The sequence below is a fragment of the Caballeronia temeraria genome, from assembly GCF_001544795.2.
In the GTDB taxonomy this organism is placed as follows: domain Bacteria; phylum Pseudomonadota; class Gammaproteobacteria; order Burkholderiales; family Burkholderiaceae; genus Caballeronia; species Caballeronia temeraria.
Window position 1 is genome coordinate 1 of record NZ_FCOI02000002.1, and the last position, 57,671, is coordinate 57,671.

47 protein-coding genes, 1 tRNA gene and 2 riboswitches are annotated in these 57,671 nt (G+C 63.7%); of the genes, 12 read left to right on the forward strand and 36 right to left on the reverse strand.

Annotation, left to right across the window (positions count from 1 at the left end):
* Positions 1–137: 137 nt before the first annotated feature.
* The 10 genes from AWB76_RS02480 to flgB form a co-directional block, all read right to left on the reverse strand.
* Positions 138–890, reverse strand: coding sequence for a flagellar brake protein (locus AWB76_RS02480; RefSeq protein ID WP_061158979.1), 753 nt, complete (start codon positions 888–890; stop codon positions 138–140).
* 315 nt (positions 891–1,205) lie between these two features.
* Positions 1,206–2,264, reverse strand: a complete 1,059-nt coding sequence (flgJ, locus tag AWB76_RS02485) for a flagellar assembly peptidoglycan hydrolase FlgJ (RefSeq protein WP_061158561.1) — start codon at positions 2,262–2,264, stop codon at positions 1,206–1,208.
* A gap of 16 nt (positions 2,265–2,280) precedes the next feature.
* The gene (locus tag AWB76_RS02490) at positions 2,281–3,408 is read right to left on the reverse strand and encodes a flagellar basal body P-ring protein FlgI (protein ID WP_061158562.1); all 1,128 of its coding nucleotides are present in this window, start codon (positions 3,406–3,408) and stop codon (positions 2,281–2,283) included.
* A 2-nt stretch (positions 3,409–3,410) separates the two neighbouring features.
* On the reverse strand, positions 3,411–4,118 hold the full coding sequence (locus AWB76_RS02495; protein WP_061158563.1) for a flagellar basal body L-ring protein FlgH: 708 nt from the start codon (positions 4,116–4,118) through the stop codon (positions 3,411–3,413).
* Positions 4,119–4,194: 76 nt separating this feature from the next.
* The gene (flgG, locus tag AWB76_RS02500; RefSeq protein ID WP_061158564.1) at positions 4,195–4,983 is read right to left on the reverse strand and encodes a flagellar basal-body rod protein FlgG; all 789 of its coding nucleotides are present in this window, start codon (positions 4,981–4,983) and stop codon (positions 4,195–4,197) included.
* Positions 4,984–5,029: 46 nt separating this feature from the next.
* Positions 5,030–5,782 carry a flagellar basal-body rod protein FlgF gene (gene flgF / locus AWB76_RS02505; RefSeq protein WP_061158565.1) on the reverse strand — a complete coding sequence of 251 codons (753 nt, stop codon included), beginning with the start codon at positions 5,780–5,782 and terminating at the stop codon, positions 5,030–5,032.
* A gap of 49 nt (positions 5,783–5,831) precedes the next feature.
* On the reverse strand, positions 5,832–7,079 hold the full coding sequence (gene flgE, locus AWB76_RS02510) for a flagellar hook protein FlgE (protein ID WP_061158566.1): 1,248 nt from the start codon (positions 7,077–7,079) through the stop codon (positions 5,832–5,834).
* 43 nt (positions 7,080–7,122) lie between these two features.
* Positions 7,123–7,833 (reverse strand): flagellar hook assembly protein FlgD, encoded by a 711-nt coding sequence (locus AWB76_RS02515; RefSeq protein WP_061158567.1) that lies wholly within the window; start codon positions 7,831–7,833, stop codon positions 7,123–7,125.
* Between the two features lie 24 nt (positions 7,834–7,857).
* Positions 7,858–8,283, reverse strand: coding sequence for a flagellar basal body rod protein FlgC (gene flgC, locus AWB76_RS02520; protein WP_061158568.1), 426 nt, complete (start codon positions 8,281–8,283; stop codon positions 7,858–7,860).
* Positions 8,284–8,300: 17 nt separating this feature from the next.
* Positions 8,301–8,780 (reverse strand): flagellar basal body rod protein FlgB, encoded by a 480-nt coding sequence (flgB, locus tag AWB76_RS02525; RefSeq protein WP_061158569.1) that lies wholly within the window; start codon positions 8,778–8,780, stop codon positions 8,301–8,303.
* A 235-nt stretch (positions 8,781–9,015) separates the two neighbouring features.
* Here flgB and flgA point away from each other — a divergent pair, with 235 nt between their 5' ends.
* The 5 genes from flgA (at position 9,016) to flhA (ending at position 14,834) form a co-directional block, all read left to right on the forward strand.
* Positions 9,016–10,284, forward strand: a complete 1,269-nt coding sequence (gene flgA / locus AWB76_RS02530; RefSeq protein WP_061158570.1) for a flagellar basal body P-ring formation chaperone FlgA — start codon at positions 9,016–9,018, stop codon at positions 10,282–10,284.
* Between the two features lie 180 nt (positions 10,285–10,464).
* Positions 10,465–10,797: a flagellar biosynthesis anti-sigma factor FlgM gene (gene flgM / locus AWB76_RS02535; protein WP_061158980.1), complete on the forward strand. Its 333-nt coding sequence runs from the start codon at positions 10,465–10,467 to the stop codon at positions 10,795–10,797.
* Positions 10,798–10,879: 82 nt separating this feature from the next.
* Complete coding sequence (locus tag AWB76_RS02540) at positions 10,880–11,314, forward strand: flagellar protein FlgN (RefSeq protein ID WP_061158571.1); 435 nt, start codon at positions 10,880–10,882, stop codon at positions 11,312–11,314.
* 209 nt (positions 11,315–11,523) lie between these two features.
* A complete protein-coding gene (flhB, locus tag AWB76_RS02545) occupies positions 11,524–12,732 on the forward strand; it encodes a flagellar biosynthesis protein FlhB (protein ID WP_061158572.1) in 1,209 nt (402 codons plus the stop codon).
* The gene (flhA, locus tag AWB76_RS02550; protein ID WP_061158573.1) at positions 12,729–14,834 is read left to right on the forward strand and encodes a flagellar biosynthesis protein FlhA; all 2,106 of its coding nucleotides are present in this window, start codon (positions 12,729–12,731) and stop codon (positions 14,832–14,834) included. Before flhB ends, flhA begins: the two co-directional genes overlap by 4 nt.
* On the opposite strand, the gene AWB76_RS02555 is transcribed toward flhA, so the two are convergent.
* The 7 genes from AWB76_RS02555 to AWB76_RS02585 form a co-directional block, all read right to left on the reverse strand.
* Positions 14,835–15,740: a DUF7946 domain-containing protein gene (locus AWB76_RS02555; protein WP_061158574.1), complete on the reverse strand. Its 906-nt coding sequence runs from the start codon at positions 15,738–15,740 to the stop codon at positions 14,835–14,837.
* A gap of 111 nt (positions 15,741–15,851) precedes the next feature.
* Positions 15,852–17,240, reverse strand: a complete 1,389-nt coding sequence (locus AWB76_RS02560; protein ID WP_061158575.1) for an L-serine ammonia-lyase — start codon at positions 17,238–17,240, stop codon at positions 15,852–15,854.
* A gap of 20 nt (positions 17,241–17,260) precedes the next feature.
* On the reverse strand, positions 17,261–18,361 hold the full coding sequence (locus AWB76_RS02565; RefSeq protein ID WP_061158576.1) for an alginate lyase family protein: 1,101 nt from the start codon (positions 18,359–18,361) through the stop codon (positions 17,261–17,263).
* A gap of 124 nt (positions 18,362–18,485) precedes the next feature.
* Positions 18,486–21,416 (reverse strand): aminomethyl-transferring glycine dehydrogenase, encoded by a 2,931-nt coding sequence (gcvP, locus tag AWB76_RS02570; RefSeq protein ID WP_061158577.1) that lies wholly within the window; start codon positions 21,414–21,416, stop codon positions 18,486–18,488.
* A 60-nt stretch (positions 21,417–21,476) separates the two neighbouring features.
* Positions 21,477–21,857 carry a glycine cleavage system protein GcvH gene (gene gcvH, locus AWB76_RS02575; RefSeq protein ID WP_061158578.1) on the reverse strand — a complete coding sequence of 127 codons (381 nt, stop codon included), beginning with the start codon at positions 21,855–21,857 and terminating at the stop codon, positions 21,477–21,479.
* A gap of 70 nt (positions 21,858–21,927) precedes the next feature.
* Positions 21,928–23,052, reverse strand: a complete 1,125-nt coding sequence (gene gcvT, locus AWB76_RS02580) for a glycine cleavage system aminomethyltransferase GcvT (RefSeq protein WP_061158579.1) — start codon at positions 23,050–23,052, stop codon at positions 21,928–21,930.
* A 116-nt stretch (positions 23,053–23,168) separates the two neighbouring features.
* A riboswitch (glycine riboswitch) is annotated at positions 23,169–23,301 on the reverse strand.
* Positions 23,302–23,310: 9 nt separating this feature from the next.
* A riboswitch (glycine riboswitch) is annotated at positions 23,311–23,416 on the reverse strand.
* Positions 23,417–23,498: 82 nt separating this feature from the next.
* Entirely contained in the window at positions 23,499–24,545 is a 1,047-nt protein-coding gene (locus AWB76_RS02585) for an oxidoreductase (protein ID WP_061158580.1), read from the reverse strand.
* A gap of 143 nt (positions 24,546–24,688) precedes the next feature.
* On the opposite strand from AWB76_RS02585, the gene AWB76_RS02590 reads away from it, so the two are divergent.
* A complete protein-coding gene (locus AWB76_RS02590) occupies positions 24,689–26,776 on the forward strand; it encodes a UvrD-helicase domain-containing protein (RefSeq protein ID WP_061158581.1) in 2,088 nt (695 codons plus the stop codon).
* A gap of 71 nt (positions 26,777–26,847) precedes the next feature.
* On the opposite strand, the gene AWB76_RS02595 is transcribed toward AWB76_RS02590, so the two are convergent.
* Positions 26,848–27,744, reverse strand: a complete 897-nt coding sequence (locus AWB76_RS02595; RefSeq protein WP_061158582.1) for a c-type cytochrome — start codon at positions 27,742–27,744, stop codon at positions 26,848–26,850.
* A gap of 319 nt (positions 27,745–28,063) precedes the next feature.
* Between AWB76_RS02595 and AWB76_RS02600 the strand changes: the two genes are divergently transcribed.
* A tRNA-Arg gene (locus AWB76_RS02600) sits at positions 28,064–28,139 on the forward strand.
* A 37-nt stretch (positions 28,140–28,176) separates the two neighbouring features.
* Here the strand turns inward: AWB76_RS02600 and AWB76_RS02605 are convergent.
* Positions 28,177–29,187: a Rieske 2Fe-2S domain-containing protein gene (locus AWB76_RS02605; RefSeq protein WP_061158981.1), complete on the reverse strand. Its 1,011-nt coding sequence runs from the start codon at positions 29,185–29,187 to the stop codon at positions 28,177–28,179.
* A 191-nt stretch (positions 29,188–29,378) separates the two neighbouring features.
* Here AWB76_RS02605 and AWB76_RS02610 point away from each other — a divergent pair, with 191 nt between their 5' ends.
* Positions 29,379–30,473 (forward strand): GGDEF domain-containing protein, encoded by a 1,095-nt coding sequence (locus AWB76_RS02610; protein ID WP_061158583.1) that lies wholly within the window; start codon positions 29,379–29,381, stop codon positions 30,471–30,473.
* 7 nt (positions 30,474–30,480) lie between these two features.
* On the opposite strand, the gene AWB76_RS02615 is transcribed toward AWB76_RS02610, so the two are convergent.
* From AWB76_RS02615 to flhF, 3 genes are read right to left on the reverse strand one after another with little or no spacing between them, the layout of a single operon-like run.
* Complete coding sequence (locus AWB76_RS02615; RefSeq protein WP_061158584.1) at positions 30,481–31,212, reverse strand: RNA polymerase sigma factor FliA; 732 nt, start codon at positions 31,210–31,212, stop codon at positions 30,481–30,483.
* Between the two features lie 18 nt (positions 31,213–31,230).
* Positions 31,231–32,148 (reverse strand): MinD/ParA family ATP-binding protein, encoded by a 918-nt coding sequence (locus AWB76_RS02620; protein WP_061158585.1) that lies wholly within the window; start codon positions 32,146–32,148, stop codon positions 31,231–31,233.
* Complete coding sequence (gene flhF / locus AWB76_RS02625; protein WP_061158586.1) at positions 32,141–33,913, reverse strand: flagellar biosynthesis GTPase FlhF; 1,773 nt, start codon at positions 33,911–33,913, stop codon at positions 32,141–32,143. The genes AWB76_RS02620 and flhF overlap by 8 nt, the downstream gene beginning before the upstream one ends.
* Before the next feature lie 296 nt (positions 33,914–34,209).
* On the opposite strand from flhF, the gene AWB76_RS02630 reads away from it, so the two are divergent.
* The 3 genes from AWB76_RS02630 to AWB76_RS02640 all read left to right on the forward strand — a co-directional run bounded on the left by AWB76_RS02630 (position 34,210) and on the right by AWB76_RS02640 (position 36,757).
* On the forward strand, positions 34,210–35,901 hold the full coding sequence (locus AWB76_RS02630) for a thiamine pyrophosphate-binding protein (RefSeq protein WP_061158587.1): 1,692 nt from the start codon (positions 34,210–34,212) through the stop codon (positions 35,899–35,901).
* A 78-nt stretch (positions 35,902–35,979) separates the two neighbouring features.
* A complete protein-coding gene (locus tag AWB76_RS02635; protein WP_061158588.1) occupies positions 35,980–36,243 on the forward strand; it encodes a PepSY domain-containing protein in 264 nt (87 codons plus the stop codon).
* A gap of 10 nt (positions 36,244–36,253) precedes the next feature.
* Positions 36,254–36,757 (forward strand): cytochrome b/b6 domain-containing protein, encoded by a 504-nt coding sequence (locus tag AWB76_RS02640; protein ID WP_061158589.1) that lies wholly within the window; start codon positions 36,254–36,256, stop codon positions 36,755–36,757.
* A 42-nt stretch (positions 36,758–36,799) separates the two neighbouring features.
* Here AWB76_RS02640 and AWB76_RS02645 read toward each other — a convergent pair whose 3' ends face one another.
* The 4 genes from AWB76_RS02645 to hemE all read right to left on the reverse strand — a co-directional run bounded on the left by AWB76_RS02645 (position 36,800) and on the right by hemE (position 46,217).
* Complete coding sequence (locus tag AWB76_RS02645) at positions 36,800–37,945, reverse strand: branched-chain amino acid ABC transporter substrate-binding protein (RefSeq protein ID WP_061158590.1); 1,146 nt, start codon at positions 37,943–37,945, stop codon at positions 36,800–36,802.
* A 110-nt stretch (positions 37,946–38,055) separates the two neighbouring features.
* Positions 38,056–41,982 (reverse strand): trifunctional transcriptional regulator/proline dehydrogenase/L-glutamate gamma-semialdehyde dehydrogenase, encoded by a 3,927-nt coding sequence (gene putA, locus AWB76_RS02650; RefSeq protein WP_061158591.1) that lies wholly within the window; start codon positions 41,980–41,982, stop codon positions 38,056–38,058.
* 430 nt (positions 41,983–42,412) lie between these two features.
* The gene (locus tag AWB76_RS02655) at positions 42,413–44,659 is read right to left on the reverse strand and encodes a primosomal protein N' (protein WP_061158592.1); all 2,247 of its coding nucleotides are present in this window, start codon (positions 44,657–44,659) and stop codon (positions 42,413–42,415) included.
* Between the two features lie 460 nt (positions 44,660–45,119).
* On the reverse strand, positions 45,120–46,217 hold the full coding sequence (hemE, locus tag AWB76_RS02660) for a uroporphyrinogen decarboxylase (protein ID WP_061158593.1): 1,098 nt from the start codon (positions 46,215–46,217) through the stop codon (positions 45,120–45,122).
* A gap of 182 nt (positions 46,218–46,399) precedes the next feature.
* Here hemE and AWB76_RS02665 point away from each other — a divergent pair, with 182 nt between their 5' ends.
* Positions 46,400–47,239: a transporter substrate-binding domain-containing protein gene (locus AWB76_RS02665; RefSeq protein WP_061158594.1), complete on the forward strand. Its 840-nt coding sequence runs from the start codon at positions 46,400–46,402 to the stop codon at positions 47,237–47,239.
* Positions 47,240–47,246: 7 nt separating this feature from the next.
* Here AWB76_RS02665 and AWB76_RS02670 read toward each other — a convergent pair whose 3' ends face one another.
* The 10 genes from AWB76_RS02670 to atpB form a co-directional block, all read right to left on the reverse strand.
* On the reverse strand, positions 47,247–48,194 hold the full coding sequence (locus AWB76_RS02670) for an alpha/beta hydrolase (RefSeq protein ID WP_061158595.1): 948 nt from the start codon (positions 48,192–48,194) through the stop codon (positions 47,247–47,249).
* A gap of 619 nt (positions 48,195–48,813) precedes the next feature.
* Positions 48,814–50,544: an AMP-binding protein gene (locus AWB76_RS02675; RefSeq protein ID WP_061158596.1), complete on the reverse strand. Its 1,731-nt coding sequence runs from the start codon at positions 50,542–50,544 to the stop codon at positions 48,814–48,816.
* 274 nt (positions 50,545–50,818) lie between these two features.
* Positions 50,819–51,244, reverse strand: coding sequence for a F0F1 ATP synthase subunit epsilon (locus AWB76_RS02680; protein WP_061158597.1), 426 nt, complete (start codon positions 51,242–51,244; stop codon positions 50,819–50,821).
* A 78-nt stretch (positions 51,245–51,322) separates the two neighbouring features.
* Positions 51,323–52,717, reverse strand: coding sequence for a F0F1 ATP synthase subunit beta (gene atpD / locus AWB76_RS02685; RefSeq protein ID WP_061158598.1), 1,395 nt, complete (start codon positions 52,715–52,717; stop codon positions 51,323–51,325).
* A 38-nt stretch (positions 52,718–52,755) separates the two neighbouring features.
* Entirely contained in the window at positions 52,756–53,640 is an 885-nt protein-coding gene (atpG, locus tag AWB76_RS02690) for a F0F1 ATP synthase subunit gamma (RefSeq protein WP_061158599.1), read from the reverse strand.
* 62 nt (positions 53,641–53,702) lie between these two features.
* The gene (atpA, locus tag AWB76_RS02695) at positions 53,703–55,244 is read right to left on the reverse strand and encodes a F0F1 ATP synthase subunit alpha (RefSeq protein WP_061158600.1); all 1,542 of its coding nucleotides are present in this window, start codon (positions 55,242–55,244) and stop codon (positions 53,703–53,705) included.
* Positions 55,245–55,300: 56 nt separating this feature from the next.
* The gene (locus AWB76_RS02700) at positions 55,301–55,843 is read right to left on the reverse strand and encodes a F0F1 ATP synthase subunit delta (RefSeq protein WP_061158601.1); all 543 of its coding nucleotides are present in this window, start codon (positions 55,841–55,843) and stop codon (positions 55,301–55,303) included.
* A gap of 2 nt (positions 55,844–55,845) precedes the next feature.
* Complete coding sequence (locus AWB76_RS02705) at positions 55,846–56,316, reverse strand: F0F1 ATP synthase subunit B (protein ID WP_061158602.1); 471 nt, start codon at positions 56,314–56,316, stop codon at positions 55,846–55,848.
* A 132-nt stretch (positions 56,317–56,448) separates the two neighbouring features.
* Entirely contained in the window at positions 56,449–56,718 is a 270-nt protein-coding gene (gene atpE / locus AWB76_RS02710) for a F0F1 ATP synthase subunit C (protein WP_007180033.1), read from the reverse strand.
* 89 nt (positions 56,719–56,807) lie between these two features.
* Positions 56,808–57,659, reverse strand: coding sequence for a F0F1 ATP synthase subunit A (atpB, locus tag AWB76_RS02715; protein WP_061158603.1), 852 nt, complete (start codon positions 57,657–57,659; stop codon positions 56,808–56,810).
* Between the last annotated feature and the right edge of the window lie 12 nt (positions 57,660–57,671).

Consider the following 57,671-nt stretch of genomic DNA (forward strand, 5'->3'; position numbering starts at 1 on the left):
CGCCTCAAGGGTTCGCTGCGCCGGGCTTACGCCCGCCCTCGACCCGCCAAACCACCCACTGAGAATTCAAAAGAGGCCCAAAAGCAAAACGGGATCCAACAACAAAAACAACAACAAAAAGCAAAAACAAAAAAACCCTACTTAACCAAAGACCGCCTCTTCATCTCAAGCTGAGTAATCAACCGCTGAAGGGTATTCTCAGCCGACCCCGGCATGGAAACAAACTTGAACCCGATGGTATATCGCCGATCCCCTTTCGCCGTCGTCGACTCGCGATGCGAAACCAGCTTCATATCCAGCGTAACCCGTCCATTCGCGCTGAAATGCAGCTCGGCATCTTCCAGCACGATGCCCATCTCCAGATCCGCCACGCGCTCATCCGTCGTGCGCAACGCCACGCCGCCCAGCGACAGGTCGTGCACCTCGAAGCGGAATCGCTCCCCATCCGGAAGCGTGCCCGTGCAAATGTAAGGATCGAGCACCGGCGCCTCGACGCGGAAATACTCGCGCCGCTGCATGTAATACAGCACCGGCGGAAAATCGACTTCGAACGCCGGGCGTCCGTCGAACATCGTCTCGCGCGGGCCCGGCGTCGTGAACTCGACGCGCACGCCATCCGGCGCCGCATTGAAAATCAGCTTCTGCGACGCAAGCACGCCACGGTTCTGCGTCTCGAGGCCGCCCCAGTCGAACGTGAAGCGATGCGACGTCACATCGACGTCGAGCAATCGCGTCACGATCTGCCCGTCGCCGTATTGCGCCGTCAGAAAGTCGCCGCGATTGGCGAGATTGCGCAGCGCCACGCCGATTTCCAACGGATTCCGCCGGCCGAAATCCACGATCGGCGCGATGTCCTCGTCGGCAAAGTCATGTTTTTGATTGGTGTTCATGGTGCTAGCCGTGTTCATTGTGCTCGCGCGCTGCCCTGATTCCCCCGAACATCGCGCGAAGATCCGAACCGAATCGGTCCGGCCTCTCGAATATTCAGGTTAGCGGCATACCACTTTAAAAGTTTAGGGTCGCACGGCGAAAAATGTATGTGGTGCGCCGTCCCAACGAACGTAAAACGTTTGCCTCAGAGAGAAGTCCGGGCCAGCGCGCATTCGGCGCCCGAAATGCGCGCACGAGGCCCTTCACAGCAAGAAGGCGGCCGCAAACATCGGGGGAATGCGCGGCGTGGCCCGCGCGCCGGCGCCAGACGAGCGTCAGACGATCTGACGCATGATCGAGATGAGCTTCTTCGCGTACTGCGGATCGGTCGCGTAACCCGCTTTCTGCATGCCGTGCGCGAAGCCCGCGACGTCGCGCGAAGCCTGAATCACCGGCGCGTATCGCGGATTGTTCTTGATGACGCTCGCGTAATCCGTGAGCGCGTCTTCGTACGAATCGTACGCGCGGAATTTCTCGACGACTTTCTGCGGCCGCCCGTTGATGTATTCCGTCGTGACCGAATTCACCGTCTTGCCGGCCCAGTCCTTCGTCGCCTTCACGCCGAAGATGTTGTGGCTCGTCGTGCCGTCGGCTTGCTTGATCTCGCGCTTGCCCCAGCCCGATTCGAGCGCCGCCTGTCCGATGATGAAGCGCGCCGGAATGCCCGTCGCCGCGCTCGCGGCCTGCGCCGGCACGGCGAGTCTGTCGACGAACGCGTTGACCTTGTCCGAGCCGTTGCCGCGTGCCGGCGGCTCCAGCGAATCCGCCGCCGTGTAGCCCTTGCCCGCGAGCGCCGCGCTGCTCTTGTTGCCCTGCGCCGCCGCGTAAGCCTTGGCCATTGCGTTCATCGCGGCGAGATTGCCCGCGTTCGCGTCGAGATCGCCGCCGCCCGCGCCGCCCGACATGCCGCCGAGCGCCTGCATCGCGTTCATCGTGCCCGTGACGCCGCCCTTTCCGTCGGCGCCCGTCTGCGCGCCCGAATTGCGCATGAGCTGCTTCAGCATCATGTCCGCCACGCCGATGCCCTTCGACGACATCTGCTGCGACAACTGCTGATCGAGCATCGACGTGAAGGTTTTCGAGTCGTTCGAATCGAACGGGCTGTCCGAAGGCGTCGCGTCGCGCATGCTCTTCAGCATCATTTGCGTGAAGACGGCGTCGAACTGTTTGGCCGCTTCCTTGAGGCCTTGCTGCGGGTTCGCGCCGGCCTGCGCGCGCAAGGCGTCGAAGCCCTGCGTGTCGAGCGCGAAACGGTTCGAGAGATTCGAGAATCCGCCGCTCGTATCGGTCGATGCCAGCGCGGCGCTGGCGATGCCGTTCGTGTTCGAGTTCATAGGTTCTTATTCGTTTTTAGATGATTTCGAGGTCTGCGCGCAGCGCGCCCGCGGCCTTCATCGACTGAAGGATCGAGATGAGATCCGCCGGCGTCGCGCCGAGCGCGTTGAGCGCCTTCACGACATCCGCGAGATTCGCGCCCGCCGAGAGCATCTTGAGCGCGCCGCTGTCCTGCTTCAGCTGAATCGACGATTCCTTCGCCGCGACCGTCTGGCCGTTCGAGAACGCGCCCGGCTGGCTCACCGCCGTCTTCGTGTTGATGACGACCGACAGATTGCCGTGAGCCACAGCGCAGTTCTGCAGCGTCACCATCTGATTCATGACGATGGAACCCGTGCGCGCGTTCAGAATCACCTTCGCGGCGGCCTGCGCCGGACGCACGTCGATGTTCTGCAACTGCGCCATGAACGAAACCTGCTCGCCCGGGTCCTGCGGCGCGCGCAGTTGAATGGTGCGGCCATCGAGCGCGAGCGCCGTGCCCATGCCGAACTGGTTGTTCACCGCCGCGACGATGCGCTGCGTCGTGTCGAAATCCATGTCGCGCAGTTCCATCTGCATGACGCCGCCCTGCTGCTGCAACGCCGAAGGCACCGCGCGCTCGACGATCGCGCCCGCCGTGATGCGCCCGACCGCGAGCTGGTTCACCTGCACCTTGCTGCCGTTCGCGCTCGCGCCCGCGCCGCCGACGACGAGATTGCCCTGCGCCATCGCGTACACCTGACCGTCGGCGCCCTTCAGCGGCGACATCAGCAGCGTGCCGCCGCGCAAACTCTTTGCGTTGCCGAGCGACGAAACCGTCACGTCGATCGCTTCGCCGGGACGCGAAAACGGCGGCAGCGTGGCCGTCACCATCACGGCGGCCACGTTCTTCAACTGCATGTTCGACGACGTCGCCGAATTCACCGTGATGCCGAGATTGCCGAGCATGTTGGTGAGCGATTGCGTCGTGAACGGCGTCTGCATCGTCTGGTCGCCGGTGCCGTCGAGACCGACCACGAGACCGTAGCCGATCAGCGGATTGTCACGCACGCCCTGAAACGAAACGAGGTCTTTCAGGCGTTCGGCGTGCGCCTGATGCACCGAACCGATGGCGACGAGCGCCGCTGCGAGCGAGAACGAAACGAAACGGAGAAACGGATTCATGATCAGAACGGCGCGACGTTGAGGAAGAAGCGTTGGAGCCAGCCCATGTTTTCAGCTTCGTCGATATAACCCTTCGCCGAGTATTCGATCTTCGCGTCGGCGACTTGCGTGGAAAAGACGGTGTTGCTGCCCGAGATGGTCGTCGGGTTGACGACGCCCGAGAAGCGCACGAATTCGTTGCCCTGGTTGATGAGCATCTGCTTCTCGCCGCTCACCTGCAGGTTGCCGTTGGGCAGGACGTCCGTGACGGTCACGGTCAGCGTGCCGCTGAACGTGTTCGCCGCGCTCGCGCCGCCCGCGGCGGTGAACTTGTTCGCGCCGGTCGCCGAGAGATTCGTGTTGTTGAAGAGACCGCCGAAGATGCCGGGCGTCGTCGGGACCGCGAACGACGCATTGCCGCCGCGATTGGTGTTCGCCGCCGACGACTTCGTCGCGTTGACGTTTTCCGAGATCACGATGGTCAGGATGTCGCCCACGTTGCGCGGACGCTGGTCTTCGAACAGCGGCCTGCCCGCGTAGCCCGCGTTGTAGATCGCGCCGGGCGAGCGCGTGCCGACGGGCGGCTGCGGCGGACGCGCGGTCATCGGCTGCTGGATGATCGGCTCTTTCGGCACGAGGCCGCATGCGGCGACCGTTGCGCCGAGCGCGGCAACCGAAGCGAAGCGCAGAGCACGGATCGAAGCCCGCGCGATGATGTGAAGTGACGACATCGTGATAACTCTTTTGAAGCGAAATTAGCGTTAGTGTGACGCCGTCATCGCGAATCCCATCCGTCGAATAGAGGGGTTAAACCTGCATCTGCGACAGCGTTTGCAACATCTGGTCGGACGTGGTCACGGCCTTGCTGTTGATTTCGTACGCGCGCTGGGTCTGGATCATGTTGACCAGTTCCTGCACCACGTTCACGTTCGACGCTTCCACGTAGCCCTGCTGCAACGAGCCCGCGCCGTTCAATCCCGGCTGCGACACGTTCGGCGCGCCCGAGCTGCTCGTTTCGGAGAACAGGTTTTCGCCGCGCGCATCGAGACCGGCCGGGTTGATGAAGGTCGCGAGCGTGACCTGGCCGACGGTGGTGCTCGTCGTGCTGTTCGCGGTCGTCACCGACACCGTGCCGTCCGAGCCGATGGTGATCCCGGTCGCGTTCTGCGGAATCGTGATCGCCGGATTCAGCTGATAGCCGCTCGACGTGACGAGCTGGCCCTGCGAGTTGGTCTGGAACGAGCCGTCGCGCGTGTAGGCGGTCGAGCCGTCGGGCATCGTCACCTGGAAGAAGCCCTGGCCGTTGATCGCGACATCCTTCGAGTTGCCGGTCTGTTGCAGGTTGCCCTGCGTGTAGAGGCGCTCCGTTGCGACCTGCTGCACGCCGGTGCCGAGCTGCACGCCCGACGCGAGCTCGGTTTGCTGCGTCGAATTCGCGCCCGGCTGGCGCGTCGTCTGATACAGCAGATCCTCGAACACCGCGCGCGAACCCTTGAAGCCGTTCGTGCTCACGTTGGCGAGGTTGTTCGAGATGGTGTCCATCTGCGCCTGCTGCGCGTTCATGCCGGTCGCGGCGATGTAGAGAGAGCGATTCATCTTGTTTCGTATCCTGTCTAGCTGGCGTGTGCAGCTTGTTTGCCGCTTAAGAGAAGTTGAGCAGCTTGTTGGCCGACTGTTCGTTCTGGTCGGCCGATTCCATCAGCTTCGTCTGCATCTGGAATTGCCGGGCGTTGGTGATCATCGAGACCATCGCGGAGACCGGGTTCACGTTGCTGCCTTCGAGCGCGCCGCCGGTCACGACCACGTTCGGGTCCGCATCGGCGGGATCGCCCGTCGCGGTTCGAAAGAGCCCGTCGTCGCCGCGCGTGAGCGACGCCGGATCGGGATTCACGAGCTTCAGCTGATCCACGACCGCGATCGCCGTCGGCGGGTCGCCCGGAATCAGCGCGGAGATCGTGCCGTCCTTGCCGACCGTGACTTCCGCGCCCGGCGGAATCGACAGCGGGCCGCTGTTGCCGAGCACCGGCAGATTGTTCGCCGTGACGAGCTGACCGTTCTGATCCACGTGCAGATTGCCGGCGCGCGTGTACGCCTCGCTGCCGTCCGCCGCCTGCACGGACAACCAGCCCTGGCCCTGCACGGCGACGTCGAGCGGATTGCCGGTCTGCTGGATCGGCCCCGCCGAGTAGTCCGCATTCGGCGTCGACGAGAGCACGAAAGTGCGCGTCGTGCCATCGGCGGACTGGTCCTCGAACGACATCGGCACCTGGCGGAACGCCGCGAGCTGCGCCTTGAAACCCGTGGTCGACGTGTTCGCGAGGTTGTTCGCCACGACGGCCTGCTGCTCGAGCGCCTGGCTTGCGCCGGTCATCGCGGTGTAGATCAGACGGTCCATGAATCGCTTCCTTCTTCCCTAATGCGTCAAGTTCGCGTGCAAACGACGCTTACAGATTGATCAGCGTCTGATCGACGGTCTGCTGCGTCTTGATCGTCTGCGCGTTCGCCTGATAGTTGCGCTGCGCGGTGATCAGATTCACGAGCTCGCTCGTCAGGTCGACGTTGGAGTTTTCCACCGCGCCGCCCTGCAGCGTGCCGTGGTTGGTCGAGCCCGGCACGCCGACCTGCGGTGCGCCCGACGCGGCGGTCTGCGCGTACACGTTGCCGCCGAGATTCTGCAAACCGTTCTGGTTGTTGAAGTTGGCGATGGCAATTTGCCCGAGCGCTTTCGTTGCGCCGTTCGAGTAGTTGCCCGTCAGCGTGCCGTCGGTGCCGACCGTGAAGCCCGTCAGTTCGCCCGTGCTGTTGCCGTCCTGCACGATGTTCGTCACGCCGTCTTTCGCGCCGTACTGCGTGGTGCCGTTGAGGTTGATCGTGAGCGACTGCTGCGTCGCGCCGCCGTCCGCGCCGTTCGGAATCGAGAACGTGAACTTGCCCACGTCGGCCGTCGCCGCGCCGCTCGTGTCGGTGGTGCCGCTCAACGTGCCGGACGAATTGAACTGCATGTTGCCGAGCGAAATCGGCGAGCTGGCCGGGTCGCCGTAGGTCGCGTACGCCTTCCACGAGTTCGAGGTCGTGTCCTTCGCGAAGTACACGGACACCTTCTGCGTGCCGCCGAGCGAGTCGTACACGTCGACGGAAGTCGAGTGATTGAAGGTGGTCGAGTCGGTCGGATCGAAGTTGCCGGTCGGCGCGGTGTCCTGCGAGTTCAGGTTGAACGCGGCCGTGATGTTCTTGGTCGCGATCGGCGCGACGTTCGACGTCGGCACGGTCAACGGCACGGTGCTCGCGCTGTTGATCACGCCGTTCGAGTTCGCGGCGTAGCCCATCAGTTGCAGACCGGCCGCGTTGACGATGCGCCCCTGGTTGTCGAGATGGAACACGCCGTTGCGCGAGTACACGCTCGAGCCGTTGTTCGACAACTGATAGAAACCGTTGCCGTTGATCGCGACGTCGAGCGCCTGATTGGTCGACGTGATCGTGCCTTGCGAGAACTGCTGCTGCACTTCCGCGAGCTGCGTGCCGATGCCGATCTGATTGCTGACGGCCGTGGCCATCGAGCTCGCGTACATGTCGGCGAACTGCGCGGAGCCCTGCTTGAAGCCGACGGTGTTCGCGTTCGCGATGTTGTTGCCGATGACGTCGAGGTCGCTCGATGCGGCGCCCAGACCGCTCAGTGCTTGTTGATAACTCATGTGTTTCTCCGCGACGAGCCCGCGCCCGTCCTGATGGATCGAATTAAAGAATCGACGCGACGCCCGACAGCGCAACCGTGGAGCCGTTCGAGAGCTTGAGGCCCGGCGCGCCGCCGGACATCTGCACGACGCTCTGCACTTGCGAAGCCGCGAGCGTCGTCGCGGTGGCCTGCTGGCCGTTGATCGTGCCTTGCGCGGTGATCGTGTAGGAGCCGTCGGCGAGCGTGGCGCCCTTCGAATCGACCGGCGTCCAGCCCGTCACCGGCACGACGCCCGCGCCTTGCGCGCCGAGGTCGAGCGTGTTGACGATCTGGCCCGACGAATTCTTCACGACGATCTGCAGATCGCTCACATCGTTGGCGAGCTGCACGCCGAAGCCCGACGACGCGCCCTTCGACACCGTCACGTTGTTGCCCGCCGCGAGCACGTTCGAGCCGATGAGCAGCGCGGCCTGCGTCTGCTGGCCGGCGGAAAGCTGCGTTGCGAGTGACGACAGCGACGTGTTCAACTGGCCGATGCCCGTCACCGTGTTGATCTGCGCGAGCTGCGAGGTCATCTGCGAGCTGTCGGCGGGATTGGTCGGATCCTGATTCTTCAGCTGCGTCACGAGCAGCGTGAGGAAGGTGTTCTGCAGATCGGAGCCCGAGGTCGAGCTCGTCGAGCTGGACGACGCCGACGAAGCGCCGTTCATGGTGTCGAGCAGCGTCTGCGACACCGTGGTGCCGTTGCTGCCGATGGTTGTGCTGGTCGTCACGTTGTGTTCCTTGAGGTGTCTCTATCAGGTTCCGATGGTCAGGGTCTTGAGCATCAATTGCTTGGCGGTGTTGAGCGTTTCGACGTTCGCCTGATAGGAACGCGACGCGGAAATCATGTTGACCATTTCCTGCACCGGATCGACGTTGGGCAGCGTCACATAGCCGTCCGCGTTCGCCGCCGGGTTGCTCGGGTCGTAGCTGGTTTTCATCGGGGTCGGGTCGTCGACCACGCCGGTCACCTGCACGCCGCCGACCTGCTGGCCCGACGCGGTCCGCGCGCCGCCGAGCGGATCGACCGCGAACACGACCTGCTTGGCCTTGTACGGCTGGCCGTCCGGGCCGGTCGTGCTGTCCGCGTTCGCGAGATTCGACGCGGTGACGTTCAGGCGCTGCGCCTGGGCGGACATCGCCGAGCCGGCGACGTTGAAGATGTTCATCAAAGAGGGCATGTGTTCTCCTGCTGCGCTCAACTATTCGACGTAATCGCCGACAACATCGATTTGATCTGCGACGACAGCACCGTCATGCCGGCCTCGAAATGCAGCGCGTTGTCCGCGAACTGCACGCGTTCCGCGTCGAGGTCGACCGTGTTGCCGTCGAGCGAAGGCTGGCTCGGCACGCGATAGGCGAGCTTGCCGTAGTCGTCGCTCGAACCGCCCGACGCGGACAGCGTCGACGTGCCGCTCATGTGGCCCTTGGCCGTCGTCGCCAGGCCGCCGCTCGAACTCACGCTGACGGGTTGCGCCATCTTCAGCGTCGAGCCGTTCGAAGCGCCGCCGCCGTGCTTGAGCGCGCCCGCGAGCGCGCTCGAGAAATCGACGTCGCGCGCCTTGTAGCCGGGCGTGTCGGCGTTGGCGATATTCGACGACAGCAATTCCTGCCGGTAAGCGCGCACGTCGAGCGCCTCACGGCCAAATGCGAATTCCTTGTCGAGTTTGTCCAGCATGGCGGTTTCTCCTGTCGGCGGTGCCGAGGCCTTTTTGCATGACACGCATCTTAGGAGCGGCGCGCAATAACTAATCCGACGAATAACCGGGAAACGGGGCCTCTATTCGACGCTTGCGTTATCCCGCCGATATCTAGAATTCGTTTCGTAGCCGATTGCGGGTCTCATTCCCGCCGCAATCGAAGGCAGTCGCCGCCTCGTGTGCGGCCCGATCGAATCAGGCAGGAGAAAGTTGATGAGCAGGTCCGCGAAACGTGCATCGAACCCTACGGCTCGCGCCGCAGCGACGTTCGCGCGCCGCACGCTGCGCGGTTTCGCCGGCGTGTCTCTCTTGATGAGCGTCGCGGCGGGCGCGCAGGCGCAGCAGAGCGACGGTCCGATCGTCATTCCGGGCAACGCCGAAACCAATCCGGCCGCCGCTGCCGACATGGCGCAAAAGCTGACCGCGCGCGCCACGACGCCCGTTGCGGCGGCGCCCGCGCCTGAAACGTCGCGGCCCGGCCCGAGCGGTTATCGCGCCGCGACGCGAGCCGCCGATGCCGCGATGCGCAACGCCGCGCTCGAACTCGACGCCCGCGCCGACGCCGCCGACGACTCCATGAACGACGCGAGCGGCATGATCGTCATTCCCGGACCGGGCGAGGCGAAACCTGCGCGTGCGGTTGCAGCGCCTGCGCCTGCGCTTCAGAAAGCGCCGGTCGCGTCCGCTTCGCGCGATGTGATGCCCGTCGTCGTGACACACGACGATGCCGTCGCCCGCAACACGAATGCAAAGCCCGTCGCGGCGAGTCCCGCGACGCCCGTCGCCGCCGCATCGCCGATGCGCCGCGTGAGCTTCAATCCATCGGCCGCTATTGCAGCCGCGCCGGCCGCGCCCGCGACGATGCAGGACGGCGAATCGATCCGGGCCGTCACGCTCGCCTTTCTCCAGCAGCAGGCCGCCGGTTTGCCGGGCAAGGTCGAGATCACCGTGACGCCGGTTTTTCCGCGCGGCCTCGCCGCCTGCTCCGCGCTCGACCCGTTCATGCCGACCGGCGCGCGTCTCTGGGGCCGTCTGACCGTGGGCGTGCGCTGTGTCGGCGAGCGTCCGTGGACGCTTTACGTGCAGGCGCGCGTGTCGATCAACGCGACGTACTACACCGCCGCGCGCGCGATCGCGCCGGGCGAAGTGCTGAGCAACGCCGATCTCGTCGCCCGCGACGGCGATCTCACCGCGATGCCGCAGGCCATCGTCACCGATCCGGCTCAGGCCGTGGGCGCGGTCGCGCTCTCGCGTGTGCCCGCAGGCCTGCCGCTGCGCACCGACATGCTGCGCGCGGCGAGCTCGGTGTCGATCGGCCAGAACGTGCATGTGGTCGCGGGCGGCTCCGGCTTTTCGATTTCCGCCGACGGCACCGCGATGAGCAACGCGTCGCCCGGCCAGCAAGTACGCGTCAAAACTGCCGGCGGTCAGATCATCACCGGCATCGTGAAGGACAGTCAGACGGTGGAAGTGGCCCTGTAAAAACAGGTTTTGTTCGGTCCCCCACACTTGTTTCATTTTGTTGCAAATGCGCCGGATGCCCGTCAGATAAGGCTCTGAGCGATATATGCACGACGAACGGCAGTTTGCGGTCTGCAGCGAGGGTAAAGTTTTCAACACCCGTCGCCGTTAAAGGACTCAACACGTTCGGGAATGGACATCGTGAAGATCGAATCGAATAGCAACACCACTCTGGCAAGCCTTCAGGACAACCTGCAACGCGCGTCGCAAAACGACGCAAAAGGTGCCGCGGGCGCCGTGCAACAACCGCAGACGGGCGCGAGCGCGTCGCAGAACTCGACGGTGAGCCTGTCGTCGCTGTCGAGCGACCTGCGCGCATCGAACGGCTCGGACATCGATACGGCGAAAGTCGAATCGATCAAGGCCGCGATCCGCGACGGCAGCCTGAAGATGGACACGAGCAAGATCGCCGACGGCATGCTGAGCACCGCCCGCGATCTGCTGCAAACGAGAACCCCGCCGACCGGCGGCTGACGCTGACGAGGCGCGCGACGAGCGCGTGACGGCGAGCGTTCGCGAAACCGGCGGCTTTTCAAACCGCTATCCGAGCGAAGCAATGAGAGACGCCCTGCTTGCCACCGTCACCGAAGAAGTCGCCGCTGTTCAGGCCTTCGAATCCCTCCTCGTCGATGAGGAAAAAGCGCTGATCGCCGCGCAGCCGCTGCCGGCGCTGCCCACGATCATCGAACACAAGACGGCGCTCACCGAGCGCATCGCCGAACTCGAAAAAGCGCGCGACGAACAGTTGAACGCGCTCGGTTTTCCGGGCGGCTTCGTCGGCATGGAGGCCGCCGCCGTGGGTGACGCGGCCATCGCCGAACAATGGGCGCTGCTCACTGCCGCCGCCCGTCGCGCGAAGCAGGGCAACAACAACAACGGCGTGCTGATCCGCACCCGCATGGACTACAACCGCAAAACGCTCGCCGCGTTGCAGGTCGCTCCGTCGAAGAGCGGCTTTTACGGTCCGGACGGCCGCCTGCCGGGCGCCTGACCGCCAGTTTTCGCCTCTCGAACGGCGCGCGCTTCCTGCGAGGCGCGCGCCGCTTTTGTTTCCCGCGCTTTCATCGACCGAATAACCCCCTTTTCCCCGGCTTTATCCGCCGATGGCCGCTCGACGCCATCCGCAATAATCGCTTTCATCAAAAAGCGGCCTCGTGCCGCTCGTATCCGGAAACGATGGAAGCAACGGAGTAAGGCCCGGTGGCAGAAGAAAGCGATCTCGAAAAAACCGAATCAGCCACTCCCAAGCGCCTGGAAAAGGCGCGGGAGGAAGGCCAGGTTGCGCGTTCGCGGGAGCTCGCGTCTTTCGCGCTGCTCGCGGCGGGATTTTTCGGCGTGTGGGGTTTATCCGGTTCGATCAGCCAGCATTTGCAGTCGATTCTGCGCGGCGCGTTCACCTTCGATCACGCGGCCGTGCTCGACACGCGCCAGATGATGATCGGCGCGGCGAACGCGAGCAAGGAAGGGCTGTTCGCGGTGCTGCCCGTGCTGCTGATGACGGCGTTCGCCGCGCTGGCCGCGCCGATGGCGCTCGGCGGCTGGCTCATCACGACCAAGCCGCTTGCGCCGAACTTCGGCCGTCTGAATCCGATCAGCGGCCTCGGCAAGATTTTCTCGATGCAAGGGCCGGTGCAGCTCGGCATGTCGGTGCTGAAGACGATCGTCGTCGGCGGCATGGCGGGCTCGGCGATCTGGAGCCGCAAAGCCGAAGTGCTCGGCCTGCTGACGAAGCCGGTCAATCTGGCGCTCGCCGATGCGATGCACCTGATTTTCGTGTGCTGCGGCATGGCGATCGGCGGACTGTTTCTCGTCGCGGCCGTCGACGTGCCGTACCAGCTTTTCTCGCACGCGAAGAAGCTGCGCATGAGCAAGGAAGAAGTGAAGCGCGAGCACAAGGAAAGCGAAGGCGATCCGCACATCAAGGGCAAGATCCGCCAGCAGCAGCGCGCGGCGGCCCGTCGCCGGATGATGCAGGCGATTCCGACCGCCGATGTGATCGTCACGAACCCGACGCACTTCGCCGTCGCGCTGAAATACACCGACGGCGAGATGCGCGCGCCGAAGGTCGTCGCGAAGGGCGTGAATCTGGTCGCGGCGCGCATCCGCGAAATGGGCCGCGAGCACAACGTGCCGCTGCTCGAAGCGCCGCCGCTCGCGCGTGCGCTGTATCACAACGTCGAGATCAACCGCGAGATTCCGGGCGCGCTCTACGGCGCGGTCGCGCAGGTGCTGGCGTGGGTCTACCAGCTCAAGCGCTACAAGGAAGATGGCGGCGAGAAGCCGGACGAGCCGTCCGATCTCGACGTGCCGAAGGAACTGGACAAAGGCGGCGTTTCCGACGCCGACGCCGACGAGGAAGCCGCAGAGGCGCTCGCTGGCGACAACACTGACAAGGGAGCCGCAGCATGAACGCGCGCGCTGGATTTTTCGCCAAACGACCCGACGCGCTCGGCACGCAGAACCTTCGAGCCCTCGCCGGCCCGATCCTGATCTGCATGATCCTGGGCATGATGATTCTGCCCTTGCCGTCGTTTCTGCTGGACTTGCTGTTCACCTTCAACATCGCGCTGTCGGTGATGGTGCTGCTCGTCAGCATGTACACGCAAAAGCCGCTCGATTTCGCGGCCTTCCCGAGCGTGCTGCTGTTCTCGACGCTGCTGCGCCTTTCGCTGAACGTCGCGTCGACGCGTATCGTGCTGCTCGAAGGCCATACCGGTCCGGATGCGGCGGGTCAGGTGATCGAATCGTTCGGGCACTTTCTCGTCGGCGGGAACTTCGCGGTCGGTATCGTCGTGTTCGTGATCCTGATGATCATCAACTTCATGGTGATCACGAAGGGCGCGGGCCGTATCGCGGAAGTCGGCGCGCGCTTCACGCTCGACGCGATGCCCGGCAAGCAGATGGCCATCGACGCCGATCTGAACGCCGGCCTCATCAACGAAGAAACCGCGAAGAAGCGCCGCCAGAGCGTGGCGCAGGAAGCCGAGTTCTACGGTTCGATGGACGGTGCGTCGAAGTTCGTGCGCGGCGACGCGATCGCCGGCTTGCTGATCATGGTGATCAACGTGGTGGGCGGGCTGATCGTCGGCATGCTTCAGCACGACATGGACTTCGGGCACGCGGCGACCAACTACACGCTGCTGACGATCGGCGATGGCCTCGTCGCGCAGATTCCGTCGCTCATCATCTCGACGGCGGCCGGTGTGATCGTGTCGCGCGTCGCGACCGAGGAGGACATCGGCACGCAGCTGACCGGCCAGTTGTTCCAGAACCCGCGCGTGCTGATGATCACGGGCGTGATCATCGGCGTGATGGGTCTGATTCCGGGCATGCCGCACTTCGCGTTCATTCTGCTCGGCGGCGGCCTGATCTACGCCGCACGTTCGATGAACAAGCGCGCCGAAGCGAAGAAGAAGAGCGCCGTCACCGATGTCACGCCGCTCCAGGCGAGCGCCGCGGCCGCTTCCGCGGAGAATGCGGAGGCGAGCTGGGAGGATGTGTCGCTGATCGATCCGCTCGGGCTGGAAGTGGGTTATCGGCTGATTCCGCTCGTCGATCGCAACAGCGATGGTGAGTTGCTCAAGCGCATCAAGGGCATTCGCAAGAAGTTCGCACAGGAAATCGGCTTTTTGCCGCCGGTCATCCATATTCGCGACAATCTCGAGCTGCGGCCGAATGGGTACCGGATTGCGTTGAAGGGCGTGGAAGTGGGCGTCGGCGAAGCGTTCCCCGGCCAGTGGCTCGCGATCAATCCGGGACAGGTGTCGGCGGCGCTGCCCGGCACGCAGACGCAGGACCCGGCGTTCGGTCTTCCGGCGGTGTGGATCGACACGAACCTGCGCGAGCAGGCTCAGGTGTACGGCTACACAGTCGTCGATGCCAGCACGGTTGTCGCGACGCATCTGAATCATCTCGTCGTCACGCACGCGGCCGAGTTGCTCGGCCGTCAGGAAGTGCAGGCGCTGCTGGAGCGCATTGGCAAGGACACGCCGTCGCTCACGGACGATCTCGTGCCGAAGGTGCTGTCGCTCACGACGCTGCAGAAGGTGCTGCAGAATCTGCTCGACGAAAGTGTGCCGATCCGCGATATGCGCACGATTCTCGACGCGTTGCAGGAACACGCGCCGCGCGTCTCCGATGCGCACGATCTCACGGCGGCGGTGCGCCTCGCGCTGGGTCGCGCGATCACGCAGCAGTGGTATCCGGGTAACGACGATCTACAGGTGATGGGCCTCGATCCGAAGCTGGAGCGCGTGTTGTCGCAGGCTTTGTCGACGGGGCCGAATCCGGGGTTGGAGCCGGGGCTCGCGCAGACGCTGATGAACTCGACGCAAAACGCGATCATGCGCCAGCAGAATCTCGGCTTGCCGCCGGTGTTGCTGGTTCAGCATTCGCTGCGTGCGATGCTGGCCAGGTTTCTGCGGAGGAGCTTGCCGCAGTTGAAGGTGATCTCGTATGCGGAAGTGCCGGATACGCGGAATGTGAAGGTGGTGAATTTGATTGGGGCTTGATTACTGCGCGGCACGCTCCGAATCATGCTCCGATGAAGACGAAATATAGAGCCTGACGGGGTTGCCGCCGGAGTCGAGGTCAGCTTCAGCCAGAAAGCGGATCGAGTCGGCCGATGCCATCGCTCGCACGTACCGGTTATTCGGTCGATTGAAAGCCGAATCGATCACGATTGCCGGGATGCGCGAGACCTCTCCGTCCAGCGTAATCTTGCACGCGCCAGTTGCCATGTCGAACTCCGAAATGACGCCGACATACGGCACGGGCGTCTCGGATTTGATGGCGTCTGGCCCTGCGAACGCATGCTTGTGATCGGCGCTTAAGGTCATGAGCCGGTGCCCTTCGGTGTAGAGATCGATGCGACTGCACGAGCGGTCGATTGGGCTAAGCGCGTGGCGTACGTCGGGACGAAGGACGTCGGTTAGCTTCTCGATAAGAGACACGAGCTTCCCGGTCACGTTCATGACACTTTCAGTACTCGCCTGATTGTTGCGCAGCGCCAATTGGAGCGCGTCGTGAAAATGCTTCAATCCCTCGTTGACGTATTTCATTTGATCCTGCTCGCGCCGAGACAATACATATTGAACAACGACAGCAAGCGCAGCCCCAAACGCACCGGACCACAGTTCCTTGCTAGTCGCCACGCTTTTCACCATTGCCAGGACTTCGAAGCAACGATGTTCCACGACGGGAGCGCACACCACGCGGACATCGAGCGTCTCGAGACGTGTGTTGAGTTCACCCGTGAGCAAGACATTGGAGCACAACGCGAAGATGCGTGCTAAGCCCTGAATGGACTGTCCTAGCTGATTCAGATCAATCTCATGCGATGCGGCTTCCTTGCCTTCGTATCGCACGCTGATGGTGGAGAGGCAGTGCCACGCCGTGACTTCGATGACTTCAGACATTGTTTGTGATCTTCGACGAATAATCTCGTCATCCTAAGCAATGCATCTGACGCCGCACATCTCCCGAACGGACGACTTGCGCCGGACATCGATCCGACGCAAGCCGCGGCCTCAACACTCCACAATATTCACCGCCAACCCGCCGCGCGACGTTTCCTTGTACTTGGTCTTCATATCCGCGCCGGTTTCTCGCATGGTCTTGATGACCGAATCGAGCGAAACATAATGTGATCCATCCCCGCGCATCGCCATGCGCGCCGCGTTGACGGCTTTCACCGAACCCATCGCGTTGCGCTCGATGCACGGAATCTGCACCATCCCGCCGACCGGATCGCACGTCAGCCCGAGGTTGTGCTCCATGCCGATTTCCGCAGCGTTCTCGACCTGCGCCGGCGTGCCGCCGAGCACCGCGGCCAACGCGCCCGCCGCCATCGAACAGGCAACGCCGACTTCGCCCTGACATCCGACTTCCGCACCGGAAATCGACGCGTTCATCTTGTACAGAATGCCGATCGCCGCCGCCGTCAGCAGAAAATCGATCACGCCCTGCGTGTTCGAGCCCGGCACGAAGCGGTCGTAGTAATGCAGCACCGCCGGAATGATGCCCGCCGCGCCGTTCGTCGGCGCCGTGACCACGCGTCCGCCGATCGCGTTCTCCTCGTTCACGGCGATCGCGTAGAGATTGATCCAGTCGATCATCGACAAAGGATCGCGCAGCGCCTGCTCCGGCTTGCCCGCCAGCGCCTTGTACAACTGCGGCGCGCGACGTTTCACCTGAAACGGCCCGGGCAAATGCCCTTCCGCGTCCGGATTGCCGATGCCGCAGCCACGCGCGACGCAATCCTGCATCACGTCCCAGATGCGCAGCAGGCCGGTGCGAATGTCCTCCTCGCTGTGCCAGACGCGCTCGTTGTCCCACATCAGCTGCGCGATCGACTTGCCCGATTCCGCGCACATCTTCATCAGCTCGTCGCCGGTCTGGAACGGATACGGCAACTGCTCGTGCGCGGTCAGCACCGCCGTGTTCGCCGCGCCCGCCGTCACCACGAAGCCGCCACCGACCGACAGATACGTCGACTCGCGCAGCAACGTGCCGTTCGCATCGAAAGCATGGAGCTTCATGCCGTTCGGATGCTCGGGCAGCGCCTGCCGGTAGAACGCGATGTTCTCCTTGATCGTGAACGGAATCTTGTGCACGCCGAGCAACGCGAGCGTTTTCGACGTCCGCACCTGTTCCAGCCGAGGCACGATGCTCGATGCATCGACGGTATCGGGTGCGTCGCCCATCAGGCCGAGCATCACGCCGCGATCCGTGCCGTGGCCTTTGCCCGTCGCGCCGAGCGATCCGTACAGCTCGCATTTCACCGATGCCGTGGATTCCAGCAGTCCGTCGCGCTCGAGCCCTTGCGCGAACATCAACGCCGCGCGCATCGGTCCGACGGTGTGCGAGCTCGAAGGGCCGATGCCGATCTTGAAGAGGTCGAATACGCTGACTGCCATGATGTCCCTGCCTTTTGAGATTAGCGCGCCGGCAGCGGCAGACACACCGCGAGCCACGCGGGCGGCGTCGGTGCGAGCCGCAGCGCGACCGGCGCGTAGCGGCCGTCCAGCCGAGCCGCCAGATGAAAGAGTTCCGCCGCGTTTTTCGGGTCCCACTGACCCGAAAAGCCCGGCAATCCGGCTTCGCGCCGCTTGGCGTCGAAAGGCACGGACGACTTCACGAATTCATCGTGCGTCTTCGTGCCGAGCGCGTACGGCGTGAGCCAGTTGAGCGCCTCGGCGAGCGTCGCGCCCGACTGCGCGCGTTCCGGCAGCCAGTTGCGGTTATGCCGCCGCGCGGCGAGCGCCGCCGTCACGAGCGGTTGCAGATCGTAGGTGACGTAGTGCAGCGCATCGCGTTCGGCGAAATCGACCGTCGATCCATCCGGCGCGATGTTATCGCCAATATGCTCCACGAACAGCCGCTGCGCCGCGTTGATGAGCTTGCGGTCGTCGATGGTGAACGCGCCCATCGCCACCAGCTTCACGCGATGGCTCTGCCAGTTGTTCCGATAATTGCCCGTGAGCGGCCGCGGCTGCTTGTCCATATCCGCGACGTAACCGGTCACCATCTTCGTGATGAACGCATTCGCCGCGTTGCGCGTCTTGACCGGCAAGGCGCTCGCCGTGAGGTCGTACGCGAGAATCAGTGATTCGAAGTTCGTTTCGTCGATCGGATTGAAGCTCGGCTGATACGTGGTCGTCCACGCGAGCAGGAAGCGGTCGACGAGCCGCAGATAACGCTCGTCGCCGGTCGCGCGCCAGGCCAGCGCGGCATCGCGCATCAGGCCGAGGTCTTTCTCCGCTTCGACGCTCTCGTCATAAATGCCCTCGTGCGGCAGCGTGCCTTCGGTGTGCAGCTTCGCGCGCGGCTTCGGCTGATCGTTCACGTGCGATTGCACCATCTTCACGAGCGCCTTCACGCCGGGATCGGCATTGGTGCGCTCGCTCGTCTGCATCGCGGGCGCGGCGCAGAAATTCATCGCGGCATGCGCGGACGATGCGATCGACATGACGCCGAGCATCGCCAGTGCCGCGCACGCGCGTCTCGTCCCTTTCACCTCTCGCACCTTGAGCGCCATGTGAACTCCCTGTTTTGGCTTTTGGTCCGGGGTGAGATGTTAGCTGTTCTGGAACGCGCCGCAAAACCGCCCGACGAAGCTTTACGCTTTCGGGCGGCGCTCTCTCAGGTTCCTGCTCGACGCCTTACTCGTCCGCGTATTCCGATACCGGCACGCACGAGCACATCAGATTGCGGTCGCCATACGCGTTGTCCGCGCGTCCGACCGGCGACCAGTACTTGCGCGCGACGAGCGACTTCAGCGGATACGCCGCCGCCTCGCGCGTGTACGCGTGCGCCCAGTCATCCGATGTCACGACCGCCGCCGTATGCGGCGCGTGCTTGAGCACGTTGTCCTCGCGATCGGCGCGGCCTTCTTCCACCGCGCGGATTTCCTCGCGGATCGCGATCATCGCGTCGATGAAGCGGTCGAGTTCTTCCTTCGATTCCGATTCCGTCGGCTCGACCATCAGCGTGCCGGGAACCGGGAAGCTCATCGTCGGTGCGTGAAAGCCGTAGTCGATCAGGCGCTTCGCGACGTCTTCCACCGAAATGCCGCTCGATTCCTTGATCGGACGCACATCGAGAATGCACTCGTGCGCGACGAGTCCGCCCGGGCCGCTGTACAGCACCGGATAGTGCGGCGCGAGACGCTTCGCGACATAGTTCGCCGCGAGAATCGCGCTTTCCGTGGCGGCGGTGAGGCCTTGCGCGCCCATCATCGCGATATACATCCACGAGATCGGCAGGATCGCGGCCGAGCCGTACGGCGCCGACGACACCGCGCCGATGCCCGCGTCATCGCGCTTGTAACCGGTCGACGCCTGATTCGGCAGGAACTTCGCCAGATGCGCGCCGACCGCGACCGGACCGACGCCCGGTCCGCCGCCGCCGTGCGGAATGCAGAACGTCTTGTGCAGATTCAGGTGCGACACGTCGCCGCCGAACTGGCCGGGGGCGCAGAGACCGACCATCGCGTTCATGTTCGCGCCGTCGACATACACCTGACCGCCGTGCGCGTGCACGATCTCGCAGATTTCGCGGACGTTGCGCTCGAACACGCCGTGCGTCGACGGATACGTGATCATGATCGCCGCGAGATTCGCCGAATGCTTCTCGGCCTTCGCCTTCAGATCGTCGATATCGACGTTGCCGTTCTGATCGCACGCGACGACGACGACCTGCATGCCCGCCATCTGCGCCGACGCCGGATTCGTGCCGTGCGCGGACGCCGGAATCAGACACACGTTGCGATGCCCTTCGCCGCGCGATTCGTGATACGCGTGAATGATCAGCAAGCCCGCGTATTCGCCTTGCGAGCCGGCATTCGGCTGCAGCGACACGGCCGCGTAACCCGTGCACGCGACGAGCATCTGTTCGAGCTGATCGATCATCGTGCGATAGCCGACCGTCTGCTCGTTGGGCGCGAACGGATGAATCTGCGCGAATTCGGGCCACGTGACCGGCAGCATTTCGGAGGTCGCGTTGAGCTTCATCGTGCAGGAGCCGAGCGGGATCATCGTGCGATCGAGCGCGAGGTCTTTATCCGCGAGACTGCGCAGATAGCGCAGCATTTCGTGCTCGGAATGATGGCGATTGAAAACCGGATGCGTCAGATACTCGCTCGTGCGATGCAGCGCCTGCGGCAGCGAATCCGTTGCGGCCTGATCGAGCGCGTCGATATCGAACGTTTCGGTCTTGCCCGCGACTTCCGCGAACAGCGCGAAGAGCTTGAGGAGATCGTCGCGCGTGGTGGTTTCATCGAGCGAAACGCCCACTTGGCTTGCGCTCACGCGGCGCAGATTGATGCGCGCGGCGTAAGCGGCCTGATGCAGCGCGGTCGTGTTCGCGCCGCTGTCGACCGTCACCGTATCGAAGAACGTGTCATTGGCGACGGCATATCCGAGCTGCTTCACGCCCGCCGCGAAGATCGATGCCACGCGATTCACGCGCAGCGCGATGGTCTTGAGACCGCGCGGGCCATGATAGACGGCGTACATGCTCGCCATGATCGCGAGCAGCGCCTGCGCCGTGCAGACATTCGACGTCGCCTTCTCCCGACGGATATGTTGCTCGCGCGTTTGCAGCGCGAGACGCAGCGCGTGATTGCCTTGGGCATCGACGGTCACGCCGACGAGACGCCCCGGCATCTGGCGCTTGAATTCGTCGCGCACGGCCATGTACGCCGCGTGCGGGCCGCCGAAACCGACCGGCACGCCGAAACGCTGCGTATTGCCGATCGCGACATCCGCGCCCCATTCGCCCGGCGGCGTGATGAGCGTGAGCGCGAGCAGATCCGCCGCCGCGACGACATGGCCGCCCGCCGCGTGGATCGCTTCGGCGAGCGCGCGGTAGTCGCGCACATCGCCGTTCGCGCCCGGATATTGCAGCAGCACGCCGAACGCGTTCGCGCTCGCGGCGTCGGCTGCGGGTCCGACCTTCACGTCGATGCCCGCCGGCTTCGCGCGCGTCTTCACGACTTCGATGGTCTGCGGCAGCGCGTCGTCCGCCACGTAGAAGACGTTCGATTTCGGCTTGCCGACGCGTTGCAACAGCGTCATCGCTTCGGCGGCGGCGGTGGCTTCGTCGAGCAGCGAGGCGTTGGCCATCGCGAGGCCCGTCAGGTCCATGACCATCTGCTGGAAATTGAGCAGCGCTTCGAGGCGCCCTTGCGAAATTTCGGGCTGATACGGCGTGTACGCCGTGTACCACGCCGGATTTTCCAGCACGTTGCGCAGGATCACGGCCGGCGTGTGCGTGCCGTAGTAACCCTGGCCGATGTAAGTCCGGAACACCAGATTCTCGTCCGCCAGCTTGCGCAGCGACGCGAGCGCTTCCGCCTCGCTCTTCGGCTGCGTGAACGCGCCGAGCGGCAGCGTTTCCTTGCGGCGGATCGATTCAGGAATCACCGCGTCGATGAAGGCCGCGCGCGACGCGAAACCGAGCGCGTCGAGCATGGCGCGCTGATCTGCTTCATCGGGGCCGATGTGCCGCTCGGCGAATGCGTCGTGGCATTCGAGCGCGGCGAGTGACAGGGAGGTGCGGCTCATCAGGCGATCCGGGTGTTCGAGCTTCATGTGAATTCCATCTGACGGCGAAAGCGGCTCGTCCACGAACCGCTTTGCCGGTGAGAAAAGTTATTCGCCGATCGACTTGCCGTAGCCTTCGGCGTCGAGCAGCTTGTCCAGACTGGCGTCGCCGGCCGGCTTGATCTTGAAGAGCCAGCTTTCGTACGGCGCGCCGTTGACCTGATCGGGCGACGACGTCAGCGCGTCGTTCGACGCGACGATTTCGCCCGAGACCGGTGCGTAGATATCGGATGCGGCCTTCACCGATTCAATGACGGCGATCGCATCGCCCGCCGCGACGGTCTTGCCCGCGTCGGGCAGCTCGACGAAGACGATGTCGCCGAGCGCTTCCTGCGCGTGATCCGTGATGCCCACGGTCAGGGTGCCATCGGATTCGGTGCGGACCCATTCGTGCGATTCGGTGTATTTCAGATCGGCCGGGATGCTCATTGGATGCTCCTTGCGTGGTTCTTTCTAGAGATTCTTGATCAGAGGAAACGGGCGCGACGGCTTGACGGCCTTAGGAAAGTTCGACCAAAACCTTGCCGTTGCGCACGAACGGAAGTTTTACCACGCGCGCCGGAAGTTGCTTGTCGCGGATGACGACCTGCACCGTGTCCCCGACGGCAACGCCCGTGGGCACGCGCGCGAACGCGATCGACTCCTGCATCGACGGCGAAAACGTGCCGCTCGTGATCTCGCCTTCACCGTGCTCCGTCACGACTTTCTGATGCGCGCGCAGCACGCCGCCCGCCTTGCCGTTTTCCTTGATGAGCACGAGTCCGGCGAAGTTCGCCTTCGAGCCGTGCGCTTCGAGCGCGCTGCGGCCGACGAAATCGCGCTCCGTTTTGAGATCGACCGTCCACGCGAGGCCGGCGTCGAGCGGCGAGACGTTCTCGCCCATGTCCTGGCCGTAGAGATTCATGCCGGCTTCGAGACGCAGCGTGTCGCGCGCGCCGAGGCCGGCGGGCTTCACGCCCGCGTCGCGCAAGGCGTTCCACAGCGCTTCGACGTGCGTCGCCGGAACGACGATCTCGAAACCGTCCTCGCCGGTGTAGCCGGTGCGCGCGAGCATCAGCTCGCCGAATTTCGTGTTCGGGAAAACGACTGCGTTGAACGGCTTGATGTCCTGGGTCTGCGCGCGCGTATCGGGCAGCACTTGCCAGGTTTTTTCGCGTGCGTTCGGACCTTGCACGGCGACGATCGCGAGATCGCGGCGCGGCGTGATGGAAAGGTTGAATTCGCCTTCGGCATTCAATTGCCCGAACCAGGCGATGTCCTTCTCCGCCGTTCCCGCATTCACGACGACGCGAAAGTTCGTTTCGGAGAAGTAGTAGACGATCAGGTCGTCGATGACGCCGCCGTTGCCGTTGAGCAGGCACGAGTAGAGCGCCTTCCCGGGCGTCGTCAGCTTGTCGACGTTATTGGCGATCGCGTATTTGAAGAAATCGCGGACGGCGTCGCCCTCGAAATCGACGACGCGCATGTGGGAGACGTCGAACATGCCGGCGTCGGTGCGCACCGCGCGATGCTCGTCGATCTGCGAACCGTAGTTGACGGGCATGTCCCAGCCGCCGAAATCGACCATGCGCGCGTTGAGCGCGAGGTGAGCGGCATGCAAGGGCGTTTGTTGAAGAGAAGTCATCGGGGCCTCGGTTCGCGAAACAAAAAAGGCCACGCAGCGCACTATTCGCTTGCAGGATGCGCCTTTCGTGCTGCCGAAGCAGCGCGCAAGGCGCATGCCGCCGAGCGGTTGCGATGCGTGACCCCTCTGTCCTCGGTACCTGAGAGATTGCGCGAACCGTGCACGGTCGTGCCGCGGTTCATCGCGCGCCCCTTCGGTGGGCAACTGGCTTCATAAATGAAGCCGCTGCCGCTCTCCAGAGTGCGAGGAAATTCGTTCCTCGACGCGGCCGGTCCTTTTGCCTGAGAGTTTGCGGGTGTGCCCCTTCGGCGGCGCGGCCTTTTTCGTTGCGACGAACGGCCACGCGCTCTCCCGACGCGTGCGGCAGAATTTACGCGACCGGATTGGGGTTGTCAAACTGATTCGGGCGCGTCCGATGGACACCGCGCGCGAACGCTGAACCGTGTTCAGCCGATCCGCGCAAACGCCACCCGCCGCCCTTCCTTCTCGCTCTGCATCGCCAGTTCGATGATCGTCATCGTATCGACCGCATCTTGCGGCGAAACCGGAAACGGCTTGCCATCCAGAATCGATGCCGCCAGCGCACGATAAAACTCGACATACGCGCCGTCCTTCGTGGCGAATTCGTGACGCAGATCGTGATCGCCGTCGACTTCGCGCAGCACGCCCGGCGGATTCTTCGCGAACTCCGGATTGCCCGGCCGCATGCCCGAACGCAATTGATCTTCCTGCGTATCCAGCCCGTTCTTCACATAACTGCCGCGCGTGCCGTGGATCGCGAAACGCGGCGGCTCCAGCGCCGCGAGCGCGCTCGCGTGCAGGATCACTTCCTTGTCGTCGTAACCGAGCACGAGATGCACGTAATCGGGCGCGTGCGCGTGATCCCGATGCGCCTTCACGAACGCCGTCACCGTCTGCGGCGCGCCGAAAAGCGTCAGCGCCTGATCGATCAGATGCGGCCCCAGATCGAACAGCAAGCCGCCGCCGCGCTCCGCTTCCTCGCGCCAGCGCTGCGGCACTTTCGGGCGGAAACGGTCGAAATGCGATTCGTAATGCGTGATGCGCCCGAGCCGCCCGCTTTCGATGAGCGCGCGCACCGTCATGAAGTCGCCGTCCCAGCGGCGATTGTGGAACGGCGCGAACACGAGCCCTTTCTGCTGCGCGAGATCGGCGAGCGTGCGGGCGTCGCGCGCGGAAAGCGTCACCGGTTTGTCGACGACCACGTGCTTGCCCGCCGACAGCGCGCGCTGCGCGAGATCGAAGTGCGTGTCGTTCGGTGTCGCGACGACGACGCATTGCAGCCCGTCGACGGCGAGCAGCGCGTCGAAATCCGCGACGATCTGCGCGTGCGGATAATCGGCCAGCGCGCGCTCGGCCTGCGACGTGGCGATGGCCGTCACTTCGGCGCGTCCGCAGTGCTCGATGACGGGCGCGTGAAAAGTTGCGCCGGCGAGGCCATAGCCCATTACGCCGACTTTCAGTGCTGTGTCCATGCGGGCATCGTCCTGTCGTGGAGTTGACCGGATATTTTGGCACGAACCAGGGCCGGAACCGCAGCGCCGCTATCGTGTTAACATCGCGCTCTCCTCTGCGCACAGGCAACAGCTAGGCGCACCAATCTCCAGAATCCAGAACGATGTCCGCAGGTCTGAACGCCGCGCAAAGCGAAGCCGTGCGCTATCTCGATGGTCCCTGTCTCGTGCTCGCCGGCGCGGGCAGCGGCAAGACACGCGTGATCACGCAGAAGATCGCGCATCTGATCGAAGGGCGCGGCTTCGAGCCGAAGCACATCGCCGCGCTCACCTTCACGAACAAGGCCGCGCTCGAAATGCGCGAGCGCACCGGCAAGCTCCTCGAAGGCAAGACGCTCACGACGCCCGGCAAGGAAGGCCGCAAGATTCCCGTCAATCAGTTGACGATCTGCACGTTCCACTCGCTCGGCGTGCAGATCATGCGGCAGGAAGCGGAGCACGTCGGGTTGAAGCCGCAGTTCTCGATCATGGATTCCGACGATTGCTTCGGCATGGTCCAGGAACAGCTCGGCACGACCGACAAGGGGCTGATCCGCAAGATCCAGTCGATCATCTCGCTGTGGAAAAACGCGATGGTGTCGCCCGGTCAGGCGTCTGTGCTCGCGAACAACGAGGACGAGCATCAGGCGGCGATCGTCTATCGGAGTTACGCGGCGACGCTGCACGCATATCAGGCGCTCGATTTCGACGATCTGATCCTGCGTCCCGCGCAGCTTTTCGCGGAGAACGAGCAGGTGCGCGACAAATGGCAGAACCGCCTGCGTTATCTGCTGATCGACGAATATCAGGACACGAACGCCTGCCAGTACGAACTGGTGAAGCTGCTGGCCGGCCCGCGCGCGGCGTTCACCGCCGTCGGCGACGACGATCAGGCGATCTACGGCTGGCGCGGCGCGACCATCGAAAATCTCGCGCAGCTGGGCAAGGATTTCCCGAAGCTGCACGTGATCAAGCTGGAGCAGAACTATCGCTCGACGGTGCGGATTCTGACGGCGGCGAACAACGTCATCGCGAATAATCCGAAGCTGTTCGAAAAGAAGCTCTGGTCCGAGCACGGCATGGGCGACACGATCACCGTCACCGGCTGCAACGACGAGGAGCACGAGGCGGAATCCGTCGTGTTCCGCTTGTCGGCGCACAAGTTCGAGCGCCGCACGCAGTTTCGCGATTACGCCATCCTGTATCGCGGCAACTTTCAGGCGCGCATCTTCGAGCAGGTGTTGAGGCGCGAGCGCATTCCGTATGTGTTGTCGGGTGGGCAATCCTTCTTCGATAAGGCCGAGATCAAGGATCTCATCGCGTATCTGCGTCTGATCGCCAATCCCGACGACGATCCTGCGTTCATCCGCGCGATCACGACGCCGCGGCGCGGTGTCGGCAATACGACGCTCGAAGCGCTCGGCGCGTTCGCGGGCGCGGCGAAGGTGTCGCTGTTCGAGGCGGTGTTCATGGGCGGCATCGAGGCGCGGCTGTCGGCGCGGCAGGTCGAGCCGCTGCGCACGTTCTGCGAATGGATGCGGCGTCTCTCGGACCGCGCCGATCGCGATCCCGCGACCGAAGTCCTCGACGACATGATGGAAGCCATCCACTACGAGTCGTATCTCTACGACGCGTACGACGAGCGTCAGGCGCAGACGAAATGGCAGAACGTGCTCGAATTTCTCGAGTGGCTGAAGCGCAAGGGCACGAAGCCGGAAGCCGCGCCGGGCACGGAGCAGACCGGCTTCGACACCGCCGACGGTTTCGCCGATGAAGGCAAGAACCTCCTCGGCCTGATTCAGACCGTCGCGCTGATGTCGATGCTCGAAGGCAAGGAAGAAGATCCGGATGCGGTGCGCCTGTCGACGGTGCATGCGTCGAAGGGGCTGGAGTATCCGCACGTGTTTCTGGTGGGCGTGGAGGAAGGCATCATGCCGCATCGCGGTGCCTCGGACGATGACGCGCCCGTCGACGATTCGCGCATCGAGGAAGAGCGCCGGCTGATGTATGTCGCGATCACGCGGGCGCAGCGCAGTCTGCATCTGAACTGGTGCAAGAAGCGAAAGCGCGCGCGGGAGACGGTGGTGTGCGAGCCGTCGCGCTTCATCCCCGAAATGCTGCTCGACGATGCGCCGCCGCCGACCGCGGAAGAAGCGCCGTTGTCGCCGAAGGATCGCATGGCGATGCTCAAGGCGATGTTGCAGAAGGGGTGACGCTCATCGTTCGCTCATAAAAAAACCCTGCGCCAAAACGCAGGGTTTTTCTTTGCGGCTCGAAGAAAGCGTTACTTCGCCGCGTTCGCCATGTAGTCGACGGCGGCCTTCACATCCGCATCCGATGCGTTCGATCCGCCCTTCGCCGGCATCGCGCCCTTGCCGTGCAGCGCGTAGTTGTAGACGGTGTCCATCGGCTCTTTCAGACGCGGCGCCCACGCGGCCTTGTCGCCGAACTTCGGTGCGCCGAGCACGCCCGCCGCGTGACACGCCTGACAGACCTGCTCGTAGAGCGCCTTGCCGGCCTGAGCGGCATCGGCACTTTGCGCGCCCGCTGCGGGCGCCGCCGATGCTTGCGGCACCGACGCCAGCGCGGCCACGGCCGCCGCCGCTTGCGCGTTTTCGTTCGAGCTTGCGGCAGCGGGAGCCGCAGCCGCACCGGAAGCGCCCGACGCCGCCGCCGCGCCCGGCGCGGGCTGCGCCGGTTCCGCGAGCTTGCCGCCGCTGCCGTTCGCCATGTAGACGACCGCGCGCGCGATTTCGAAGTCGCTGTAATCGTCGGGGCTGGTGCCGCCGCGCGCGGGCATTGCGCCCTTGCCGTTGAGCGCGTTGTGCAGCAGCGTGTCGTAGCCTTCGCCGATGCGCGGCGCCCACGCGGATGCATCGCCGAACTTGGGCGCGCCCGCGGTGCCTGCGGCGTGACACGCCGAGCACACGGCCTTGAACACTTCCTCGCCGGTCTTGTAGACGCGCGGCGCGTTGGCGTCGCGGACATCGACCTGCGCTGCAGGCGCGATGCGCTCCTTGACCGACTGCTCGATGTCCGTGCCCGCGCCGGTGCGCGTGGAATTGTTCACGTACACCGCGAGCAGAATGATGATGGCGACCGGGATGCCGAATCCCGCGATGACCGCGGCGATCAGTTGGCCGGGTGTCTTGATCGGGGCTCCGTGGGGTGCTTCGCTCATGCTTGTCTCGTCTCCCGTTTTTTGGTGTGAGTCGGTTCAGTGACAGCGTGACAGCTACGGCAATGCATTGCGCTCAGGCGCGCCTTGGGGAAAAGGCACGGTCGATTATAGACGGAACGCTTAACTGTCGGCGCGAGCTAGCCGGGGCGCTGGAACGGGCGTTTACCCGAATCGTGTGATGCTTTGTGACCTGGCACATGCGGCGCGCGCAAACCCGCGCGATGGACGGCGTCACGGAAAACAGGTATCCTCTCGGATTCGCATGGGCCTTGCAGCCGCCTTTCGGCGCGTGACTTTCCTCCGCAAGCCCTTCTCCGATGCGCCCGTAGCTCAATGGATAGAGTACTGCCCTCCGAAGGCAGGGGTTGCTGGTTCGATCCCAGCCGGGCGCGCCAAAGCGTTTCCACTCGTCAGCAATCGCAGCAGCCGAAACTACTTAGTTTCGCTTTCGCGATTTGACGACGTCGTTCCCCACCCAAACCCCATCCCCGCCAGCCACCTCCGGTAAGCCACCGCCATCCGATCGCACCGCTGATGCAGTTCCGCATCCAGATCGAGCGGCAAGCGCCGAGGCCATTGCGACTCCACGACCGGCGTGTCCTGCATCAGGATCTCCATATTGAAGTCGTAAAGCTCCTGGTCGGAATGCGTCGAATCATCCTCGTGAATGGAAACGAGCCACGCGCGCGTCTCCGTGTGCGTCACCGGCGACGCCGCCAGCATGATATGCAGCGCGCCCTGCCCGCCCGATGCCATCTTCGTGAGACTCGCGATCAAAGGCCGCCTCACGCGATACACATAATCGATCATCGCGCCGCCGCCTTGCCCCGGAATGCCTGCGGGCTGCCAGTATCGACATTGGCGGGCTTCCAGACCTTGATCGCTCGTGACGACGTCATAGTCCGGCACTTCCGTATGCGCTTCTTCGCCCAGAATCCCCGCATGCACGAATGAGAAGTGCGCCATATCCAGAAAATTTTCGACGACACGCGGCGCCGATGACCTCACCGTCTGCGGCGCGAGGTTGATGCGCCGGCCGCCGGGAATCGCGGCTTCGGGAAAGAAATCGAGCGCATAGGCGGGCTCGCCGAAACACATCCACACGACGCCGTATTTCTCCTCGCACGCGTAGGTCGTCGCGCACGCGCGCTTCGACGGACGCAGCGACGGATTCGACGGAATTCGCAAGCACTGCCCTTCGATGTCATAGCGCCAGCCGTGATACGGACACACGATCTGATCGCGCATCACATGCCCGAGCGACAACTGCGCGCCCCGATGCGGACAGTAATCGCGCCACGCATGCGCCGCGCCGATGCTGTCGCGCCACACGACGATCCGCTCATCGCCGACGACGAATCCGCGCGCGCCGCCGTCCGGCACATCTTCGCCATTGCACACGGGCAACCATTCGCCAGCCAGAGAAACAGATTCGTCGCGCATCACCGTGAATCGGGAAAAGTGGTTCGAAAGCCGTTCATACACGAAACACAGCGTCTTCGCAAAAAGTTGCAAAATAGCGGATCGCGCGCTCGGTGCAACTCGATGCAACGCCTTCCAGCCGGTGCCATGCGACGCTGCCGCAGCACATAACAGCAAGATAAAAGAAAGAAATCACCATCCAGGGGTGCAGTATGGAGCAGGCGCATCAACCGGCACGCCGGGCCTATGCCTTTGCGTGGTCCGAACACCGGAATCCCGAACGCGAACAGGCCACGCTGCGAGTCTGGATGGGAGCGGCGGTTCTGCTGGCCTACGGCATCTTCGCGTGGCTGCGCCCTTCGCACGACGCATTGCTCGTCATGCGGCTCGTCGCGCTCTATGTGTCCTACGGGGCGATCACGCTTCTGATCGTGAGCCGCATCAGCACGCCTTCTTCCGTGCGTCTCACCGTCACGACCATCGCCGATCAGACGTTGCTCGGGCTCGCGCTCGCCGCGGGCGGATCGGTCGCGCTGCCGCTCATCTGGGTCATGTTCTGGTTTCTGATCGGCTCGGGATGCCGTTACGGCAAGCGCACGCTCGCCGTATCGTGCGCGACGGCGCTCGTCATCGTCATGGCGATGGCCATCTGGCAGCCGTGGTGGCACGAGAATATTCCCGCCGCGATCGGGCTGGGTTTGAGCGTGCTGGGCGCATCGGTGTATCTGAGCGTGCTCGTCGACAGGCTCGGCAATGCGAATCGCGATCTGGCGCGGCAGGCATCGACCGATCCGCTCACGGGACTGTCGAACCGCTATGCGCTCGAACGGATCGTCGATCGTGCGATGTCCGCGCACGAAGCCGATGGCGATCACGCCACCGCGCTTCTGCTCATCGATCTCGACGGCTTCAAGGAAGTGAACGACACCTACGGTCACGCAGTCGGCGACATGCTGCTGCAAGCTTTCGCGCAATCGCTCGCGAAGCGGATGCGCAAGCCGGACACCATCGCGCGTTTAGGCGGCGACGAGTTCGTCGTGCTCGCGCATCAGGTCCGCGACCGCGCGGCGGTCCTGTCAGTTGCCGACAGCATCCATTCGGTGCTCGGCGCGATTACATCGGTGCAGGAGCGGCCGGTGTCGGTATCGGCGAGCATCGGCGCGTGTCTGCTTTCCAGCGCAACGGCCGCGAACCAGGCCAGCATGACCGCCGTGCTGCGCGCAGCCGACCGCGCCATGTATCGGGCAAAAAGTCTCGGCGAAGGCAAAACCGTCTTCGCCGAGACGCGGGACTTCGAGATCAGCTAGAAAGGCGTCAGGCTTCGACGCTCGTCCACGCCTGCTCGCGCAGCTTCGTGCGCAGACGCGCGACCGCCTGGCTGTGCAACTGGCACACGCGCGATTCGCTCACTTCCATCACCGCGCCGATTTCGCGCAGGTTCAGGCCGCGTTCGTAATAGAGGCTCATCAGGAGCTTCTCGCGCTCAGGCAACCTGTCGATGGCTTCGATCAGCGCGCCGCGCAGACTGTCGTCGAGCAGCGCCGAAAGCGGGTCCGAACGATCGACGCAGTAACGGTCGAGGAACGGCTCGTCGTCGGCGGAGCGGTCGAAGTCTTCGTAATAGATCAGCTGGCTGCCGTGCAAGTCCTGCAGCATCGACTGATACTCGTCGAGCGGCAACTGCATGTGCTCGGCGATTTCCGTCTCGCTCGCGGAGCGGCCGAGGTTCTGCTCGACCTTGTGCACCGCCGATTCCACTTCGCGCGACGTCTTGCGCATGCTGCGCGGCAGCCAGTCGTTGGCGCGGAGCTCATCCAGCATCGCGCCGCGGATGCGCTGGCTCGCGTATGTCTCGAACTGCGCGCCTTGATCTTCCTTGTAGCGGCTCGCAGCATCCAGCAAGCCGATCATGCCGGCCTGGATGAGATCGTCGAGATCGACGCTCGCCGGCATCTTGGCGACGAGCTGAAGCCCCAGCCGGCGAACGAGCGGTGCATATTTAGTCAGCACGTCCGACTGCGAGAGTTTGCCTTGGGCGTTATACATCTTGGTCACCTATCTTGATCACATCGACGCCGTGCTGCTCAATGCAAAATCGTGAAGCGCAGCCGCACGTTGCGACGCCTCCCGCGCGCTCTGGACAGAGTCGCCAACCGGATTTCGCGCGTCTGCCTGGCCGCCCGCCGCGCGCATGTAAGGCGCGGGGCGCATCGGCCAGTGCAGGAGCTCCGCCGCGATCGCGCGGTAGTCGCGCGCCGCGGCCGTGGCCGGGAACGCTTCGACTGCGCAGCGTGAGAGTTCCTTTGCCCGAGCGACGCGCGCATCCTCGGACACATATCCCGCCTGCACGAGCGACACGGCCAGATACTGGCTCGCGACGCCCGACAGGTTGTCGAACGCGACCGCCGCGTCGGCCGGGTTCTGCACGTGATTCACAAGCACGCGGAACTGGCCGATCGCATGGGCGTAGTGCAAGCGCTTCATGCACGCATACGCCTCGGTGATCGCCGACGCGGCCACCCGCGTCACCATCAGAAAGTCATGCGCCTGCGCCGCGAGGGTCGACAGTGCGCCGTGTCGATCGAGCTGGGCATCGATCAGCACGATGTCCGCCGGACCGTCGAGCAATGCGCGGCAGTGCGCGGCATCGTGAACGATGCGTTCGTCGCGCGGCGCTGCGATCAGCGAGAAGCCGAACGGCGTGCGCTCGACGACATCGGTCAGCATGCGGCGGCCCGACATCACCGCGGCGAGCGAGCCCGCGTCTTCCATGCCCAGAACACGGCTCACCGATCCCGCGTTCTGATGCTCGTCGATCACGAGCACATCCTTGCCATGCGCGGACAGCGCCGCGCCGAGATTCACCACCGCCGACGTGCATCCGATGCCCGCCGGTCCGCCCGCCACCGCCACCACACGCGAACCAGCGCGCGTGAGAAGCCGTCGCAGACCTTCCGCCTGGTCGAGCACGTATTTATCCAAAATGCACCTCGTGCAGTTCGGTCGAGGCGCGCGCGGACAAGGCTGACAGCAGCGCGGGCACTTCTTCGTCGTGCGGCACGAACGGCGAGTTGTCGCGGGGAATGCAGAACGCGCTCTTGATGAGGAAACGCTTGGTCGCGACGTACAGGTTCTCCGGCACCTTCTGGCCGGTCGACACGTAATGCACCGGCAGCTTGTAGCGGATGACCGTATCGAGCACGCCGCCGAGGTTCGTCGATTCGTCGAGCTTGGTCAGGATGCAGCCCGCGAGCGGCGGCTGATCGGCCGCGCTCTTGTAGGCCTGCACGACTTCGTTGAGCGTGTCGCCGTGGCTCGTCGCGTTCAGCAGCAGGATGCGCTGCACCGGATGACCCGCGCCGCACAGCATCGCGATCTGATCCGAGACCATGCGATCGCGCTGGCTCATGCCGATCGTGTCGATCAGCACGATATGTTTGTTGCGCAGCTCCGAGAGCGCGAGCTGCAGGTCCGCGCCGTCCTTCACCGCGTGGACGGAAACACCGAGAATCTTGCCGAAGATGCGCAGTTGCTCATGCGCGCCGATACGGTAGCTGTCCGTCGTGAGCAGCGCGACCTTGCTCGCGCCGAAGCGCATCACGCAGCGCGCGGCGAGCTTCGCGGTCGTCGTCGTCTTGCCGACGCCCGTCGGGCCCATCAGCGCGAACACGCCGCCGCGTTCCATCAGCGCGTCTTCGCTGTCCATCACCGGAATATTCGATTCGAGCACCTGCTGCACCCACTCGAGCGCGCCTTCGACGCTTTCCATCTCCGGCATGTTGTCCACCATCATGCGGACGAGCTGGGCGGAGAAACCGGCGGAGAAAAGACGCTTGGTCAGCACCGCGCCCGTCGGATTGCGACGCTGGCGCTCGCCCCACAGCAGGCCGGAAAAGTGCTCTTCCATCATCGAGCGCATCGACGAAAGCTCGTTCATCACCGTTTCGTTGACGACCTGCTCCATGCGCGCGCGAATCGCTTCGGTGACGACTTCCGCCGCGTTCGCGGGCAGGCCTTCGAAGGCGTTTTCCGGCGTGGCCGGTGCTGCGCTCGGAGCCGGCGCTTCGGCGTGCGGCGCGCTCGCGTTGATCTTCTGCGCGGCGCGGCGCGCGGCGACTTGCGCGGCTTCGCGCGCCCATTCAGGCGTTTCGACTTTCGGTTCGACGGCGGCTCCGGCGCGCTTCGCTTGCTGGCGCGTCGCGTGCCGGCCGGCCTCCGCCGCTTTTTCGACGCGCGTCTCTTGCGCCGCGACCGGAACCGGCACGCCCATGCCGCGTGCGATCGCAGCCGACGCCGTCAGCGGACGGTTCGACGGCATCGCCGCTTGCTGCGCGATGCGCTTCGCGTGCTCGATGAGCCACGGGTTCGTTTCGGCCATCGTGGGCGGCGTGTCGTCGTCCGCGTGGGGTTGCTGCTCGGCGTGGAATTCATCGTCGGCATCGGTGTTTGCGCCGAAGACCGACGAGAACACGTCGCCGCTCGCGTACGGATTCGCGGCGGACTGCTTCACCGGCATCGCGGCGGCGGCGGCGGCCAGCGCGGCGCGCGACGTGCCTGCCGAACGCACCGCCTGTTCCTTCGCGGCGGGCGAGATCGACGCGATGTCGCTGTCCGCGACGCCGACGATCTCGACCGTGCCGTCGTCCAGCGTGCGATTGGACAACACCACGGCATCGGGGCCGAGCGCTTCACGAACCTGGCGCAGTGCGTCCCGGCTGTTCGCGCCGATGAATTTACGGATGTTCAAACTTGCCCCCGATGAGGTGAAACTGCGATCGTTGCGAGGCGGACCCGCTCTGGCTTCTTGCCGTGTCCGCTTTTCAGTGAAGCCATTATTGCGAACTTGAGCGTTTGCCCATCGCTGGATAAGGGGTGAGAAAGAGGGGTATTTCGGCTGATGGAGACACGCGGCGAGTCGCAGGCGCGCGCGTTTCGCCGGAAAAAGATTCCGCTTTGCCCGTTTCCTCGCGCGTGCGCGAGGGCGTAAGCTTTAGGGCGATTCGCATCCCGGCCACGCCGGATAATCAAAGGAGACTTCTTCGCATGACGTCCGCTGTCCCTTCCTCACAGGATCAAACCACCGGCGCGCGACTCCTCGTCGATGCGCTCGTCGAACACGGCGTCGAGCGCGTGTTCTGCGTGCCCGGCGAGAGCTTTCTCGCGGTGCTCGATTCCCTGCACGACGAGACTTCGAAGATCCAGACGATCGTCTGCCGCCACGAGGCGGCCGCCGCGAACATGGCCGAGGCAGTCGGCAAGCTGACGGGCAAGCCGGGCGTGGCGATCGTGACGCGCGGGCCGGGCGCGACGCACGCGTCGATCGGCGTGCACACCGCGTTTCAGGATTCGACGCCGATGATCCTGCTCATCGGCCAATGCGCGCGGGATCACATGGATCGCGAGGCGTTTCAGGAAATCGACTATCGGCGGATGTTTGGGCAGATGGCGAAATGGGTCGCGCAGATCGACGATCCGCGCCGCGTGCCCGAATACATGAGCCACGCGTTTCACACGGCGATGTCGGGCCGTCCCGGTCCGGTCGTGCTCGCGCTGCCGGAAGACATGCTCACCGAAACGATCGCTGCTGTGCCGGCCGCGCCGCGTTATCAGCGCGTGGCGGCGTCGCCGTCGGCGGCGCAGATTGAGCGCCTGCGCGAGTTGCTGGCGAACGCGAAGAAGCCGTTCGTGATCGCGGGCGGCAGCGGCTGGACCGAGGCGGCGACGCAGGACTTCGCGCGCTTCGTCGAGCAGTGGAAGCTGCCGGTGGGCTGCGCGTTCCGTTATCAGGACACGCTGTCGAACGAGCATCCGAACTATGCGGGCGATGTCGGCCTGGGCGTCAATCCGGCGCTCGCCGCGCGCGTGCGCGATGCCGACGTGCTGTTCGTGCTCGGCCCGCGCATGGGCGAATCGACGACGGGCGGCTACACGCTGCTCGATATCCCGAAGACGAAGCAGACGCTCATCCACGTGCATCAGGGCGCGGAGGAACTCGGGCGCGTGTATAGCGCGGACTTGCCGATCGTCTCGGGCATGCCGGAAATCGCGTCGATGCTCGCCGCGCTGCCGGCGCCAGCCGATATCGCGTGGCAAGGCGAGGCGGAAGCGGCGCACGCGGCGTATCTCGACTGGCGCAAGCCGCGCCCGATGCTCGGCGACGTCCAGCTCGGCGAAATCATGCGTCAGCTCGCCGAGACGATTCCCGCCGATTCGATCCTCACGAACGGCGCGGGCAATTACGCGACGTGGCTGCATCGGCACTATTCGTATCGGCATTTCCGGTCGCAATGCGCGCCGACGAGCGGAGCGATGGGCTACGGCGTGCCCGCCGCGATCGCCGCGAAGTCGCTGTATCCGGACCGCACGGTGATCGCGTTCGCGGGCGACGGCTGCTTCATGATGTCGAGTAACGAAATCGCCACGGCGATGCAATATGAACTGCCGGTGATTTTCATCGTCGTGAACAACGCGCAATACGGCACGATCCGCATGCATCAGGAGCGGCATTATCCGAATCGCGTGCATGGAACGGGACTCACGAATCCCGATTTCGTCGCGTACGCACGCGCGTTCGGCGCGCATGGCGAGCGAGTCGAAACGACGGATCAGTTTCTGCCCGCGTTCGAGCGCGCGCGCAATTCCGGTTTGCCGGCGGTGATCGAGATTCGCATTCCGCCGGATCAGAGCACGCCGGGCGCGACACTCGAACAAATTCGCCAGCAAGTCGGGCGTTGACGGACAAACTTTCAATATGCTTGCGACGCGCTTCCGGTGGCAGTAGAGTGGCCAGTTCGAAACCACCGGGAGTTAGCGATGCTTAAGGTTCTGGCTTTGTCGTTGGCGTTGGGTTTTTCGGGTGCGGCGTTCGCGAAGGCGGACTGCACGGCGCATCCGAAGAGCGAATGGATGAAGGAATCGGACGCCAAGGCGCAGTTGGAGGCGCAGGGCTACAAGATCCGCAAGTTCAAGGTCGACGGCAATTGCTACGAGATCTACGGCCACGATAAAGACGGCAAGAAGGTCGAGATCTATTACGACACGAAGACGCTGGCCGTGGTGAAGTCCGAAGTCGAATGACGCTCGCGCCGTGAAAGTCTGGGACGGCTTCGTCCGGCTCACGCATTGGGCCGTCGCGGGCATCGTCGTGTGGAATCTGTTCGGACCGACGGATTCCGCGCATCGGCTGCTCGGGTATGTCGCGGCGGGGCTGGTTGTCGCGCGTATCGTGTGGGGCTTCGCCGGGTCGCGTCAGGCGCGCTTCTCGGCGTGGTGGCCGACGCGCTCGCATCTCATCGAGTATCTACGCTCGGTTGCGAACGGCAAGCCGATGCATCACGTTTCGCACAATCCGCTCGGCGGGTTGATGGCGCTCTTTCTGTGGTTCCTGATTCTGGCGCTCGCCGTCTCGGGATGGATCATGCGGCTCGATGCGTTCTGGGGCGAAGACTGGCCGCAGGAGATTCACACGTGGCTTTCCGTCGCTGTCGAGGTGTGCGTGTGCGTGCATGTCGGCGCGGCCGTGCTGATGAGCGTGTGGACGCGGGAGAATCTTATTCGGGCGATGGTCACGGGAAACAAAAAAGCCCCGTGACGCAAATCACGAGGCTTCCTCTCGATTCAGAGCAAAAAGCGCTTACTTTCCGCCCACGCTCTGCAGCGTCGTCCACTTCCCGCCGACGACCTTATACAGCGTGATCCCGCCGTTCTTCAGATCGCCCTTCGAGTCGTACGACAGGTGCTTCGCCGTCACGCCCTGCATGTCGGTCTTCGCGAGGAACGGCAGGTACTTCGCCGGGTCCGTCGAGTTGGCCGCCTTCATCGCGTGGAACATGGCCATCGCGCCGTCGTAGGCGTACGGCGAGTACGTCTGCACGTCTTCGTTGAAGCGCTTCTTGTACTTCGCCGAGTAGTCGGCGCCGCCCGGCATTTCGTCCATCGGCAGGCCGGCGAGCGATGCCACCGTGCCGTCCGACGCGTCGCCCGCGATCTTCAGGAACGTGTCCGTCTTCACCATTTCGCCTGCCATCAGCGGCGCGCGGAAGCCGAGCGTCTTCATCTGCTTGACCATCGGGCCGGCTTGCGAATCTGCGCCGCCGTAATACACGAGGTCCGGATTCGTCGACTTGATCTTCGTCAGAATCGCCTTGAAGTCGACAGCCTTGTCGTTCGTGAATTCACGGTCGACGATCGTGCCGCCCGCAGCCTTCGCCGCCTTCTCGAACTGGTCGGCAAGACCTTGGCCGTAGGCCGTGCGGTCATCGACGATCGCGATCTTCTTGACCTTCAGGTTCTTCACCGCGAACTCGCCCGCGACCGAACCCTGCTGCGTGTCCGACGTCATCATGCGGAAGGCCGTCTTGAAGCCTTGCGTCGTGTACTCGGGCGCCGTCGCCATCGCGATTTCGGGGATGCCCGCGTTCGCGTAGATGCGCGATGCCGGGATCGTCGTCCCCGAGTTGAAGTGGCCGAGCATGCCCTTGATGCCGTCGTCGACGAGGCGCTGCGCCACCGTCGTGCCCGTGCGCGGGTCCGCCTGGTCGTCGGCCGAACTCAGCACGATGCGCACCGGCTTGCCGCCGATCACCGGCTTCGTGGCGTTGAAGTCTTCGACGGCGAGCGTGATGCCGTTTTCCATGTCCTTGCCGTAGTGCGCCTGCGCACCGGTCAGCGGGCCGGCGTAGCCAACCTTCACGTCTTCCGTCTGTTGTGCGACCGCGGTCCCCGCGAACAGGCCGGCGAGCGTCATGGCTGCTGCCAGCTTGGTCATCGTGTGCTTCATAGCTTCTCCTGGTTCCAGTGTGGATGGCAGCTTGTGCCGGGATCGCCGTGCCTGCTGCCGATTGTTTGAATTCGTTTGAATTCGTTTGAATCGAGCGCTCGAGGGGTGTCTCAACCGATCGTCATCAAATTCGCATTGCCGCCCGCCGCCGCCGTGTTCACGCTCACCGAGCGTTCTGTCAGCAGACGTTCGAGCGCATAGTCTTCGCCGTCGTGGCCAGCGTCGGCGAACGCTCCCGCAGCCACGCCCTGCACCGATACGATCGGCCCCGGACGCTTCGCGACTTCCTTCACGAGCGACAGCAGTTCATCGCTGTCGCCTTCGAACAGAACGGCGTCGAAATCTTCCGCCGCTTTCCTGACCATCGCATACGGCTTGAGCGACGCAGGCAGCGACGCCGCCAGCTGCTCGCCCGCCGATCCGGCGAACAACGCGCGGTTGCCCGTCGCCAGCACGGCGGCGAGTTGCGCACGCGCGCCGCTCTCCGTCGCCGCCACGCACAGCACCGTGCCGCGCGCGCCGAGCGTGTACGTGTTGCGCTCGCCGGTCGGGCCGTTCAGCACCGCGGTCGCGCCCGCCATCACGTGTTGCAGGTAACCGTCGCAGCGCGCGGCCGTCTGCGGATCGCGCTCGCCGAGCGCCCAGTCGCGCAACGCGGTGAGCGCGGCGGCGGGCGCATCCTTCGACGCAGCCTGATCGACGACGAGCGTGCTCGCGAGCGATTTCGGCAGACCGGTCGGACGTTTCGCGAGCAGGCGTTGCAGATACAAAGCGCCGCCCGCCTTCGGACCGGTTCCCGACAAGCCTTCGCCGCCGAACGGCTGCACGCCGACCACGGCGCCGATCACGTTGCGGTTCACATAAATGTTGCCCACATGCGCCCGCGAGATCACATGCGCGATGGTTTCGTCGATACGCGTATGGATGCCGAGCGTGAGGCCGTAACCCGTCGAGCGAATTTGGTCGAGGAGTTTATCAAGATTGGAACGGCGGTAACGCACCACATGCAGCACCGGGCCGAACACTTCGCGCTTGAGTTCGTCGATGCTGTCCAGCTCGATCAACGTCGGCGGCACGAACGTGCCTTGCGCGCAGTTGTCGGGCAGCGGCAGTTGCGTAACGTTGCGGCCTTTGTCGCGCATCCCGGCGATGTGCGCATCGATGCCGCGTTTCGCGTCGGCGTCGATCACGGGGCCGACGTCCGTCGACAGACGATCCGGATTGCCGACCGCGAGCTGGTTCATCGCGCCCGTCAGCATTTCGAGCGTGCGATCCGCGACGTCGTCCTGCAGGCACAGCACGCGCAGCGCCGAGCAGCGCTGGCCGGCCGAATCGAACGACGATTGCAGCACGTCCGCGACCACTTGCTCCGCGAGCGCCGACGAATCGACGATCATCGCGTTCTGGCCGCCGGTTTCGGCGATCAGCGGAATCGGACGGCCATCCGGATCGAGGCGCTCGGACAGCGTCTTGTTGATGAGGCGCGCGACTTCCGTCGAGCCGGTGAACATGACGGCACGCGTGCGCGGATCGGCGACGAGCGCCGCGCCGACCGTTTCGCCATTGCCCGGCAGCAGTTGCACCGCGCCCGCCGGCACGCCGGCTTCGCGCAGGATGCGCACGGCTTGCGCGGCGATCAGCGGCGTTTGCTCCGCGGGCTTCGCGAGCACCGGATTGCCGGCGGCGAGCGCGGCGGCGACCTGGCCCATGAAGATCGCGAGCGGGAAGTTCCACGGGCTGATGCACACGACCGGACCGAGCGGCCGATGCGTATCGTTCGAAAACTCGGCACGAATCTGCGACGCGTAGTAGCGCAGGAAATCGATCGCCTCGCGAATCTCCGCGATGGCGTTCGGCAGCGACTTGCCCGCTTCGCGCACGACGAGGCCCATCAGCGTGTGCATCTGCGCTTCGAGCAGGTCGGCGGCGCGCGCGAGGCAATCGGCGCGGTCGTCGACGGGCGTCGCCTGCCAGATCGGCGCGGCGGCGACCGCGTTGGCGATCGCGGCGCTGACCTGTTCCGGCGACGCTTCGACCACGGTTCCGACGAGATCGCGCAGATCCGACGGATTGCGCACATCGCGTGCGACGCCGTTGCCGATATCGCCGCCTTCGAGCATCGGTTCCGCGCGCCACGGATGATGCGCGCTCGCCAGCAACGCCGACGACAGCGACGCCAGCCGATGCTCGTTCGAGAGATCGAGGCCCATCGAATTGGAGCGCTCGTCGCCATAAAGCTGGCGCGGCAACGGAATCTTCGCGTGCGGCGCGCCGAGCGGCGTGATCGCCTGCGCTTCGTCGATCGGATCGCGCACGAGTTCCTTGACCGGAAACGATTCATCGGCGATGCGGTTCACGAACGACGTATTCGCGCCGTTTTCCAGCAGACGGCGCACGAGATACGCGAGCAGCGTTTCATGCGTGCCGACCGGCGCATACACGCGGCACGGACGATTCAGCTTGTCGCGGCCAGTGACTTCTTCGTAGAGCGGCTCGCCCATGCCGTGCAGGCACTGGAACTCGTACTGGCCGGGATAGTAGTTCTGTCCCGCGAGGTGATAGATCGCGGACAGCGTGAACGCGTTGTGCGTCGCGAATTGCGGATAGACGGCATCCGGCGCGCCGAGCAGCTTCTTCGCGCACGCGAGATACGAGATGTCCGTATAAATCTTGCGCGTGTAGACCGGATAACCTTCGAGGCCATCGACCTGCGCGCGCTTGATTTCCGTGTCCCAGTACGCGCCCTTCACGAGACGGATCATCAAGCGATGACGGCTGCGGCGCGCGAGATCGATCAGATAATCGATCACGAACGGGCAGCGCTTCTGATACCCCTGCACCACGAAGCCGATGCCGTTCCAGCCCGCGAGTTCCGGATCGAAACAGAGCGCTTCGAGCAGATCGAGCGAAATTTCGAGGCGATCCGCCTCTTCCGCGTCGATGTTCAGGCCGATGTCATAACGGCGCGCCAGTTGCGCGAGCGACCGCACGCGCGGCAGCAGCTCGTTCATCGTGCGTTCCTGCTGCGAGCGCGAGTAACGCGGATGCAGCGCGGACAGCTTGATCGAAATGCCCGGGCCTTCGTAGATGCCGCGCCCGCCCGCCGCCTTGCCGATCGCATGAATCGCCTGCTCGTAGGACGCGTAGTAGCGCTGCGCGTCTTCTTCCGTCGTCGCGGCTTCGCCGAGCATGTCGTAGGAGTAGCGGAACCCGCGCGCTTCGTACTTGCGGCTGTTCGCGAGCGCTTCGGAGATGGTCTCGCCGGTCACGAACTGCTCGCCCATCAGGCGCATCGCCATGTCGACGCCCTTGCGGATCAGCGGCTCGCCGCCGCGGCCGATCAAACGCGTCAGCGCCGACGAGAGGCCCGCTTCGCTGTTCGTCGTCACGAGCTTGCCGGTGATCATCAGGCCCCACGTCGCCGCGTTCACGAACAGCGACGGCGCCTGGCCCATATGCGATTTCCAGTCACCCTTGCTGATCTTGTCGCGGATCAGCGCGTCGCGCGTGGCGCGGTCGGGAATGCGCAGCAGCGCTTCGGCGAGGCACATCAGCGCCACGCCTTCCTGGCTCGACAGCGAGAATTCGTGGATCAATCCTTCGACGCCGCCGCCCGAGCTTTTCGCGCGCAACGCTTCGACGAGCTTCGTCGCGAGCTTTTCCGTTTCAGCCGACACGTTCGACGGCAGCCGCGCCTGACCGATCAGGAACGGCACGCACTCCGGCTCCGGCCGGCGATACGCCGCCGTGATCGCCGCGCGCAGCACGGATTGCGGCTGCACGTTCTGCGCGAAATCGAGGAAGGGATGCGGCGCACCGTCTTCATCGCCATCGACGGAAGGGGCATCGGCCATTTCCGACGCGCCGTTCGCGCCCGACAGCTCGGGCGGAAGCTGGCCATGCTCGATGCGCTCCAGATAGGCGAAGATCGCCTGCTTGATCAGCCAGTGGGGAGTGCGTTCGAGACGCGTCGCGGCATCTTTGAGCCGTGAACGCAGCAAATCGTCGACTTTGACGCCTAGGGTTGTGCTCGCCATATTTCCTTCGTTTGCCGGTCATGCCCACCCGGCCAGAGACCTGAAAAGTTGGCGAATCGTACCCCGCTGATTTAAAAGGTGCAACCGAGATTTTCGCTAGGGTTGCACCACAATGAAACCCTTATGCCATAAGGCTTTCAGCGGTGCACCGGCGGACGGCGGCTGGCGGTTGCGGCCTAGTAGTTTCCCTAACCCGGAAATTTTTGGGATAGCCCCTAAGTTATTCCTCGGGCGCCGCCGATATAAACGTCATGCGTCGCACACGGCGCAGCGTTCGCGGTCTCGGGGAGAGCAACGGCATGAGCACTTGGATGGTGGTAACCAGCGTTTGGGCGATGTTGGCGCTTTGCGCCGTGCTGTTCGTGCGGGGCGCATCATTGCGCCATCGCCGGATGGAGGATTTTTACGGCGAACGCGACGCCGACGGCAATCATACGTCGAGCGGATCGACCTCGACGTTCCAGCGCAGCACGCCCTTGAGCGAGCGCAGCACCGGCTGCCACGCGCGCAGCGACGCCTGAAGCGCGGCGCGCGACGCGCTTTCCAGCAGCAGTTGCGCCCGGTGCACATTGAACACTTTGACGATGGTGAGCGGCACCGCGTCGTAGACCGTCACGCGGTCCGCGCCGGGCAGCGACGCGAACGCCGCCGCCGCGTCGCCCAAAAACGTGAGCGCGGCTTCGAGCGTGCGGCCCTCGGCGCGCAGCATCGCCTGATAGACGAACGGCGGAAGGCGCGCGTCGCGCCGCTCGGCGAGCGTCGAATTCGCGAAACCCACGTAGTCTTGCCGCGATAGCGCCTGATACAGCGCGTGGCGCGGATAGCGCGTCTGGATCATCACTTCGCCAGGCAATCCGGCCCGTCCCGCACGTCCGCTCACCTGCGTCAGTTGCGCGAACAGCCGCTCGCTCGCCCGGAAGTCGTGGGAAAAGAGCGCAGTGTCGGCATTCAGCACGCCGACGAGCGTCACGCGCCGGAAGTCGTGGCCTTTCGCGATCATCTGCGTGCCGACGAGAATGTCGACTTCGCCCGCGTGGACATCGGAGAACAGCGCCTGCGCGCTGCCCTTGCGACGCGTGCTGTCGGCATCGATACGCAGGACGCGCGCGCCCGGCACCACGCTCGCGAGTGTTTCCTCGACGCGTTGCGTGCCGCGGCCCATCGGCGCGATATCGATGTTGCCGCAATCCGGACACGACTTCGGAATGCGCGACTCCCATCCGCAGTGATGGCAGCGCAGCGCGCGCTCCGGCTTATGTAGCACGGCATAGGCGCTGCAACGCGGGCAGCCCGCGACCCAGCCGCAGGCGTCGCAGGACAGAATCGGCGCATAGCCGCGCCGGTTCAGGAACACGAGACTCTGCTCGCCCCGCTCGACGCGCGTTTTCAGCGCGGCGATCAGCGGTCCCGCGAGACCATCGACCGAGGCGCGCCCGCGCCGTCGTTCCTCTTCCAGATCGATGAGACGGACGCTCGGCAGCGCGGCTTCCGCGACCGCGCGGCGCGTGAGCGTCAGCCGGGTGTAGCGGCCCTGCTCCGCCTGCCACCACGTTTCGAGCGACGGCGTCGCGGACCCGAGCACCACGGGAATATCCAGTTGCTTGGCACGATAAACCGCCAGATCGCGCGCGGAATAGCGCAAGCCTTCCTGCTGCTTGTAGGCGGGATCGTGTTCTTCATCGACGACGATCATTGCGAGCTTCGGCATCGATGCGAGTATCGCGAGACGCGTGCCGAGCACGATGCGGGCGCTGCCCGTGTGCGCCGCGAGCCAGTGACGCGCGCGCTCGCCTTCGGCGAGGCCGCTGTGCAATGTGACGATGGAGCCGTCCGCGAGCGCCGAGAAACGCGCGCGGAATGCCGCCTCGAACTGCGGCGTCAGGTTGATTTCGGGCACGAGGATGAGCGCTTGCGCGTCCGGACGGGCGGCGAGCAACGCGGCGAGCGCGTGCAGATAGACTTCGGTCTTGCCGCTGCCGGTCACGCCGTGAAGCAGGAACGGGGCGAATCCTTGAGCGTTGGCAATGCCATCGACGGCGTCGCGTTGTTCGTCGGTCAGGAGCGGCAGCGGCGCGGCGCCGGTCGGGAGCATGAGCGCGAGCACATCCGGCTCGACGATGTCCGCCGTCACCGTTTCGATCCAGCCGCGCGCGAGCCAGTCATCGAACGTCGTGCTTGCTTTGGGATGCAGCGCGCGGGCATCGGACAGGGCGAGCGACGGCTGTTCCGCGAGGGCATCGGCGAGACGGCGCAGGGCGCTCGCGCGTGCGGGCAGAGCGTCGGGCAGTTGCGCGCGCCCTTCGGCCAGCATGCGGAAACGCGGTTCGACAGCGAACAGCCGAGTCCAGCGAGACGCGTCGCGCAGCGCCTGAGGCAGCGCCGGCAGCGCGACTTCGCCGAGACCACGCTGATAGTAGTCGGCGGCGAAAGCGGTCAGCGCGATCCAGTTCTCGGACAGCGGCGGACAGCCGTCGCAAATCAACGTGACGCTGCGCAATTTGCCTTCAGGCACGTCGCTTGAATGAGCGATTTCGCAGATCAGCCCGACGACTTCGCGTCGCCCGAACGGAACCTGCACCAACATGCCGATGGCGGGCGCGTCCGGCAGCGCATAGCGGTAGTCGAACAGCACGGACAAGGGCTGATCGACCGCGACGCGCACGAAAAGACCGGTCACCGTACGTGGCCCCGCGTACAAGGGCTCGACACAGCGACGCGCCCGACCCGTCCGAAGTTAAAGTGAAACATCAGAATCGTCTGTAAACCGCCGATTAGTTTTGGATTTCCGATGCTTTCCACAGGCCTGTGGATAACTTTGTTGAGAAGTGCGTTCGTGGTCGGCGCAAACAATGTCACGAATCCCTTATGTGCGCTAGCCCACATTTCGGGCAAAGCTCTCGAAAATCCTTAAAAATCATTGACTTGAAGCACATATAGCGACACTTTATGGGTTGCCGGAGGCCATACGTCTGATGGCGCGCCGCAACGAACAAATTGTGCATAAGTTCAGTCTTGACATCGGGGGACGCCGCGCGAGCCGGTCGATTCAGACAGAATGCTCCAGCCGCTGACTATTTTCCCCGGCAGACCAAGTGTGCGCTGCAGCATTCGTCCGAAAATCGACTTTCGGACGCGATTTACTGCGCAGTCCCGCTGGCGCGCATCGCACGGCTGTGGCGATGAACCTCGTCGACGAGTTCCGCAACGTTCTCCGGCGGCGTGAATTGCGAGATGCCGTGGCCGAGGTTGAACACGTGGCCCGGAAAATTTCCGAAGCTGTCGAGCACGGCGCGGGCTTCGGTGCGAATCGATGCGGGCGGCGCGAACAGCACGCTCGGATCGATGTTCCCTTGCAGCGCCACACGCGATCCGACCTTCTCCCGCGCGCGGCCCAGATTCATGGTCCAGTCGAGACCGACGGCATCGACGCCCGTCGCGGCGATTTCCTCGATCCACAGTCCGCCGCCTTTGGTGAACGTGATGACCGGCACGCGCTGGCCGTCGTGCTCGCGCTTCAGTCCTGCGACCACTTTCGCGATGTATTCGAGCGAAAAGCGCTGATACGCGCCGTCGGCGAGTGCGCCGCCCCACGTGTCGAAGATCATGACGGCCTGCGCGCCCGCTTCGATCTGCGCGTTCAGATACGCGGTCACGGCTTGCGCGTTCACATCGAGGATGCGATGCATCAAATCCGGGCGCGAATACGCCATCGACTTGACCGTCCGATGATCGTCCGAGCCGCCGCCTTCGACCATGTAGCACGCGAGCGTCCACGGACTGCCCGAAAAGCCGATCAGCGGCACTTTCTGGCGGCCCTGCGCGTCGGTGAGCGCGCGGCGGATCTGGCTCACGGCGTCGGTGACATAGGAGAGCGTCGCGCCGATGTCGGGCACGGCGAGCCGCTTCACGTCGTCTTCGGTGCGCACCGTGCGCTCGAAGCGCGGACCTTCGCCCTGCACGAAGTTCAGGCCGAGACCCATCGCGTCAGGGACGGTGAGGATGTCGGAGAAAAGAATCGCGGCGTCGAGCGGAAAGCGTTCGAGCGGCTGAAGCGTCACTTCGGTGGCGTAATCCGGATTCTTCGCGAGGCCGAGAAAACTGCCCGCCCGGGCGCGCGTTGCGTTGTATTCCGGCAGATAGCGCCCCGCCTGACGCATCAGCCAGATCGGCGTGTAGTCGGTCGGCTGGCGCAGGAGCGCACGCAGGAAGGTGTCGTTCAGAAGAGTGTGTGCCACGTCGCTCGATGCTTAAGGCGGAGAATCATCCATTCTACCGGAGCGCCCGAAAGTTTACGCCGGCTGAGTCCGGCAATACGGGATGACTCATGCCGCGCGGCCTATGTCGTTTGGCCGGGTTTCAGACAGCCGGAGGCGTCGTTATGATCGATGTGCTTACACAACTAGAACCAGGAGAATCGATGCAACGCACGTCTGTCAGTCTCGCCGCCTCCGCTCTTGTGATGTCGCTCGCAGTGGCGAACGTCGCGCACGCTCAAACGATTCAGGCCGGCACTGTCGCCGGTGCGAAGCCCGCTGCGCCCGCGCCCGTGGCGGCGCCGTCTCACCTCGACGACATCCTCGCGCGCCACACGTTGCGCGTCTGCACGACGGGCGACTACAAGCCGTATTCGTTCCTGCGCACGGACGGGCAGTTCGAGGGCATCGACATCGATCTCGCGGACAGTCTCGCGAAGTCGCTCGGCGCGAAGGCCGAGTACGTGAAAACGTCGTGGTCGAACCTGATGAACGATTTCATCGCCAAATGCGACATTGCCGTGGGCGGCGTCTCAACCACGCTCGAACGGCAGAAGCGCGCGTTCTTCACCGCGCCGTACATGGAAGACGGCAAAACGCCGATCGTCCGTTGCGACGATGTGGACAAGTATCAGACCGTCGCGCAGATCGACCAGCCGAACGTGCGCACGATCGTGAATCCCGGCGGCACCAACGAGCGCTTCGCGAAGCAGTTCTTTCCGCATTCGCAGCTGATCGAGTACCCGGACAACGTGACGATCTTCAAGCAGATCCTAGACGGCAAAGCCGACGTGATGGTCACGGACGCCTCCGAAACGCTGCTTCAGCAAAAGCTCAATCCCGGCTTGTGTTCTGTGCATCCCGACAAGCCGTTTCAGTTCGGCGAGAAGGCGTATCTGCTGCCGCGCGGCGACGTGCCGTTCCAGCAGTACGTCGACCAGTGGCTGCATCTCGCCCGTTCGTCGGGCGAGTTTCAGGCCGTGTATGACAAGTGGCTGAAGTAGGCAACGCTCAACGCGCCGCGCGCAACAGTTCGCCGGTACGCTCGCCGATTGTGCGCAGCCAGCCGAGCGCCGCGTCCGATTGCGCATGCATGCGTCCGAAGCCGTGCGTCATGTCGCGTGCATCGATCATCTCGACGCGCCCGCCGTTCGCCTCCAGGAAGCGTTTGAGTTCGATGGCGTCGTCGTAGAGCGGATCGTAGGCCGCCGCGACGACGATCGCGGGCGCGGGCGTGCGTTCGAACGGCTCGGAGAGCGGGAACGCGCGCACGTCGTGCTCAAGCGGGGTTTCGCCCGACAGGAACTGCGTCCAGTACCACTTCATCTCTTCGTTCGTGAGTCCCGGACCGTTGGCATTGGCGATGCAACTGGGACTCTCGAACTGGCGCCGCATCACCGGATAGAGCAGCACCTGCAAGCCGACGATACCCGCCACGCGCTCGTTCGCGCCGCGCGCCGCGACGACCGCCAGATGCGCGCCCGCACTGTCGCCGCCGACGGCGAGACGGTCGGTCGCGAAGCCCATCCGCGAGCGATGCTCCGCCAGCCAGATCACGGCATCGAGCGCGTCGTCACAGGGCGCGGGAAACGGATGCTCGGGCGCGAGCCGGTAATCGACGCTCGCCACCGCGCATTGCGAATCCCGCGCGAGCCGCGCGACGAGGCCATCGTGCGTCTCGAGATCGCCGACCACCCAGCCGCCGCCGTGAAAATACACGATCAGCGGCAGCGGGGCGCGCGCCGCTTTCGGCTTGTAGATGCGCGCACCGAGCGTGCGGCCGTCCAGTTTGATCTGGACGTTCTCGGCCGTCACGGCTTCGTCGCGTTCTTTGGCGTAGGCTTGAGCGACCTTGCTGAAGCGCTCGCGGACCGCTTGTGCATCGGCACCGGGTGGCAGGGCCGGGAAAGTGTCGTCGACAGCGCGGTAGTAACGGAGCAAGGCTGCGTCAATGGTCATGCAAGTCTCCATAGTGTTTTCAGGTCGATATTTTGGATGCGCCGGACCCTGCGCATCGATTTCATGCGGCCGCGCGTTCGATTTTCGCTAAAAATTAGATTAAATGCACCAAGCCGAAAATCGGCATTTGTCTTTCAAGACATGCCAATTCGATAAATGATTCGGATAAAAGACAATATATCGGTGAAAATCAGGAGAATCGCGCTGGAAAATTTCCCCTGAGCCTTACGGGGCGCGGGTTACAACCTGAAACACTTTGTTACGGCGACCCGGAATCAATTCGCCCACAATCTGTTCAAACGGTTTCAACACGGATGTATTGGGCTGCGTCGTGCGTAAGCCGCGCGATCCAATGGCAGGCTGTGGCCGGAGCTCTCATTTTTGGGGCATCGGTGTTGGGGTCGTTATTCGAATGAAAGGCGTTCGAAACATCCCACGTTTGGTCTCCTCGCGCTAACCCCGTAGCGTGTGGTTTTTAGCGGGCTCCAGGCCCGCTTTTTTTTCGTCCGGACAAACGTTTGCTCGCTTTGATCAATTCAGAGCCCGAACGTTTACCTCATGACAGAAGGGAGCGCCGCGGCGCTCCCTTTGTCGTTTCATGGCTCCGGCCGCACCGGAATCAGGCTGTTTTCGCTTCCGCCAGCTTCAGCTCGTCGATCATGCGTGCGCGCATCACGAATTTCTGTGCCTTGCCGGTAACGGTCATCGGCAATTCGTCGACGAAGCGGATATAGCGCGGAATCTTGTAGTGCGCGATCTGCCCCTGGCAGAACTCGCGGATGTCGTCCTCGCTCGCCTGCTCGCCCGGACGCACGACGATCCACGCGCACACCTCCTCGCCGTATTTCTGGTCCGGCACGCCGAAGACCTGCACGGATTGCACCTTCGGATGACGGAACAGAAACTCTTCGATTTCGCGCGGATAGATATTCTCGCCGCCGCGAATCAGCATGTCCTTCAGGCGTCCGACGATGTTGCAATACCCTTCTGCATCGATCGTCGCGAGGTCGCCGGTGTGCATCCAGCCGTCGACGATCGCCTCGCGCGTCTTGGCCTCGTCACCCCAATAGCCCTTCATCACCGAGTAGCCGCGTGTGCACAGCTCACCGGTTTCGCCGACCGGCACGATGTTGCCCAGCGGATCGACGATCTTCACTTCGAGATGCGGTTGAATGCGCCCGACAGTCGTCGTGCGTTTGTCGAGCGGATCGGTCGTCGAGCTTTGGAACGAGACGGGGCTCGTCTCCGTCATGCCATACGCGATCGTGATCTCGCTCAGATGCATCTTCGACACCACGCGTTTCATCGTCTCGATCGGACACGGCGAACCCGCCATGATGCCCGTGCGCAGACGGCTCAGATCGTACTTCGCAAAGTCAGGATGATCGAGTTCGGCGATGAACATCGTCGGCACGCCGTGCAGCGCCGTGCATTTCTCCTCGTGGACGGCGGCGAGCGTCGCGGCGGGATCGAAGGCTTCGCCAGGGAACACCATCGCGCAGCCCGTCGACACGCACGCGAGCACCGCCAGCACCATGCCGAAGCAGTGATACAGCGGCACCGGAATGCACAGCGAATCCTGCTCGGTCAGACGCATGGCCATCGCGATATAGCGCGCGTTGTTGACGATGTTCCGATGCGTCAGCGTCGCGCCCTTCGGATTGCCGGTCGTGCCGCTCGTGAACTGGATGTTGATCGCGTCGTCGGGGTGCAGCTTCGCTTCGAGCGCATCGAGTCGCGTCACGTCGAGTTGCTCGCGGCCGGTGCGCATCACATCGTCGAAATTGAGCATGCCGGGCGTTTTGCCCTCGCCCATTCGAATCACGGCGCGCAGCTCGGGCAGCTTCGCCGCGTCGAGCGCGTTCGGTGCGGCGTCGGCGAGTTCGGGCGCGAGCGCCTGCAGCATCTCCAGATATTGCGATGACTTGAACTGCTCGGCCGCGATGATCGCCTTGCAACCGACCTTGTTCAGCGCGTATTCGAGCTCCGCCAGCCGGTACGCCGGATTGATGTTCACGAGCGTGGCGCCCATGCGCGCGGTCGCGAATTGCGTCAGCAGCCATTCGACGCGATTCGGCGACCAGATGCCGACGCGATCGCCCGCCTGAATCCCGAGCGCGAGCAGGCCGCTCGCGAGCACATCGACCTGATCCGCGAACTCGCGCCAGGTCCAGCGAATGTTCTGCTCGCGGAAAACGACGGCCGGACGATCGGGAAATCGGCCCGTGGTTTCCAGTAGCAAACGCGAGACGGTCGCGTCGCTCAAAGGTGAGTCGGTCGCGCCGCGAACATAAGAAACGCCGTCGCGCGGTTCGATCTGCGCGCCGGCCTGCGTCGGTTCAGTTGCCATCGATGGTCTCCGCCAATGTGAATCGCCGCCCGATGAAGGCTAATTGGAGGCCATTGTGCATCGCAAAGACGCGTGCGGGCATTGAGTGTTTCCCCTCAAGACTCTTATGAATATACCGACGAATTTCTCGTCGAATCAACGAGATACGCAAATGCTGCCGGCCCGCCACATAACCGATATGCAGTTTTGCCCGCGCGATTTGCCGATTTGGAGCATAAAAAAAGCAGCCCGAAGGCTGCTTTTCGAACTGCTGAACGCTGCTTGCGTCGCGCGCTTAGTGCTTCGCGTGCGCCTTGCGCAGACGTTGGATCGCCGCGAGTTGCGCCGTCGCGTAAGCGAGTTCCGCTTGTGCGGTCGCGTACTCGAGCTCCGAGTTGTTGTTCTGAATCGCTTCCTCGGCGCGCTTCTTCGCCTGCTCTGCCTTCGCTTCGTCGAGATCGGCGCCGCGGATGGCGGTGTCGGCGAGCACGGTCACGATGCCCGGCTGGATTTCGAGAATCCCGCCAGCCACGAACACGAACTCTTCCGAGCCGTCTTCCGCCTCGATGCGCACCGCGCCCGGACGAATACGCGTGATGAGCGGCGTGTGGCCCGGCAGAATGCCGAGTTCACCCGCTTCGCCCGGCAGCGCGACGAACTTCGCCTCGCCCGAGAAGATCTGCTCTTCCGCGCTGACGACGTCTACCTTGATGGTTGCCATATGTGTCGACTCCTGAGGTGAGTGTGATTCGCGGACATCGGCCCTTCAGCCAACGTCCGCCGCAAAAACACCCGACCTTTACTGGATCTTCTTGGCCTTTTCGAAGGCTTCGTCGATCGTGCCGACCATGTAGAACGCCTGCTCCGGCAGATGATCGCACTCACCGTCGACGATCATCTTGAAGCCGCGAATGGTTTCTTTCAGCGGCACGTACTTGCCCGGCGAACCCGTGAACACTTCAGCGACGTGGAACGGCTGCGACAGGAAACGCTGGATCTTACGCGCGCGCGAGACCGACAGCTTGTCTTCCGGCGACAGTTCGTCCATGCCCAGAATCGCGATGATGTCGCGCAATTCCTTGTAGCGCTGCAGCGTTTGCTGAACGCCACGCGTGATCGTGTAGTGCTCTTCGCCGATCACGTGCGGGTCGATCTGACGCGAGGTCGAATCGAGCGGGTCCACTGCCGGGTAGATACCCAGCGACGCGATGTCACGCGACAGCACGACGGTTGCGTCCAGGTGGCCGAAGGTCGTAGCCGGCGACGGGTCGGTCAAGTCATCCGCAGGGACGTACACGGCCTGAACCGACGTGATCGAGCCGGTCTTGGTCGACGTAATACGCTCTTGCAGCTTGCCCATTTCTTCAGCCAGCGTCGGCTGATAACCCACTGCCGAAGGCATACGGCCGAGCAGAGCGGACACTTCCGTACCCGCCAGCGTGAAACGGTAGATGTTGTCGACGAAGAACAGCACGTCGAGGCCTTCGTCACGGAAGTGCTCGGCCATCGTCAGACCGGTCAGCGCGACGCGCAGACGGTTGCCCGGCGGCTCGTTCATCTGGCCGTACACCAGCGCGACCTTGTCCAGAACGTTCGAGTCCTTCATTTCGTGATAGAAGTCGTTCCCTTCACGGGTACGCTCACCCACACCGGCGAACACGGAATAACCACCGTGTTCCTTCGCGATGTTGTTGATGAGTTCCATCATGTTCACGGTCTTGCCCACGCCAGCACCGCCGAACAGACCGACCTTGCCGCCCTTCGCGAACGGGCAGATCAGGTCGATAACCTTGATGCCCGTTTCGAGCAGTTCGGTCGACGGCGACAGATCTTCGAATACCGGCGCGTTCTGGTGGATCGAGCGCAGCGTTGCCGATTCGATCGGACCTGCTTCGTCGATCGGACGGCCGAGCACGTCCATGATGCGGCCGAGCGTCGGCTTGCCGACCGGCACGCTGATGGGCTTGCCGGTGTTCTTGACCATCGTGCCGCGGCGCAGACCGTCGGACGAACCCAGACAGATGGTGCGCACGATGCCGTCGCCCAGCTGCTGCTGGACTTCGAGCGTCAGCTCGGTGCCTTCAAGAATGAGCGCGTCGTAGATCTTCGGCATGTGCTGACGCGGGAATTCCACGTCGATAACGGCGCCGATGCACTGTACGATCTTGCCTTCTACCAAAGCAGTAGTACTCATCGCATTTCCTTTAGATACTGTGTTCTTTCACGCGGCCGTCAGACCGCTGCGGCGCCGCCGACGATTTCCGACAATTCTTTCGTAATCGCGGCCTGGCGGCTCTTGTTGTAGACGAGCTGCAGTTCGTTGATCACGGTCTTCGCGTTGTCGGACGCGGCCTTCATCGCGACCATGCGCGCGGATTGCTCCGACGCCATGTTTTCCGCGACCGCCTGATAGACGAGCGCTTCGACGTAGCGGACCAGAAGTTCGTCCACCACGGTTTGCGCATCCGGCTCGTAGATGTAATCCCACGAGGTCTTCGGCGTTACACCGTCTTCGTCCTTCGCGTTCAGGTCATCCACCGACAACGGCAACAGCTGCTCGATCACCGCTTCCTGCTTCATCGTGTTGACGAAGCGCGTGTACGCGAGGTACACCGCGCTGATCTTGCCTTCCGAATACAGGTCGAGCTGCACCTTGATCGCGCCGATGAGCTTTTCCAGATGCGGCGTATCGCCGAGCTGCGTGACTTGCGACACGACGTTGGCCTTCAGGCGATTCAGGAAGCCAAGTCCCTTGCCGCCGATCGCCGACGCTTCGATCTTGATGCCGCTCTGATCGAGTTCCCTGATCTTGTTCAGCGACGCACGCTGGATGTTCGTGTTCATGCCGCCGCACAGACCCTTGTCGGTCGTGACGAGGATCAGGCCGGCGGTCTTCGCACCCTGGTTCTCCACCATGAACGGATGGCGATATTCCGGGTTCGCACGGCTCATGTGCGATGCGATTGCACGGACCTTGTCGGCATACGGACGGGCGGAACGCATGCGTTCCTGAGCGCGGCGCATCTTCGATGCGGCGACCATTTCCATCGCTTTCGTGATCTTGCGCGTGTTCTGCACGCTCTTGATCTTGCCGCGAATTTCCTTCATTCCAGCCATTGCTTACTCCTTGATCGAAGCCGCGCGGCGCCCGAGCACCGCGCGTTGCCTCTTAGTCCCGATCAATAAGCGCCCGACTTCTTGAAGTCCTTCAGCGCGGCATGCAGTGCGCCTTCGTCGTCCTTCGACAAGTCTTTATTGTCTTCGATGCGCTTCACCAGGTCGGCATGCTTCGTCTTCAGGTACTCGCGCAGGCCCTTTTCGAACGGGAGCACTTGCGCGACTTCCAGATCGTCGAGGTAGCCGTTGTTGGCTGCGAAGAGCGACACCGACAGCTCCCACACTTGCAGCGGCTGATATTGCGGCTGCTTCAGCAGTTCCGTCACGCGGCGGCCGCGCTCCAGCTGCTTGCGGGTGGCTTCGTCCAGGTCGGATGCGAACTGCGCGAACGCAGCCAGCTCACGATACTGCGCGAGGTCGGTACGGATACCGCCCGACAGCTTCTTCACGACCTTGGTCTGAGCCGCACCACCGACGCGCGACACCGACACGCCCGCGTTGATCGCGGGGCGGATACCGGCGTTGAACAGGTCGGTTTCAAGGAAGATCTGGCCGTCGGTAATCGAGATCACGTTCGTCGGAACGAACGCGGTCACGTCGCCGGCTTGCGTTTCGATGACCGGCAGTGCCGTCAGCGAACCGCTCTTGCCCTTCACTTCGCCGTTGGTGAACTTCTCGACGTACTCTTCCGAGACGCGAGCAGCACGCTCGAGCAGACGCGAGTGCAGATAGAACACGTCACCCGGATACGCTTCGCGGCCCGGCGGACGGCGCAGCAGCAGCGAAATCTGGCGATATGCCCAAGCTTGCTTGGTCAAGTCGTCATAGACGATCAGCGCGTCTTGTCCACGGTCGCGGAAGTATTCGCCCATCGTGCAGCCGGAGTAGGGCGCGAGGTATTGCAGCGCGGCCGAATCCGAAGCCGAAGCCGCGACGACGATGGTGTACGCCATCGCGCCGGTTTCTTCGAGCTTGCGCACCACGTTCATGATCGACGAAGCCTTCTGGCCGATCGCGACGTAGATGCAGATGAGGTCCTTGCCCTTCTGGTTGATGATCGCGTCGACCGCGACGGCGGTCTTGCCGCACTGACGGTCGCCGATGATCAGCTCGCGCTGGCCACGACCGATCGGCACCATCGAGTCGATCGACTTCAGACCCGTCTGCACCGGCTGCGACACCGACTTACGCCAGATCACGCCCGGAGCGATCTTTTCGATCGCGTCGGTCATCTTCGCGTTGATCGGGCCCTTGCCGTCGATCGGGTTGCCGAGCGCATCGACCACGCGGCCGATCAGTTCCGGGCCGACCGGCACTTCGAGAATGCGGCCCGTCGTCTTGACGGTGTCGCCTTCCGACACGTGTTCCCACGCACCGAGAATCACGGCGCCGACCGAGTCACGCTCGAGGTTCAGCGCGAGGCCGAAGGTGTTGCCCGGGAATTCGAGCATTTCGCCCTGCATCACGTCCGACAGGCCGTGGATACGCACGATACCGTCGGTCACGGAGATCACGGTGCCCTGGTTGCGAACGTCCGCGCTCGCTTCAAGGCCCTGGATCCGGCTCTTGATCAGCTCGCTGATCTCAGAGGGATTGAGTTGCATTATTCGCTCCTGATAGTCAATTCTGTTGCGTGCCAGCTAGGCGCTTCCTGGAAGCGTCAGGCGGTCAGAGCCGTCTGCATGCTGGCGAGGCGCGCGCGGACCGAGGTATCGAGCACTTCGTCGCCAACCGTCACGCGAACGCCGCCGATCAGCGAGTGATCGACTTCGACGGTCGGCTTCAGCTTGCGCTGGAACTTGCGTTCGAGGCTTGCAACGAGGTCGTTCAACTGTTCGCCTTCGAGGGGGAACGCGCTCACGATATGCGCATCGGCCGCCCCTTCACGGGCGTTCTTCAATTCGTCGAACTGGACGGCGATTTCCGGCAGCAGCGCCAGGCGATGATTCTCGGCCAGCATGCCGACGAAGTTCTTCGCCTGAGCATTACCTTGAGCGAGTGGCGACTTCACTGCGGCGAGCAGGAGATCGACGACTTGCTGACGGCTCACCTTCGGGCTCGTGGCGACGGATTCCACTTCGGGCAGACGCGCAACCTGAGCCAGCTCTCCGACGAAGGTGGACCAGCCCGCGAGATCGCCGCTTTCGGCCACGCGGAACAGCGCTTCTGCGTAAGGACGAGCGATGGTTGCAAGTTCGGCCATGATCAGAGCTCGGTTTTGAGTTGATTCAGCAGATCGGCGTGAGCCTTCTGATCGACTTCGCGCTTCAGAATCTGCTCGGCGCCCTTGACGGCCAGTGCGGCGACTTCAGCGCGCAGCGATTCGCGTGCCTTGACGATTTGCTGGTCGGCATCCGCCTTCGCTTGCGCGATGATGCGCGCGGCTTCGGCTTGAGCGTTGGCCTTGATTTCTTCTGCGACTGCTGCAGCGCGCTTTTCAGCGTCGGCGATGCGTTGCTGGCCGTCGTTGCGCGCTTGCGCGAGTTCCTGGTCGACGCGCTTGTGCGCTGCTTCGAGTTCCGCTTTGCCCTTGTCGGCGGCGGCGAGGCCGTCGGCAATCTTCTTCGAGCGCTCGTCGAGGGCGTTGATCAACGGCGGCCACACGAACTTCATCGTGAACCACGCGAGGATCAGAAACACGACCATTTGCGCAAACAGGGTTGCGTTGAGATTCACGGTGTTTCCTTAAACGTTGCTTGATCGGAGGTGAAACGGTTAAAAGGCGCTCATCGGCTGTTGAGCTCGATCAGCGCCTCATCCGTTCCGGTTAGCGTCTTTGAAAAGTCAGACGCAAACTTCCGAGGAACCTCAGCCTGCGAGCTTCGAGAGCAGCGGGTTCGCGAAAGCAAACAGCATTGCCACACCAACGCCGATCAGGAACGCCGCGTCGATCAGACCAGCCAACAGGAACATCTTGGTCTGCAGCGGGTTCATCAGTTCCGGCTGGCGGGCGCACGCTTCAATGTACTTGCCGCCCATCAGACCGATACCGATACAGGCGCCGATTGCACCCAGGCCGATGATGATGCCGATACCGATGGCGGTCAGACCCTGGATGTTGGCGATGAAAGCTTGCATGATCACTCCTTTGATTAAAGACTTTGGAACTGGATTTATAAAAAACGAAAACCTAAAACCTGAACGATTCCGGAACGTGCCGCAACGCGTCAGTGTGAGTCATGCGCCTGGCCGATGTACACCAGCGTCAGCATCATGAAAATGAACGCCTGCAACAGCACGATCAGAATGTGGAAGATCGCCCAAACCGTGCCTGCGACCACATGACCGATGAAGCCGAGCACGGAAGCGTCCGCACCGAACGTCCACATGCTGCCCAGAAGGGCGATCAGGAGGAACAGCAGTTCGCCTGCGTACATGTTGCCGAAAAGCCGCATGCCGAGCGAAACCGTCTTGGCGACGAACTCGATGATGTTCAGCGCGAGGTTCGGAATCCACAGCAGCGGATGCGCGCCGAACGGAGCCGACAGCAGTTCATGCACGAAGCCGCCGGCGCCCTTGATCTTGAAGTTGTAGTAGATCATCAGCACGAACACGCCGAGCGCGATGCCGATGGTGCCGTTGAGGTCAGCCGTCGGAACGATGCGATGATGGGGAAGCACTTCCGACAGACCCAGCCAGCCGATGACGCGCGACGGCAGATCCACGGGGATGAAGTCGAGCGAGTTCATCAGGGCGACCCAGACGAACACGGTCAGTGCGAGCGGAGCAATGAAGCGGCGGCTGCCGTGGATCATCGACTTCGACTGATCTTCGACCATTTCGACCAGCATCTCGATCGCGCACTGGAAACGGCCGGGAACACCGGACGTCGCCTTGCGCGCGGCAAGATGAAGAATGAAGATGGTTGCGAGACCGCACACGATCGACCAGAACAACGTGTCGAGATTCCAGACGTGAATGTCGAAAATCGACGTCTGTGCGTGCGTGGAAAGATTCTGCAAGTGGTGCGCAATGTACTCGGACGGATCCAGAGCGTGCGTTCCTTCGCTAGCTGCCATATCGTTAAAGCC

What these genes read in the sequence shown, in the direction of transcription:
- AWB76_RS02610 (WP_061158583.1), top strand. Translation starts at nt 29,379, where the DNA reads ATGGAGCAGGCGCATCAACCGGCACGCCGGGCCTATGCCTTTGCGTGG.
- flgA (WP_061158570.1), top strand. Translation starts at nt 9,016, where the DNA reads ATGAGCAGGTCCGCGAAACGTGCATCGAACCCTACGGCTCGCGCCGCA.
- flgJ (WP_061158561.1), bottom strand. Translation starts at nt 2,264, where the DNA reads ATGAACTCGAACACGAACGGCATCGCCAGCGCCGCGCTGGCATCGACC.
- AWB76_RS02540 (WP_061158571.1), top strand. Translation starts at nt 10,880, where the DNA reads ATGAGAGACGCCCTGCTTGCCACCGTCACCGAAGAAGTCGCCGCTGTT.
- atpE (WP_007180033.1), bottom strand. Translation starts at nt 56,718, where the DNA reads ATGCAAGCTTTCATCGCCAACATCCAGGGTCTGACCGCCATCGGTATC.
- AWB76_RS02665 (WP_061158594.1), top strand. Translation starts at nt 46,400, where the DNA reads ATGCAACGCACGTCTGTCAGTCTCGCCGCCTCCGCTCTTGTGATGTCG.
- AWB76_RS02700 (WP_061158601.1), bottom strand. Translation starts at nt 55,843, where the DNA reads ATGGCCGAACTTGCAACCATCGCTCGTCCTTACGCAGAAGCGCTGTTC.
- atpD (WP_061158598.1), bottom strand. Translation starts at nt 52,717, where the DNA reads ATGAGTACTACTGCTTTGGTAGAAGGCAAGATCGTACAGTGCATCGGC.
- atpB (WP_061158603.1), bottom strand. Translation starts at nt 57,659, where the DNA reads ATGGCAGCTAGCGAAGGAACGCACGCTCTGGATCCGTCCGAGTACATT.
- AWB76_RS02630 (WP_061158587.1), top strand. Translation starts at nt 34,210, where the DNA reads ATGACGTCCGCTGTCCCTTCCTCACAGGATCAAACCACCGGCGCGCGA.
- AWB76_RS02645 (WP_061158590.1), bottom strand. Translation starts at nt 37,945, where the DNA reads ATGAAGCACACGATGACCAAGCTGGCAGCAGCCATGACGCTCGCCGGC.
- flgC (WP_061158568.1), bottom strand. Translation starts at nt 8,283, where the DNA reads ATGCCCTCTTTGATGAACATCTTCAACGTCGCCGGCTCGGCGATGTCC.
- atpG (WP_061158599.1), bottom strand. Translation starts at nt 53,640, where the DNA reads ATGGCTGGAATGAAGGAAATTCGCGGCAAGATCAAGAGCGTGCAGAAC.
- flgE (WP_061158566.1), bottom strand. Translation starts at nt 7,079, where the DNA reads ATGAGTTATCAACAAGCACTGAGCGGTCTGGGCGCCGCATCGAGCGAC.
- AWB76_RS02670 (WP_061158595.1), bottom strand. Translation starts at nt 48,194, where the DNA reads ATGACCATTGACGCAGCCTTGCTCCGTTACTACCGCGCTGTCGACGAC.
- AWB76_RS02585 (WP_061158580.1), bottom strand. Translation starts at nt 24,545, where the DNA reads ATGGACACAGCACTGAAAGTCGGCGTAATGGGCTATGGCCTCGCCGGC.
- flhA (WP_061158573.1), top strand. Translation starts at nt 12,729, where the DNA reads ATGAACGCGCGCGCTGGATTTTTCGCCAAACGACCCGACGCGCTCGGC.
- AWB76_RS02555 (WP_061158574.1), bottom strand. Translation starts at nt 15,740, where the DNA reads ATGTCTGAAGTCATCGAAGTCACGGCGTGGCACTGCCTCTCCACCATC.
- AWB76_RS02680 (WP_061158597.1), bottom strand. Translation starts at nt 51,244, where the DNA reads ATGGCAACCATCAAGGTAGACGTCGTCAGCGCGGAAGAGCAGATCTTC.
- AWB76_RS02595 (WP_061158582.1), bottom strand. Translation starts at nt 27,744, where the DNA reads ATGAGCGAAGCACCCCACGGAGCCCCGATCAAGACACCCGGCCAACTG.
- AWB76_RS02635 (WP_061158588.1), top strand. Translation starts at nt 35,980, where the DNA reads ATGCTTAAGGTTCTGGCTTTGTCGTTGGCGTTGGGTTTTTCGGGTGCG.
- flgF (WP_061158565.1), bottom strand. Translation starts at nt 5,782, where the DNA reads ATGGACCGTCTGATCTACACCGCGATGACCGGCGCAAGCCAGGCGCTC.
- flgB (WP_061158569.1), bottom strand. Translation starts at nt 8,780, where the DNA reads ATGCTGGACAAACTCGACAAGGAATTCGCATTTGGCCGTGAGGCGCTC.
- flgG (WP_061158564.1), bottom strand. Translation starts at nt 4,983, where the DNA reads ATGAATCGCTCTCTCTACATCGCCGCGACCGGCATGAACGCGCAGCAG.
- AWB76_RS02495 (WP_061158563.1), bottom strand. Translation starts at nt 4,118, where the DNA reads ATGTCGTCACTTCACATCATCGCGCGGGCTTCGATCCGTGCTCTGCGC.
- AWB76_RS02605 (WP_061158981.1), bottom strand. Translation starts at nt 29,187, where the DNA reads ATGCGCGACGAATCTGTTTCTCTGGCTGGCGAATGGTTGCCCGTGTGC.
- gcvT (WP_061158579.1), bottom strand. Translation starts at nt 23,052, where the DNA reads ATGACTTCTCTTCAACAAACGCCCTTGCATGCCGCTCACCTCGCGCTC.
- AWB76_RS02675 (WP_061158596.1), bottom strand. Translation starts at nt 50,544, where the DNA reads ATGGCAACTGAACCGACGCAGGCCGGCGCGCAGATCGAACCGCGCGAC.
- AWB76_RS02565 (WP_061158576.1), bottom strand. Translation starts at nt 18,361, where the DNA reads ATGGCGCTCAAGGTGCGAGAGGTGAAAGGGACGAGACGCGCGTGCGCG.
- AWB76_RS02590 (WP_061158581.1), top strand. Translation starts at nt 24,689, where the DNA reads ATGTCCGCAGGTCTGAACGCCGCGCAAAGCGAAGCCGTGCGCTATCTC.
- AWB76_RS02615 (WP_061158584.1), bottom strand. Translation starts at nt 31,212, where the DNA reads ATGTATAACGCCCAAGGCAAACTCTCGCAGTCGGACGTGCTGACTAAA.
- AWB76_RS02560 (WP_061158575.1), bottom strand. Translation starts at nt 17,240, where the DNA reads ATGGCAGTCAGCGTATTCGACCTCTTCAAGATCGGCATCGGCCCTTCG.
- atpA (WP_061158600.1), bottom strand. Translation starts at nt 55,244, where the DNA reads ATGCAACTCAATCCCTCTGAGATCAGCGAGCTGATCAAGAGCCGGATC.
- putA (WP_061158591.1), bottom strand. Translation starts at nt 41,982, where the DNA reads ATGGCGAGCACAACCCTAGGCGTCAAAGTCGACGATTTGCTGCGTTCA.
- AWB76_RS02490 (WP_061158562.1), bottom strand. Translation starts at nt 3,408, where the DNA reads ATGAATCCGTTTCTCCGTTTCGTTTCGTTCTCGCTCGCAGCGGCGCTC.
- AWB76_RS02480 (WP_061158979.1), bottom strand. Translation starts at nt 890, where the DNA reads ATGAACACCAATCAAAAACATGACTTTGCCGACGAGGACATCGCGCCG.
- gcvH (WP_061158578.1), bottom strand. Translation starts at nt 21,857, where the DNA reads ATGAGCATCCCGGCCGATCTGAAATACACCGAATCGCACGAATGGGTC.
- gcvP (WP_061158577.1), bottom strand. Translation starts at nt 21,416, where the DNA reads ATGAAGCTCGAACACCCGGATCGCCTGATGAGCCGCACCTCCCTGTCA.